Consider the following 56,849-nt stretch of genomic DNA (forward strand, 5'->3'; position numbering starts at 1 on the left):
ATTCCGGCGCTTGAAGGGGTTTCGGCGTATATTCTCTCGCTTCGAGAAGCTTGATGTGATGTTCATCGGATTCATCAACTTCGCGCTAATAGTTGACGGACTGAAGATGTGTTAACACGCCCTAATCCGGCCTACGACTTCGGGACGGAATCATAGGCACTCTGCCATTACGTTAATTTACAAATCCGACGGCGTATATCCCGTATAAGTTGTTGTGCTACCTCTCTGACGAGCCCTGCTGCAGCCATCGAAGCTGCAAGCACAACAACAAAAAGTTGGGAGACGTCTTTTGAACAGCCTGTTGAGTCCCGCCATTGCATTGATGAATCGCCTGAGTTTCGCCCTGAAATTCAGCCTGATCAGTGTGCTTTTCTTCGTACCCATGCTGCTGACCAATTTCTACCTGGTGCGCGATTCGTACCGGGAGTTCGTCGGTACTCGCCATGAGCTGAAAAGCCTGGAGCTGTTGGGCAGTGCGTTGCAGCTGCGACGGCAGATGGAAGACTGGAAGGACCTGGTCGAGATCGAAGGCATCATCGGCCAGACGGGCGGCGAGCAGGGGCTGGTGACACGGTTGGCAGACGCCGAACGTGAGCTGTCGACGCGCATGCAGAGCCTGGCGCCGGTCAGCGATGATGCTGAGCAGATCGAAGAATTCAACAGGCGTCGCGACACCCTCGCGGCGGCCTTGCGTGATGCCCAGGCGCAGCAGTCGCTGCAGGCCAAGGCGGCCATGGCGCGGGCATTGCTGGGTGAGACGCAGGTGATGATCAAGTTGATTGCCAGCCAGTCCGGGCTCAGCCAGGACAGCCAGCGGGATGTGCGCATGCTGGCGGAGCTGCTGACCTCCGTGACCCCGTCCATCACCGGCATCCTTGGTGAGGGGCGGGCCGTTGGAGCCTATACCTTTGGCCAGGGGTATCTGAATTCGGACGCCAGCAACAAACTGGATGCACTGGTGCTTGAGCTGGAAAAACAGCAGAACCAGTACGCGGCCCAGTTGCAGGACGTGCTCGCCGGCAGTGCCGCCGCGTTGCGGCACCTGGACAGCTTTACCCGAGCGAGCCGTGAATCGCTGCAGATCAGCAGCGATATCTTCCAGGATCAGGTGATCATGGCCGAGACGCTGGACCAGACATGGGACGCCTTCTATGACCTGATCAGCCGCGAGATGGCGAAAACCTATGCGCTCAACGATGAGATCCTGACTTTCCTCGACGCCGAGCTGACCGTGCGCCTGGAGCAGAAGCGCCTGCTGATGGCTGGCCTGCTGGCGGCGCTGGCACTGGTGTTCGTGCTGGTGGTCTACCTCTACAGCGCCTTCTACATGTCCACTCGTGCGTCGCTGCGCAGTCTTGGCGCCACCATGGATCGTGTTGCCGCCGGCGACATGACGGCGCGCTGTGAGGTGCGCAGCCGTGACGAACTGGGCGAACTGGGGCAGGTGTTCAACGAGACGGTGGCCAGAATTCGCGAGTTGATCGAGCGGGTCGGCCAGACGGTCGCCGAGGTCGAGCGCCAGGCTGTGCAGGTCGAAAGGGTCTCGGGCGAAAGCAACCAGACGGTATCCGGCCAGCGCGGACAGATCGAACAGATCGCCACCGCGATGAATCAGATGTCGGCGACAGCCCAGGAAGTGGCCAGCAGCGCCGAGTCTGCAGTGGGCAGCGCGCATGACGTCAACCAGCAGACGCTCAGCGGTCGCGGTCTGGTCGAAGCCCAGGTGCATGGCATCGAGCGGCTGGCGGCGGAAATCGAACAGTCGGTGGAGGTGATCAATCGGCTGGCCGGCGACAGCAAGTCCATCAGCCAGGTGCTGGATGTGATCAAGGGGGTCGCCGAGCAGACCAATCTGCTGGCACTCAATGCCGCCATCGAGGCCGCACGCGCCGGTGAGCAGGGACGCGGGTTTGCCGTGGTGGCCGATGAGGTGCGTAACCTGGCACGGCGCACCCAGCAGTCCACCGAGGAAATCGAGCAGATGATCGCCCGCCTGCAGGGCGGTGTTGGCGCGGCGGTGAAGACCATGGGTGCCAGCCATGCGATGGCTGACGAAACGGTCCAGCAGTCGGCGCAGGTCCGGCAGGCGCTGGAGCACATCCTCGGTGCGGTGGGCGTCATCGTCGATCAGAATCAGCAGATCGCCGCTGCCGCCGAGCAGCAGACAGCGGTGGCCCATGATATCGACCGCAACATCGTGGCCATCAACGAGGCCGGGCAGCGCACCGCCGAAGGCGCCGGGCAGACCGAGCAGGCCAGTCGCGAACTGAGCGAGTTGGTGGGGCGTTTGCAGCGTTTGATTGCTGCGTTCAAGGTCTGACGCTGATCGTAGGGCCGAATTCATTCGGCCAGCGAGCACTGACGATTGGTCGTAGGGTCGAATTCATTCGACCGTGATTTGCCAAGGCCGAACACGTTTGGCCCTACCAGCCAAACAGCTCGCAGCTGTTGCGATAGCTGGCTTCTGCCAGTTCTTCAGGGCTGATGCCGCGTAGTTCGGCCAGCTCGCGGCAGATGTCCGGGAGGAATTCCGGGCTGTTGCGCTGGCCGGCGTGGCTGTGTGGCGTGATGTCGGGAGCGTCGGTTTCCAGGACGATGCTGTCCAGCGGTAGCTGCTGCAGGACGCGGTGCATGCGGTGCGCCTGTGGCCAGGTGCCGGCGCCGCCGAGACCGAGCTTGTAGCCGAGCTTGATGTACTCGCGGGCTTCTTCCCAGCTGCCACTGAAGGCATGGGCAATGCCGGCGCGTTTGAGCCTGTGCCGCTTCAGGGTTGCGATCATTGGTGCATGGGCGCGCCGTACGTGCAGCAGTACCGGCAGTCCGAATTCGTCGGCCAGGTCCAGCTGGGTTTCGAGTATGTGCTGCTGGCGCTCCTTGTCCGGATCCTCGATGTAATAATCCAGGCCGACCTCGCCGATGGCGCAGAGCTTTTCCTCTCCCCGCAGGCGTTGCAGCCAGTCGCGCAGCTCATCCATGTGCTCCGGTCGATGATCCTGCAGAAAGACCGGATGCAGACCCAGCGCGGCGTACACGGCGGGCTCGTCCAGCGCCATCTGCCAGACTCTCTCCCAGTTCGCCTGATGCACGCCGAGCACCAGAATGCGCTCGACGCCCATGCGGGCGCAGCGGGCCAGCACCTCGCGGCGGTCGGTATCGAAGGGGGCGAAGTCGAGGTGCGTGTGGGTGTCGATCAGGGGCACGGCGGGCGTCTCCTTTCATTGTGTCGGGGCATGGGCCGCTCAGCGCTTCTGTTCTTCGATCCGGATATCGCTGACGCCAAGCTCGGCCATGCGGATGTGCTCGCTGGCACGCTCCGGTATCTCCCAGGGGGCGTCGGTGGCTGCGCGCGGCTCCCTGACATGGTGTAGAAGAATTTCCAGCTCGACCTGCTTGAAGGCGGGCTTCTCGAAAGCGTCCAGCGTCAGCGACGCCGGGTTGCCATTGATCAGGTAATGGATGCGGTAGCGTTTCAGTTCGGTCATGGCGGCGGCTCTTTTTTCGGTGGTGTGCAATATCCGACCGCTCGGATCGTCGTCAGGCTCCCGATTTTCCTCGCTCCGCTTCGAGCAGGGCGGTCTTGCGCTCGATGCCCCAGCGGTAACCGGTCAACGCCTGGTTGGCGCCCACGACGCGGTGACAGGGCACCAGCAGCCCTATGGGATTACTGGCGCAGGCACGGGCTATGGCGCGTGCATGGGTGCCCAGGCTCGCGGCCAGTTCGCCGTAGCGACGGGTCTCGCCGGCCGGAATGTTCTGCAGTGCCTGCCAGACACGCTGCTGAAACGCCGTGCCGCGTAGATCCAGCGGCAACAGGGCGGCACGGGTTGGCTCTTCCAGCTGGTTCAGGATCGAGCGCAGCCACTCGCCGAGCCCGACCTGATCGCGAATGAGTTCCGCCGCTGCGAAACGTGCCTGAAGTTCGTCGAGCAGCGCTTGCTCCTCATCGGCGAACAACAGGGCGCAGATGCCCTTGTCACTGGCGGCGATCAGCAGCAAGCCCAGGGGGCAGGGGCTGATCGCATAACGCAGGGCTTCGCCGGCGCCCTTGCGTCGACGCTGTGCAGGGCTGATCGCTGCGATGTCCTGATAGGCGCCGCGCGTGCTGCCGTAGCCAGCCTTCAGTGCCGCGTCGAGTACCGATTCGGCGCCTGGGAGCTGCGCCTCCAGCCGCTCGCGGCGCCGTGCGGCAGCCCATGCATGGGGCGTGAGGCCGGTCCGGGCCTTGAACGCGCGAGACAGATGCGACGCGGACAGGCCGATGCGGGCCGCCAGCCTGTCCAGCGTCATCGGCTCGGGGCTTTCATCGAGCAGACGGCAGGCGGCGATTACCAGCGCATCCAGCTGTTCGACCGGACTTTGACCATGCGGCGCGCAGCGCTTGCAGGCGCGATAGCCGGCGGCTTCGGCGTCGGCGGTATTGCTGAAGAAGCTGACGCCGTCCCGCCCGGGGCGACGCGCCGGGCAGCTGGGACGGCAGAAGATACCGGTCGAGCGCACGGCAAACACGAAGCGACCATCGAAGTCTGCGTCGCGTTCGCAGAGGGCTTGCCAGCAGCGGTCGTAATCGATCATTGCGCGGCTCCTTGGGGTAGTCGTGTTCGATTGTCTGCGCTGTTTGCCGTCGGTGCCAATCCGCAATGCGCTTTCAAACTTGCGGGCGAGCATGGAAGCGTGCTGACGATTACCGTAACCTGCAGGCCTGTGTAGCCGAGAAGGGTCTGTAAATCGCTGATGAAAACGCCAAAACGACTCGAACCGCTGGTCGAGGATGGGCTGATCGATGAGGTGCTGCGCCCGCTGATGAGTGGCAAGGAGGCAGCGGTCTATGTGGTTCGCTGCGGTGAGGAGTTGCGTTGCGCCAAGGTCTACAAGGAGGCCAACAATCGCAGCTTTCGGCAGGCGGTGAAGTATCAGGAGGGGCGCAAGGTCCGCAGCAGCCGCGATGCCCGCGCCATGGCCAAGGGTTCCAAACACGGGCGCAAGGAAAAGGAAGAAAACTGGCAGAACGCCGAAGTGTCGGCCCTGTTTCGCCTGGCCGAAGCGGGTGTGCGCGTGCCCAAGCCTTATGACTTCCTCGATGGCGTGCTGCTGATGGAGATGATCTCGGGTGAAGACGGTGATGCCGCCCCGCGCCTCAACGATGTGGAACTGCACCCCGATGACGCCCGAGAATTCCATGCCTTCATGATTGGCGAGGTGGTGAAGATGCTCTGCGCCGGCCTGGTGCATGGCGACCTCTCCGAGTTCAACGTGCTGCTCGATGAGCATGGCCCGGTGATCATCGATCTGCCGCAGGCGGTGGATGCGGCTGGCAACAATCATGCGCTGGAGATGCTTGAACGGGATGTCGGCAACATGTCCGCCTACTTCGGGCAGTTTGCGCCCGAGCTTCGATTCACTCGCTATGCCAAGGAAATGTGGGCCTTGTATGAGGCGGGCAAACTGACGCCGGAAACCGAACTGACCGGGGAATTCGCCGAGCCGGAAGATGCCGCCGACCTGGATGCGGTCATGCGTGAAATCAAGGCGACCCTGGCCGAGCAGGCGCGCAAGGAAGCCTTGCGCAACGCCGTTGACGAACCCACCGACGAGCCGCCTGTGCCGCCGTGGATGCGGCACTGAATCGATGACGAAGGGCTCATGCCTCACGAGCCCTGCATCGCTGCGGTTTATCTGCGTATCGCTATCTGTTCACCGCTCCGTCGCCAGCCTCTGCCTCTTGCTGCAGGTGTGGCTGCGTCTCCCAGCCGCCACCCAGTGCCACGAACAGCGCAACCTGCGCGGTCGCCAGGGCAGCGCGACCCTGCAGGGCCTGTTGCCTCGCCTGCAATGAACCGCGCTGTGCATCCAGCACGTCGTTGAGGTTCGCCTCGCCCAGGCGGTAACTCTTCTGTGCCAGTTGGTAGGCGTATTCGCGGTGCTGCAGTGTGTTACGGAGCGAATTCAGCCGCTTTTGTTGGCCTTCGATGCGCGCCAGCGACTGCTCGACCTCTTCCAGCGCCTCTGCCAGCGCCTGCTGAAAGCCAAGGTAGGCGCTTTCGCCTTCCAGGTCAGCCAGATCGATGGCTGCGCCGCGGCGCCGATAATCGAGAAATGGCAGGCCGAAGGTGGCGCCGATCCGGGCGAAATTCGATGCCGACGAAAAGGCATCGCCCAGCGCCAGCCCGGAGCGCCCGACTGCCGCCTGCACCGCTAGTGTCGGGAACAGGTCGCGGCGAGCGGCCAGCGATTGCAATTGTGCAGCCTGCAGCTGCGCTGCCTCGGCGATCAGGTCCGGGCGTCGGCGCAGCAGGTCCAATGGTTGCCCCGGTGGAATGGGTCGCTCGGCCAGCGGCACCCTTGTCGAGGCCGTGAGTTGGTGCGCGGTGCTGCCTGGCGGTTCGGCGAGCAGCGTATCCAATGCCAGTCGCGCTTCGGCCAGACCGATGTCCAGTTCATCGAGGTCCGCTTCCAGGGAAGCCCGCTCGGCGGCGCTGGCCTCGACATCCAGACGGGTGACCTCGCCGGCCTCGAACAGCGCGCGGGCGATGCGCTCAAGCGCCGAAGCCAGTTCGATGCCTTCGACCAGCAGCGCCCGCTGGCCTTCCCGCGCGCGCAGTTGCACATAGCCTTGGGCGGCATTCGAGGCGACCGCCAGTCGTGCGGCGATGGCTTGTGCCTGAGCTGAGCGGATCTGCTGCCGCGCGCTGTCGGTCCGTGCGCGGGTGGCGCCGAACAGATCCAGCTCCCAGCTGGCCTGCAGTGCCAGCTCCCAGCTGTCGAAGGTGATCGCGTCGTCCGCGGGCATGAGTTCGCCAATCGAGCTGTTCGGGTCCGGGTCGTTGTCGTTTTCGATCCACTGGCGACTGACCGAACCTGGCAGGTCGAAGCTCGGGAACAGCCCTGCGCGGGTCTGGCGCAGCTGTGCCCGCGCGGTGTCGACGCGCAGCATCGCCAGGCGCACGTCACGGTTGTTTTCCAGTGCCTGGCGCACCAGGTGGGTGAGCGCCGGATCCTCGAACTGCCGCCACCAGTCGGCGAGCGCCTCGGTATCGGCAGGTTGCTGGCGTACGGCATGAAACCAGGCTTGCGGGACCTCGGGCCGGGGTCGTTCGGGTACGCTGGAGCAGGCGCCCAGCGCCAGCGCCAGCGCCAGCGCCCAGACCAGCATTCTGCAGGGCAGACGGCAGGGCATCAGGTTTCCTCCCGTTTGACGCGCATGAACAGCAGGTAGAGGCAGGGCACCGCGAGCAGCGTGAGCAGGGTGGCGAAGCTCAGCCCGCCCATGATGGTCACCGCCATGTTGGCGAAGAAGGGATCGAACAGCAGCGGTACCATGCCCAGCACTGTGGTGCCGGCCGCCATCATGACCGGGCGCAGGCGCGAAACGGAGGCTTCGACGATCGCAGTCAGGCGCGGGACCTGATCGGCGATCTGTCGGTCGATCTCGTCCACCAGCACCACGGCGTTCTTGATCAGCATGCCGGTCAGGCTGAGCAGGCCGAGCAGCGCCATGAAACCGAATGCCTGACCGGTCAGCAGCAGGCCGAGGGTGACGCCACACAGTGCCATGGGTACCACCAGCCAGATCATCAGCGGTTGGCGGACCTTGGCGAACAGCAGCACCGTTACCAGGACCATCGCCAGGTACGGCACGGCCAGGGTGCTGGCCAGCGCCTGTTGCGCGTCGGAAGACTGTTCGTGGTCGCCGCCCCATTCCAGCGCGTAGCCGAGCGGCAGCTCGATGCCCTCGATAAGCGGACGTATCCGCTCGAAAGCGAGGTCGGTGTTTTCACCGTCGCGCGGTTCGGCGCGGATGGCGATGGTGCGCTCGCGGCCATAGCGGCGAATCATCGAGTCCTCGGTGGTTGCCTCAACGCCATCGGCCACCTGCGCCAAGGGTACGTAGCGACCGCTGGCCGGACTCCAGATCAGCCGCTGCAGGAGATCGCCAGCGGCCAGGCGGTCCTCGGGCGTGGCGCGGAGCAGAATCGGAATCAGCTCGTCGCGGTCACGGAAAACGCTCGCCTGCCAGCCTTCACTGGCTACCGACAGTGCTTGCGCCACCTGCTGGCGGGTCAGCCCGGCATCGGCCAGGCGGTCCAGATCCAGGCGCGGACGCAGCACCGGCACCGGAGCGCGCCAGTCGTCGCGAATGTTGAAGACCTGACCCTGTTCCTGAAGCAGTCGCTGGCCCTCGGCGGACAGCCGGCGCAGCTCTCCCAGCTCGGGGCCGCTGATGCGGGCTTCGAGCTTGGCTTCGGCGTTGGGGCCGAACATGAATTGCGCGGCGGCGACATCGGCGGCTGGATAGCGACCCGGCAGTGTCTGGTTCACCTCATGCACCAGGCCAGCGATCACTTCGGCATCCTCGGTGTGCACCAGAAAGTGCATCAGCGAGGAGTTGGGCTGCTCCGGCGCATAGGTGAGCATGAAGCGCGAAGCGCCTGCGCCAATGAAGGTGGACACATCGCTGACGCCGTCGAGCTCCTGCAGATAGGCTTCGACCTCCCCGGCGGTGTGTGCGGTTTCGTGAATATGCGTGCCCTGCGGCAGGAACAGGTTGAGGTAGAAGATCGGCGTGCTCGATGGCGGAAAGAAGCTCTGCGGCACGCGGCTGAAGCCCAGCACACTGAGCACGGTGAGCACCACCAGTATCCCCAGCGTCAGCCAGGGGCGCGCCAGCACGCCGCCGACCAGGCGCCTGTGCCGTGTGTAGATCGGCCCGTCGTAGGCCGTGTCGGTAGCGTCCCGGTCATCGGCCTGCCGCTCTTGCTTGCGCTCCAGCAGGTAATGCCCGAACAGCGGCACCACCAGCAGTGCCAGCAGCCAGCTCAGCAGCAGCGAGACGGCGATGACGAAGAACAGCGAGAACAGGAACTCGCCGGTGGTGTCCTGGGAAAGGCCGATCCCGGCGAAGGCCAGGATACCGATGATGGTCGCGCCCAACAGTGGCCATTGCGTCTGCCGTAGCGTCTTGCGTGAGGCGTCGAGGATGCTCATGCCGCGCTGCTTCTGGATCAGCATGCCGTCGCAGATCACCACGGCGTTGTCGACCAGCATGCCCATGGCGATGATCAGCGCCCCGAGGGAGATACGTTCCAGCTCGATCCCGGACAGCCACATCAGCAGCAGCGTGCCGAGTACCGTGAGAAACAGCACGGAGCCTATGATCATGCCAGCGCGCAGGCCCATGGCCAGGCAGAGCACGCCCACCACGATGGCCACCGAAAGGAATACGTTGAGCGCGAAGGCGTTGACCGACTCGTTGACGATGCTGTGCTGCTGGTACAGCGGATGCAGCTCGGCGCCCAGTGGCATGCGGTGCTGCATGGCTTGCAGGGCGGCCTCGACACTGTGGCCGACCTCGACGATGTTGCTCCCCGAAACGCCGCTTATCCCCAGAGTCAGTGCCGGTTCGCCGTTGTGCCGGATGATCTGTACCGGGCGCTCGGCATAGTCCCGGCTCAGCGTGGCGATGCTGCCCAGCGCGACACTCCGCTGCCCCTGGCCGACGGGCAGCGCACGTAGCGCATCCAGCGAGTCGAACGCACCGCTCGGGCGCATCCGCACGAAGAACTCTCCGGCCCGCACGCCACCGGCCTCCATCGCCGCGTCGGCATCGCCGAGGGCTGCGACAAGCTCTTCCGGGGACAGGCGCAGCGCGGCCAGGCGCGCCTGATCGACCTCGACCAGAATACGTTCCTCGCGGACCCCGGCGATCTCCACCTGGCCGACCCCATCTGCCGTGATCAGGCCGCGCCGCAAATCCTTGGCCACTTCGTGCAGCTCTTTGAGCGTCAGACCATCGCCTGTGAGCGCGAAGAAGATGCCATAGACGTCGCCGAAGTCATCATTGACCAGCGGTGGGTCGATACCCGGTGGCAGCGCCTGGCGGGCATCGTCGAGCTTGTTGCGCAGCTTGTCCCAGATCTGGTCGAGTTGCTCGCCGGCATAGCGATCCTGGATCTCGACGCGGATTTCGGCCTGGCCGATCATCGAGCGCGAGCGGATTTCCTTGATCTCGGCGAGTTCCTGGATGACGCTTTCCAGCGGCTCGGTGATTTCCTGCTCGACTTCAAGCGCGGTGGCGCCGGGGTATTGCACCGTGACGATGGCTTCCTTGATGGTGAATTCGGGATCTTCCAGGCGGCCCATCTCGAAGAACGCGAGCGCCCCGCCTATCAGGCAAATCAGTACCAGTACCCAGATGTTGACGGGCTTGCAGATGGCGTAACGGGCTACATCCATCCGCTTACTTCCGCCGCTCGGCTTTGATCGTCTGGCCTTCGGCGAGTTTGCCGCCTCCGGCTACCACCACCAGCATGCCACTCTCCAGCTCGCCGCCGATCACTGCCTGATCGCCTTCGATGCGTTCGAGCTGCAGATCGCGGCGCCGGGCCTGGCCGTCCACCGCCAGCCAGAGGTAATGGGCACCGTCGGGTGCGGTCTGCAACGCATTGAGCGGCAGGCGGAAGCGCGCTTGTCCATCCTGTTGCGCCGCCGCGGGGCGCTGCAGGTGGACCCGCATGGCCATGCCCGGCAGCAGGTTGTAGTCGCGCAGCGGTTCGCCCTGCAGGGTCAGGCGATAGGTGCGCGAGCCTTCGTGCGGTTGGGTGCTGTGTTCCTTGTAGCGCAGCGGCAGTTTCAGCTCGGCGATCACCAGTTCGCCCTCGGCCTGCAGGTCGGGGCTCAGCGGGATGCTCAGGGCAGCGGTTTCGGGCAGGTCGACGCTGACTTCGATGTGCTGGTTGTCCTGCAGCTCCAGCACCGGCGAGCCGATGGCCACCACCATGTCCGGCTCGGCTAGACGCCGTGCGATCACGCCGTCGAACGGCGCCAGCAGTCTACTGTGGCCGATGTCGCGCAGCGCGCTGTCGTGCGCCACCCGTGCTGCCACTACATTGGCCTGCAACGGCTCGATGGCGGCGGGGGCGAGAATGCCCTCGGCCAGCAGTGCGCGCTTGCGTTTCAGGTCCGCCTCTAGCTGGCGCAGCCGCGCCTCGGCCTCGCGCCGCTGGAGTTGGTAATCGGTTTGGTCGAGTTCGACCAGTGGCTGACCCTTGCTGACCCGTGCGCCTTCGTCGACCAGGATGCGCTCGATGCGCCCCGGCACCTGAAAGGCCAGCTGCGTGGTCGTCACGCTCTCCACCACACCAGCGAAGCGCAGTGTTTCCGGCGCCGGGTCGAGTGGCTGCAAGGGCTCGACGAAGGCGATACGTGGTGGTGGTGCCGCCGGCTCCTCGTCCTCTATACAAGCGACCAGGACGAGGGTGGCGCATAACGACGCGATGAAACGGAATTGACGAAAGACTGTTCGGGGCAGTGGCATCCAGACTCCGGCGCGAACGGGGCAGAACGGAAATCGGCGGCGGTGCGAACCGTTGCGATAGATTCAGTAGAGCCCGCCGCCTGCTCGGTAGTTCGCAAGAGACCGGCCAGTCGTCTTTCCCTGCGGCATGGCGATGCTTCGTCCGGCGTGGATTGGGCGTATCATTACCCCGCGTTTCACTGTCAGGAGAAAGTTGCAATGCAAGGTCAGCCACAGGTCATCGAGTATCTGAAGGAACTGCTGCGTGGAGAGCTGGCCGCGCGCGATCAGTATTTCCTGCACTCGCGGATGTACGCCGATTGGGGCTTCAGCAAGCTCTACGAGCGCATCAACCACGAAATGGAAGAGGAAACCCAGCACGCCGATGCGCTGCTGCAACGCATCCTCTTTCTTGAAGGCACACCCGACATGACGCCCGATGCGCTCAACATCGGCCACAGCGTGCCGGACATGCTGCGCAATGATCTGGCGCTGGAATACAAAGTGCGTGAGGCACTGGCCAAGGGCATCGCTCTGGCCGAGCAGCATGATGACTATGTGACGCGTGACATCCTCGCGTTGCAATTGCACGACACCGAGGAAGACCATGCCTACTGGCTGGAGCAGCAACTGGGGCTGATCGACCGCATCGGCTTGCAGAATTACCTGCAATCACAGGCCAGCTGATTCATTCCTCGACGCGAGGCCAGGCGCAATGCCTGGCCTCGTTGCCTCCGGCGCCGGTCAGATCCGGAAACGACTGACCATCGTCTGCAGCTGGGTGCCCAGGCGCGCCAGTTCCACGCTCGACGCTGCCGTCTGCTCGCTCGCGGCGGCGGTCTGCTCCGACACATCCCTCACATTCACCACGCTACGGCTGATTTCCTCGGCCACTGCGCTCTGCTCTTCGGCTGCCGTGGCGATCTGCTGGTTCATGGCCTGGATATTGGAGACAGTGCGGGTGATGCTGGTCAGTGAGGTGCCCGCGCGGCGTGCCAGCTCGACACTGCTCTCGGTAAGGCTGCGGCTACTTTGCATGATGGCCGCGACTTGCTGCGTGCCGCCGTGCAGGGCGCTTACCAACTGTTCGATTTCCTCGGTGGACTTCTGCGTGCGCTGCGCCAGCCCGCGCACTTCATCGGCCACCACGGCAAAGCCGCGACCGGCCTCGCCCGCACGTGCCGCCTCGATGGCAGCATTGAGCGCCAGCAGGTTGGTCTGCTCGGCCACGGCGCGAATCACACCCATCACGCTGCCGATCTTGTCGCTGTCGCTTTGCAGTTCCGTCATTGCCTCCGAGGAGCGAACGACTTCCTTGGCCATGCGCTCGATCTGCGTGACTACTTCAGTGACGACGCGGTCGCCGTCGCGGGCTTCGATATCCGCTTCGGTGGCGGCCTGCGCCGCCTGTTCAGCGTTGCGTGCGACCTCGTGGACTGTAGCCGACATCTCGTGCATGGCCGTGGCGACCTGATCGGTTTCCTCTTTCTGGCTGTTGACGCCGGAGCTGGTCTGCAGGGTGACTGCAGACAGTTCTTCTGCAGCGCTACTGATCTGGCTGACACCGTCGCGAATGCCACCGATCAGTTCGCGCAACGTCGCGCCCATCTGCTGGATGCCTCGCTGCAGTGTGCCCAGTTCGTCGCGCCGAGTGATCTCGGCGGTGGCGCTCAGGTCGCCGGAGGCGATGCGTTCGACGTCCGCCAGGGTGGCGCGCAGCGGCAGGGTGATCTGTCGGGTGATCAGCCACGCGGCGAGAACGCCGAACAATAGCGCCAGTGCTGCACTGAGGATCAGGCGGGTATGCGCCTCGCTGCTTTCGATGTCCAGGCGGTCCAGCTGGAACTGATAGAGCACGTCGCTGATACGTACGATTTCCGCCTGCCGGTCGGTCATTTCCTGGCGAGACTGGGCGATGGCATCGGTAGCCGCCTGGAGTGAGTCGATGGCCGCACGGTACTGGCCCAGTACAGACTGGATCTGCTGGAGCGCATCGTGACTGGCGCTGCCAAGCGCGTCGTGATGCCGTTCCAGCGTGGCCTGGACGGTTTCGAGCTGTACGTCGATGCCCTGATCGTTCTGCGGGCTGGGAGCCGCCACGTAGACCTGCAGCAGGTATTGCGCCTGCTTCAGCTCTTCCTTGATGCGGGCGATGGCCTGCAATCGCTCGAAGCGCTGTTCGTCGTAATCGGGCAGTCGCAACACCTGTTCCATGACGCTTGCGGTCAGCTCGTCCAGGCGTACAGACGCCTCATCGATCATCAGCTGCGATGTCTTGGCTTGCGCATAACCCTTGCGCATATCGTTCAGCGCGCGCTGGTACTGCTCGTTGTAGCCGGCCTGCTCCTTGAGCAGCACGAGGTTCGCCGGGTTCTTGAAGGTGTTGAGCAGTTTGCTCTGCTGGGCGAGGTAGACGCCCAGGTTCTTGTCCAGACGCTCGGCGGACGTCTGATCGGCGTTGGCCAGCATGAACTGCAGGCGGGCGATGCGCAGGTCCGTCAGGGTTTTGTTGAGCAGGGAAATCTCGCTCATCCAGCCGCTGCGCTGGGTCACGCTGGCCAGGCTGCTCCAACCACTCCATGCCAGGATGAAAGTAAGAATCAGGACGGCGCCGAAGCCCACGGAAAGCTTTCGGCTGACGCCAATGTTGGCAAACCAGTTGTTCATGCAGGTACTCAATTCAGTGCGATCGGAGGGCTGCCAATGAGTCGCCGGCGGCCAGACCCGCTGTCGGCGGGCTCTCGGGAGACTTTAGTTTGACGGCTGTATGGCGCCAGTAATCCGACGAAATGCCGTTGAGGGGCTGAGACTGCGCATGGGAGCTGCCGGGTCACAAAATCGCTGCAATGAAGGGGTCGTGGTTTCCGGCTGATCTTTACCTTATGGAAGATAACTGCGCCGGGGCTTGACCTTGTCACTATGGCAAGCCCGAGAATGTGCAGGTTTCAACAACTGCGATACCAGGAGAACATCATGCAGACATTCAACGTAAGCGGCATGACCTGTGGGCATTGCGAGCGCGCCGTGATCAATGCGATCAAGGCACAGGATGCGCAGGCCGAGGTTCGGGTCGATCTGCAGGCCGGGACGGTGCAGGTCGAGGGCAGCCTGAGCGAAGCGACGATACGGCAGGTGATTGAGGAGGAGGGCTATTCGATTAGCTGACTTGCACAGCGTCCGCCCGTCAGGTTGTTTGCCGTGCTTTTTCGTCCCAGTCGCGTATCAGGCCGCGAAACAGCGGGTCGATCAGCGCGGCGCTATCGGTTTCGGGATCGTACAGCGTGGGGTCGCGAGTCCAGTCGCTGAACAGTCCGATCAGCATTGCATGCAGTGCGAGAGCCGCGAGTCTGGGCGTTACACCCGGATATAGATTATTGGTCGCGCGGTCCAGCAGCTGCTCACACAGGTCGATGAATTGATTGATGAACGCCTGGTGGCGTTCTTCGGCTTCACGCAATTCCTCGGTGAACTCGCAGCGATGCAGCAGGATGGTCATGATCCGGCGTTTCTGCTCATCACAGGCCAGCGCCCGGACACCTTCGATGCAAAGATTGCGCAGCGCCAGCAATGGCTGTTGCTGGCCGCAACTGCACAACCGTTCGGCCATCTGCTCGGGCGGCAGACGTACCTGATTGAGCATTTCGTGAAACAGGTGCGCCTTGTTCTGAAAATGCCAGTACACCGCACCGCGAGTGACGCCGGCGTCACGGGCGATCTGATCCAGGCTGGTATGGGCCACGCCTCGCTCCAGAAACAGCTTTTCGGCGGAAGCCAACAGGGCGATACGGGTTTTCTCAGCGTCTTCTTTGGTTCTTCGCATGTCATTACTGCAGCATCTGGGCTGCGACCTTCGTTGCGTGGATTTCGTGTCGGCGAACGCCGTGTGAAACTTTACACGTTTACAGTCGTCGTTGTATGTAACAGCATCTGGCCTTTACTGTAAAACGCCCGACGGCTGTGGTTCGCCGGGCTCTTCCCGCTTTGCGAGTGTCTTCAATGCCTTTTCGACTTCTTCTGATACTGGGCGCGCTCAGCGCCTTCGGCCCGTTGGCCATCGATTTCTACTTGCCGGCGTTCCCAGCCATGGCGAGCGATTTCGCCACCGACGTCGAGCATGTCCAGCTGTCGCTGGCGGCTTATTTCATCGGTCTGGCGCTTGGCCAGTTGGTCTATGGCCCCCTGGCGGATCGCTACGGACGCCGTTGGCCGCTGCTGGTTGGCGTGACGCTTTTTACCCTGGCGTCCCTGGCCTGTGCGCTCGCGCCGACACTGGACTGGCTGATCGCTGCGCGCTTCGTACAGGCGCTGGGTGGTTGTGCCGGAGTTGTGGTGACCCGTGCGGTGGTGCGTGACAGCTGCGAGCCGGTGCAGGCGGCGAGGGTGTTTTCCCAGTTGATGCTGGTGATGGGACTGGCGCCGATCCTCGCGCCGCTCGCCGGGGGCCTGCTGATGAATGCCTTTGGCTGGCAATCGATATTCGTTTCGCTGACGGTGTTCAGTGCCGCCTGTGGCGTCGCCGTTGCACTCTGGTTGCCGGAAACGCTGCCGGTCGATGCACCCCGATTGCACCTGAGTGGCACTCTGGGCCGATACGCCGAGCTGCTGCGTGATCGCGAGTTCATGGCCTTCGCGCTCTGTGGCGGCGTCGCCATGGCGGGCATGTTTGCCTATATCGCCGGCTCGCCGTTCGTGTTCATCGAACTCTATGGCGTTCCCGCCGAGCATTATGGCTGGCTGTTCGGCTGCAATGCGGCAGGTTTCATCGTGGTATCGCAGATCAATGCGCGGCTGCTGCGCCTGCGTGGGCCTGGAACATGGTTGCGGCGCTTTGTCTGGCTGTATTTTTCCAGTGCGATGGTGTTGCTGATGATCGCCCTGAGCCAGCCCGAAGCGCTCTGGCCGCTGCTGATTCCACTGTTTCTGGGAATCGCCAGTCTTGGCAGCATCCTGCCCAACGCCACCGCCTGCGCGATGGCCGGGCAGGGGCGCCAGGCCGGACTGGCTTCGGCGCTGATGGGTAGCATGCAGTTCAGCATCGCCGCAGGTGCTTCAGCCCTGGTTGCGGGACTGCACGACGGTACGGCGGCGCCGATGGCGCTGGTCATTACCGCCTGTGCCTTGCTGGCCGCGGGCCTGGCTTGGTACACCGGCCAGCTGGTGCTACCGGAACGGTCGAGCTAGCGTCTTGCCCACACGCCGGTGTGGGCGTGATCCTTCAGGTCATGGAGCGCATTGGCCAGGCTCAGTTGGCCAGCCGCGCATCTAGGCTGTTCTGCGCCAGGCGCCGCGCCTGTTCTTCGGTCATGCCCAGGCTCTCGTGCAGGGCCATGAAGTTCTCCGTCACGTAGCCACCGAAATAGGCCGGATCGTCGGAATTCACCGTGACCTTCACACCCTGCTCCAGCAGTTGCAGGATGTTGTGCTGGCTCATGTCGTCGAATACACGCAGCTTGGTATTGGACAGCGGGCAGACGGTCAGCGGGATCTGCTCTTCGATCAGGCGGGCGATCAGCCAGGGGTCTTCGGCGGCGCGGACGCCGTGGTCGATGCGGCTGACCTTGAGCAGGTCGAGCGCCTCCCAGATGTACTCCGGCGGGCCTTCCTCGCCGGCATGGGCGACGGCCAGGAAGCCTTCGGCACGCGCCTTGGCGAACACGCGCTCGAACTTGCTCGGAGGGTGGCCCATTTCGGAACTGTCCAGGCCCACGGCGAAGAACGCATCGCGAAACGGCATGGCCTGTTCGAGGGTCTTGAATGCGGCTTCCTCGGGCAGATGGCGCAGGAAGCTGAGAATCAGGCCGCTGCTGATGCCCAGCAGTTCGCGCCCGTCGGCCAGCGCATCGCTGATGCCGCGCATCGCCACCTCGAAGGGTATACCGCGATCGGTGTGAGTCTGGGGATCGAAGAAGGGCTCGGTGTGCACCACATTCTGTTCTTCGCACTTCTGCAGGTAAGCCCAGGTCAGGTCGTAGAAATCCTGCTCGGTGCGCAGCACATCGGCGCCACGGTAGTACAGGTCGAGAAATTCCTGGAGATTGCCGAAGGCATAGGCGCTGCGCAGGGCATCGACGTTATCCCAGGGCAGGCTAATCCTGTTGCGCTCGGCCAGGCTGAAAAGCATTTCCGGCTCCAGCGAGCCCTCCAGGTGAAGGTGCAGTTCGGCTTTGGGCAGGGTGTTGAGCCAGTTGTACATAGGAAGGTTCTCATCGACGTTTGCACGCATTCTAGTGGCCTGGTGCAGCGAAAGGGCAACCGAATCCATTCTTGGCCCGGCTCATGTGCAGATTGCCGGTGTATGGCAGCGAGATGAAGAAGGCATGACGCTGGTGAAAAAATGATCAGCCTTGACAAGCGCAGCAACCATCGGTGTTCGCAGGGTTATTCCCAGTGTTATCCACAGAGTTCTCCACCTGTTCAGGGTATAACTCCGTGCTTGACAGTGGACGATAGTGGCAGTCTGGCTTTTTTCTGAAAAAGGCTCAAAGCTTAGATTTATCAATGCCTTGGACCCTTGATCTGGCATTTGGAGCGAGCTTTGCTCAGTAAATGCTCAACTTTCCAAAAGCCGCGCCGTTGCGCTCTTGCAGGCAATCATCAAAAGGTTATCCACAGCGCACTCCACAGCAAATGTGGGCAACATGAGGCGTGATCAGTCATCGGCAGCCGACAGGCGGCTGCGGCCTCGACTGATATCGGCCAGCAGTCGTTGCAGCGCAGCGCGCCGGGCTTCGGGGAGGGCCAGTTGCAGCTCGGCGCCTTCGGCATCGAAGGTTTCGCTTTCGATCAGCGCCTCGTATTCCTCAAGGCGCGCCTTGAGCAGGGCCAGCTCGGCAAAGCGGCAGTGGCAACTGTAAAGGGATCTGGGCACCAGCTCGATACGCTCGCCGCCCTGCAGGCATTTCGCCGCCGAGCCGCCATAGGCCCGCGCCAGGCCTCCAGTGCCGAGCTGGATGCCGCCGAACCAGCGAGTCACCACCACCACGACCCGGTCGCAGTCCTGACCCTCGATGGCGCTGAGCATCGGTCGGCCTGCAGTACCACCGGGTTCGCCGTCGTCGCTGAAGCGGTAGCGATTGCCGATTTTCCAGGCCCAGCAATTGTGCGTCGCGGTACTGTCGCTGACGGCCTGGATAAACGCCTGGGCTTCTTCCGGGCTTGCGACCGGCGCGGCCTGGGTGAGAAAGCGGCTCTTGCGGATGGTTTCCTGGAATTCGCAGGGCGCGGCGAGGGTAAAGGTCATGAGTGCGTTGCGTGCTGGTTCGGTGCGTCATTGTAACGGCCACGACGGCGAGCCGCGCATCCTGGGGGCATTGGTCAGGGCGATCGCGCTATGGTGTTATTCCGCGATGGTGGTTCCTAAAGCGCTGGAGGCTGGACGAAAAAACGCCATGTGCGCTCGAACCTGGAGCGCTTGTCGTTCAGCCTCCAGCTTTGCAGCGTTGTTTTCGGCTCTTCGAGCGCGCTCTGGGTCATTGGTCGATCAGCTTGAACTTTGCGGCGCGGCGAGCCCATCAAACGGATGACGGTTGCCCGACGCTAAGTCACTGGCGGGGCCTTTGATAATCAGCATGACGGAGATTATTCCATGCTCAATCCAAACTATCAGGCCTGCATCCAGGCCTGCTCCAGCTGTGCGCTGGTCTGCGAAACCTGCGCCGCCTCCTGCCTGCGTGAGGAAGATGTGAAGATGATGGCGCGCTGCATCGAACTGGATCGCGACTGCGCCGACCTCTGCGCACTGGCAGCCGTGCTGATGACCCGCGACAGCAAGCATGCCCAGGCCATCTGCAAGCTGTGCGCGCAGGCGTGCCGTGCTTGCGCAGAAGAATGTGGCAAACACCAGGCTGATCATTGTCAGGCCTGTGCGCAGGCCTGCCGGCGTTGTGCCGAAGAATGCGAGCGCATGGCTGCCTGAGCAGCGGGTCGCCGGCCCTATTGCGTGGGTGCCTGTTCTGCGTCAGGCTCGATCGGTGAGTCTGACGCAGAGTTGCCCACGGCCCGATTGCTGGCACGACAGGTCAGTTCGGCGAAGGGCTCATCCGGTGAGTAATCACCCGGCACCCGTTCGACCTGCTGGCTGTTCGGGCTCAGGTTGAACACCGGCGGTGCGGAAGTGCTCGCCCTGGCTTCACTGGGTACGTGAAATTCGCAGGTCACCATTTCGTCGGTTCTGTTCACTACCCGAACCGCCCGGATGCCTACCAGTTCGCCGCCGGCTTCGGTCGTGGCGGTCGGTACGCCCATGGCGCTGATTTCGATATCCAGACCGTTGAGGTGGGTAATGACTTCCGGTTTGGGCGTCTGGGCCAGTGCGACCGATGCGCACGTGCAGAGGGCGAAGAGCAGATGCTTGGTCATGGAAACCTCCTTGGTTGAATGCTGCTTGGAGGCTCTCGATGGCCGAGGGTTCGCTTCGAGTGCAGGCAATCAGTGCAGCATCACGCCGTAGCCTCGCACCATCAGGGCCGCCAGTAATGGGATCAGCAGCAGGGCGAGCAGTTCGATACGGATGATCAGTGTCACCCGGCGCGCATGGCTCGGGGAGAGCGTCGGGATCTGGCCGGCCTTCAGCGCCGAGCGCCATTTGAAGAAGGTCAGGGTGGGGTAGATGGACAGCAGGGCAATGACGAAGAACAGGCCGACCTTGGTGTGGAAGAGGCTGTTGTTCAGGTAGTAGTCCAGCCCTTTGCCGTAGCGCATGGCGCGTGCGGCGCCGGTGATCAGCACCAGGCCGGCAACGATGCCGAAGGCGATATCCACGCGGTACAGGCTGCGCGCCCGCTCGAAATCCAGTGGCTGGCGCAGCAGCTGATGTTCGAGCACGAGCAGCGCGAAGAGCAAGAGAATCGCCACGAAGTGCAGGTAGGCGACAACGGCATAGACCATGTCAGGGTCCTTTCGGTGTGGGTGCGGCATGCGGCGAGGCGAACCATTGCCGCTGGCGTTGCAGGCGTCGGGCGATGGCGCCCAGGCAGATCCCGCGCAACAGCATGAAGGCGAGAAAGGCCAGCCACAATCCGTGATTGCCCATGTCTCGCAACAGCCAGCCCAAGGGTAGCGAAATCGCCACGGCCAGCAGCATGGCATTGCGCATTTCACGGGCGCGGGTGGCGCCGATGAACAGTCCGTCGAGCAGATAGCTCCATACGGCCACCAGCGGCAGTGCGGCCAGGTAGGGCAGGTAGGCGATGGCCATTTCGCGCACGTCGGGAATATCGGTCTGCAACTGGATGAACAACGGGCCGCCAAGCAGGAAGAACAGACCAAAAGCGAGGCTGGCCAGCAGCGACCAGCCACCGGAAACGGTGAGGATGCGCCGCAGTTCGAGGCGGTTGCGTGCGCCAATGGCATGCCCGCTGAGTGCTTCGATGGCGTGGGCCAGGCCGTCCAGGGCATGGGCGGTGAGCAGCAGGCCATTGAGCAGCAGGGCGTTGGCTGCGACGGTGGTGTCGCCCAGGCGCGTGCCCTGCACGGTGACGAGAAAGAACACCAGTTGCAGCGCCAGCGAACGCAGGAAAATGTCGCGGTTGACCGACATCAGCGGCTTCCAGTTGGTCCAGAGGCGCAGCGCCTGGCTGTCCAGCCGGCCCGGATGGCGCCGCAGGGCGCCGCGGGTCAGGGTCAGCCCCACCAGAAGGCCGCTCCATTCGGCGATCACCGAGGCGCGTGCGGCACCGGCTACGCCCCATTCCAGTCCGAGGACGAACCAGAGGTCCAGTGCGATGTTGATCAGGTTGGTGGTAAACAGGATCGCCAGGGGCGCGCGGGCATTCTGGGTGCCGAGAAACCAGCCGATCAGCGCCATGCTGCCCAGCGCAGCCGGGAGACCGAACAGGCGCGTATGGAAGTACATCTGGGTCAGGCTGTCGAGCTCAGCCGAGGGCTGCATCAGTTGCAGGGCGAGCCCCTTGAGCGGCAGCGCAACGACACTCAGCAGCAGGGCAAAACCAAGTGCCAGCAGCAGGCCCTGCAGCAGCACCTGGCGCAGGGTGCCGCCATCGTTGCGTCCAGTCGCCTGCGCCGCGAAGCCGGTGGTGCCCATGCGCAGGAAGCCCATCACCCAGACCAGCAGCGTATAGAGACTGCCGCCCACGGCGACCGAGGCCAGCTGATGGGCATGGGGCAGATGGCCGATCACCGCGCTGTCCACCAGCGCGACCAGCGGTACGGAAAGATTGGACAGAATCATCGGCGCAGCCAGCGCCCAGACGCGTCGATGAGTGGGTGCGTGCCGCCAGGCAGCGAGCAGCCGGAACATTGCGGGCCTCCAGAACAGCCGGCCACTATACCGAAGCTCGCGGCTTGGCGCCGGGCGATCCTCGATAAAAGCGCTGGAGGCTGGAAGGCTGGAAGGCTGGACGAAATGCTTGGAGGGTATGCAGGCTCCGGTTGCTTCTCGTTCAGCCTTCAGCTTTCCAGCGCTCTTTTTTCGGCTCCTTGACGCGTCGTGCGATCATTCTGGAGCGTGTAGCTGCCGTCAGTGAATGAGCCAGCTCAGCAGCCACAGCCCGAGAAACAGCCAGATCAGCGCGGCGATGATCGAGCCCCTCAGCAGGGCGCGTAGCGCCGCCACCAGCAGCATCAGGCCGATGAACAGGGCGACCAGGCTGATCAGCGACTGGTCGATGCCCAGGGTGCGCGACAGGCCTTCCAGAAAGTTGCTTCCGGCGCCAGCCAGAAAGCCGAAAATGCCACTCAGGACGTCGACGATATAACGAATCACGGTGCCGAGCGCCTCGCCCAGCCATTCGAAAAAGCCTTCCACCCGCATATTACTCTCCTGTTGCGCACTCGCATGGCTGCTGGGGATTGGGCTGTCAATCCGGCTGGCAGTTCCCGTCGTCGTGTTGAACCTGAATGCAATCGACCGGTCAACGCAGGACTATATGATGATGAGAATGCAATGCAGTTGTAATGTTTTCCGGTTAACCTGTTCGCCTTCCTGCTCATGAGATAAACCATGCCGATCCATACTGGGGTACGTTCTTCAGGGCTTGCCGGGGGACGCCCGAAACTGTGGGCGCTGGGCCTGCTGACCGCTGGCCTGTTCTATGCCGCCTCCGTGATGCACCTGGATGAGCGCGCCTTTTATAGCCTCAAGTCCGCCTGGCATGAAAACAGCTGGGAAGCACGCAGTTTGTGGCTGCCCGAGTATGAAGTGCGGGTCGATGCGCTGCCGGTTGCATCGGTCGCCAACAACCTCTCCGGGCTGACGTTCGATGAGCGTCGCAACCATCTCTGGGCGGTGGTGAACAATCCCGAGGAACTGATCGCCCTGGACAGGGATGGAACATTCCTTGCGCGTTATCCCTTGCACGGCTTCGAGGATGTCGAAGGTATCACCTATCTGGGTGACGATCTGCTGGTGCTGGCCGAAGAGCGCAGCCAGTCGCTGGTGATCGTTCCGGTGCCGGAAGCTCCCGGCGCGCTCCAGCGCGGGGACTACGCATCGGTCACGCTGGCGCTGGGTGATGGGGAAAACAGTGGTTTCGAGGGTGTTGGCTATGATCGGCGCGCGGATCGGCTGTTCGTGGTCAAGGAGCATTCACCGCGCAAGCTCTACGAGATCCAGGGCATCAAGGCCAGCCTGAGCGGCCAGATGAACCTGAAGGTCATCGACCGTGAAGCCTGGATCGAGGACAAGGACATGGCCAGCGATCTGGCCTCCGTGCATTTCGACGAGCGCACCGGGCATCTGGTGTTGCTCAGCGAGGAAGCGAAGATGCTGATGGAACTGGACGCCAACGGCAAGCTGGTCAGCTTTCGCTCGTTGTGGCGCGGGTTTGCCGGGCTCGAGAACAGCGTGCCTCAGGCCGAAGGGGTGACCTTCGATGCGCGTGGCGATCTGTATCTGGTCAGCGAGCCCAATCTTTTCTACGCCTTCGAGCGCAAATAACAGCTGACCGCGCTTTATCGCGGCGGATACTGCGCGAGCACGCGGGCGACGGCTTCACGCAGCATGTCGGCGCGCTCCTGCGGGCCGCCCGGATTGCTGCGCAGCGTCTGTTCGGTGCTGCCGCGCCATATCAGCTTGCCGTCGTTGGCGTCGTAGAAGTCGATCTGCAGGGTGCCGACCTGATAGTGGATGGTACGGGTGTCGGTATACATCGGCCCGCCCCAGAAACCATGCCATGGGCTGCCCCAGGCGCCCATCGACGTCGAGCTGTATTGCTGGGTGCGCTGCTCGACAATGAACCAGGCCTGCACCCGCACATCCGCGTCGCTGCCGGCCTGTGCCTGGCGCAAACCACGCTGGTCGAGTTGTTCGCTGACAGCGCTGCGGATGCGTTGCTCGGTGAGGTCGCTCTGGATGCGTGGATCATCCGGACGGTACTGCAGGCCCGGCTCCTGCCAGTCCCAACTGCGATAGACGGAGTAATCGCGCTGCGGATCGAAGTCGCGTTGCACCTGGGGGCTCTGGCAGGCAGCCAGCAGTACCAGCAGGGGAAGCATCATCACTGTGCGGAGCATATCGATATCTCCTCGGTGGTCGCCGTGATCAGTTCGGCGGATAGTCTGCCAGCGCACGATTGATCGCGTCGCGGGCGGCATTCTTGCGTTCGGCCTGTTTGCCAGCGCTCCGGGATTCGGCACGGTTGCTCCAGACGGACTGGCCGGAGGCGGTATCGAACATCTCGATGCGTACCGACATCACCTCTTCCTCGTAATTGCGCACGACGGGTACGCTGGTTCCAACGCCGTAGCCGGTGCCGTATCCATAGCCACCACCATAGCGCCCCACGCCGACGCGGGGACCGTAATCATCATAAACCTGTCGCACCCGTGTCTGCAGGGTGGCGCTGGCGCTGATCTGCACATCGCCTCGGGCGCCGCCCGGCACCGGGCGCAGGCCGCGCTGATCGAGCGCGCCGGCAACCATCTCCTGCAGTTCTTCACCGCTAAGCGAGGCCGCGCCAGCGGGCGGCGTGCGCCAGCTCCAGCTCTGGTAAGCGGAAAAATCCCGTGGCGTGGCCGGGTAGATGGGCGACTGGATCTGCTCGACGGGTGGCGCCGGCGGTATCGGTGCGGATTCGCCGGTATAGGGGTTGCCGCTCTGGCAGGCCGCGAGACCCAGGCAGAGCAGGGATAACGCTGTACGCTTGAGCATCGATGCCTCCTCAGCCGTTGTTTAGCAGGCCGCTGAAAACTACCTGCGTTGGCAATACGTCGTTAAAAACAGCCTCGTCTTGCCTGCCTCGGCTCGGGCTTCCTGCTTCGCCCTATCTCCTGCATCCATGCAGTCGTCGCCTACGTTTTCAACGGCCTGCTAGCGTGGTCGACACAGCCAGTGCAGGTAGCGCCCCAGGCCGGCAAAGGCCGGGTGGCGGCGATAGGCTAGTTCCATTTCCAGCAGTTCCTGTTGCGCGGCGCGTGTCTGGAATTCGTGCGGCATGTAGTCATGGAAAACCCGCACGCCACTGCTGATTTCGACCCGCCACTCAGACTCAAGTTGCGCCGCTAGTTCACGCGGGTCAAGCGGGCGTTGTGGAGTCAGGCTCTGGCGTTCGCCGGCGAAGTCCTGGCGGCGCAGCTTCTTGAAATGGCCCTTGAGCAGGTTGCGATAGATCAGTGCGTCGCGGTTGTAGAAGGCCAGCGACAGCCAGCCATCGGTGGTGACCAGGCGATGCAGCACCGGCAGGATCGCCTCGGGCTCGGCCAGCCATTCCAGCACGGCGTGGCAGATCAGCAGATCGAAGCGACCCTCGACATGCTGCTCCACGTCCTGCCAGGGCGTCTGGATAAAGGTGGCCGACTGGCCGGCGCTGGCGAAGCGCTCGCGGGCGCCAGCGAGCATCGGCTCGGCCGGTTCGGCAAGTGTGACCTCATGGCCCTGCTGCGCCAGCCAGAGGCTCATATGTCCAAGCCCGGCGCCGATATCCAGCACTCGCAACGGGCGTTGCGGCAGCGCTTCGGCAAGGTCGGCCTGCAGCACGGCCAGCCGGACCGCGCCCTTGGTGCCGCCATAGATCTTTTCGGCGAAGCGCGTGGCCAGTTCGTCGAAATGACGGTCGCTCATCGCACGAAGCGCCGCTCGTTGTCGGCCAGCTTGGCCAGCAGCGCCTGTTCCATATCGATGCCCAGCTCGCCACACATCAGCAAGAGGTACATCAGTATGTCGCCGACTTCCTGCCCGGCGTGTTCCAGCTTCTCGGCAGGCAGCCGACGGGACTCGTCCTCCGTGAGCCACTGGAAGATTTCCACCAGCTCCGACATCTCCACGCTGGCAGCCATGGCCAGGTTCTTCGGACTGTGAAAACGTTGCCAGTCGTTGTGGTCACGGATGGCATGCAGGCGCTGGATGATGGCTTCGATATTCATGTGCATGCCTGTGGCAAAGATAAGGTTGTCGTAGGTCGGATTAGCCGAAGGCGTAATCCGACGATTCGAAGGCGTAATCCGATGAAGCGGGTTGGCCCACGCGCGGGTTGCAGGCCTTTGCAACGTCTGATCGTTCGCTCGTCGGGTCGGTGAAGCGTGACCCGACCTACAAGGCTAATCCAACCTACGGAAGCCGTAGCCTGGATTAGCCGAAGGCGTAATCCGGGTATCCGAAGACGTAATCCGACGGTGCGTCCGTGCCAGGGCGAATCAATGATGCTCGCGTGTCGCCCTGAATTTCACATCCGGCCAGCGCTCTTCCATCAGGCTCAGGTTGACGCGGGTTGGCGCCAGGTAGGTCAGGTGGCCGCCGCCGTCGATGGCGAGGTTCTCATAGGCCTTGTCGGTGAATTCCTTGAGCTTCTTCTCGTCGCTGCATTCGATCCAGCGCGCGGACCAGACGTTGATCGCCTCGTAGGCGCATTCCACCTTGTATTCCTCTTTCAGGCGGCTGGCGACCACGTCGAACTGCAGCACGCCGACCGCGCCGAGGATGATGTCGTTGTTACGCTCGGGGAAGAACACCTGGGTGGCGCCTTCCTCGGCCAGTTCCTGCAGGCCCTGGCGCAGCTGCTTGGATTTGAGCGGATCCTTCAGGCGCACGCGGCGGAACAGTTCCGGGGCGAAGTGCGGGATGCCGGTGAAGCTCAGGTTCTCGCCTTCGGTGAAGGTGTCGCCGATCTGGATGGTGCCGTGGTTGTGCAGGCCGATGATGTCGCCGGCCCAGGCCTGTTCGAGCATCTCGCGCTCGCTGGAGAAGAAGGTCAGGGCGTCGGCGATGCGCACGTCCTTGCCCAGGCGCGCATGACGCAGCTTCATGCCCTTCTCGTAATGACCGGAGCAGATGCGCATGAAGGCGATCCGATCCCTGTGTTTCGGGTCCATGTTCGCCTGGATCTTGAACACGAAGCCGCTGAATTTCTCCTCCACCGGCTCGACCACGCGTTCGTTGGCGGTGCGCGGCAGCGGCATCGGTGCCCAGTCGACGATGGCGTCGAGCACGTGATCGACGCCGAAGTTGCCCAGCGCGGTACCGAAGAACACCGGGGTCAGCTGGCCGGCGAGGAACTCTTGCTGATCGAACTCGTGGCAGGCGCCCTGGACCAGTTCCAGCTGTTCGGTGAAGCGCTCGTACTCGTCGCCCAGGTGTGCGCGGGCCTCAGAGGAATCGAGCTTCTCGATGATCTTCACCGCCGTGCGCTCATGACCATGGCCAGGGGTGTAGACGATGATGTAGTCGCCCTTGAGGTGGTACACGCCCTTGAAGTCGCGGTAGCAGCCGATCGGCCAGGTGATGGGTGCGGCCTTGATCTTCAGCACCGCTTCGATCTCGTCGAGCAGCTCGATGGGGTCGCGAATGTCGCGGTCCAGCTTGTTGATGAAACTGACGATCGGTGTATCCCGCAGCCGGCACACATCCATCAGGGCGATGGTGCGCGGCTCGACGCCCTTGCCGCCGTCGAGCACCATCAGCGCGCTGTCCACGGCGGTCAGGGTGCGGTAGGTGTCTTCCGAGAAGTCCTCGTGACCGGGGGTGTCGAGCAGGTTGATCATCTGCGCGCGATAGGGGAACTGCATCACCGAGGTGGTGATGGAGATGCCGCGCTGCTTCTCCATTTCCATCCAGTCGGAGGTGGCGTGGCGGTCGGACTTGCGCGACTTCACCGTGCCGGCGACCTCGATCGCCTTGCCCATCAGCAGCAGCTTTTCGGTGATGGTGGTCTTGCCCGCGTCGGGGTGGGAAATGATGGCGAAGGTACGGCGCTTCGCGACTTCGGCGGACTGGGTGGTCATGGAAGGCAAACCCTGCTTTTGGCAAAACGGAAAAGCCGCCGATTATACGCGAGTCGTATTTGCCGGTCTTGCAGGGTCGAACGTGTTCGCGTTTTTCGGACGGTGGTCGAATGAATTCGACCCTGCGGTGGCAAGTGGCTTGCCGGCTGGCAAGCCACTCGCTGAACCGTCAGAAGTTGAACGTCACGCCCGCCAGCACCGAGCGCGGCGCGCCGGGGCGGATGCCTTCCTGAATGTCGGCGATGTAGAGCTTGTCGGTCAGGTTGCGGCCCTGGACCCAGAGTGTGGTGTCCAGGCGAGTGGGCAGCTTGTAGCTGGCGCGGGCCGAGAGCAGGGTGTGGCTGGGTACGCGACCGGCATCCTCCTCGTCGCCGCTGGCGGTGATCGGCCGGGTGTTCTCGATATCGGTATAGAAGGCGCCGAAGTGGCTGACGGTGGCGCTCAGGTGCCAGCCGGCGGTGTGCTCCAGGCCCAGGGTCAGGCTGCCGGAATAGCGGGGTATCTCGGGTACGTCATTGCCTTTGAGCGGACCATCGCTGAATTTCGCGTTGGTGTAGTTCATCGCGGCTTCGGCAAAGACGTTCAGCGGCGAGTCGTACCAGGCCCAGGAGTCCACGCGCGCGCCCAGATCCAGGCCGTAGACCCGCGAGTCGGCGGCGTTGATGAAACGGGCATCGCCGAAGCTGTCGACCTCTGCGCGGATCAGCGTGTCCTCGATGCGGTTGTAGAACAACGCCATGTCGAGGCTGACACCCTTGATTGCATTGGTGCGCAGGCCGATCTGGCTGTTGATGCCGGTTTCCGGGGTCAGCGGGAATTCGTCGCTGCGGGCCGAGGCCGGCGCATAGCCGCGATGGATACCGGCGTAGATCTCGCTGCTGTCGAAGCCGCTGTAGAGCAGGCTGATGCCCGGCAGCAGCAGGGTATTGCTGTCCTTCCTGGTGGTGCCTTCATCGGCGCTGCCGGGGCGGAAGTTGGTCTTGTTGTACTGGTTGAAGGTCTCGAAGCGCAGGCCGGGGGTGATGGCCCAGTCGCCCCAGTTCAGGGTGTTCTGGGCGAAGGCGGAAATGGCCTCGGCATCGTAGGTCATCAGGCGGCCATCGCGGGTGTAGCCGTCTTCGCCGGCATGGGCATAGACCTCGCCACGGTTGCCTTCCTTGAGTGCCTCGCCAGGGCGGCCCACCGGACGGCGGTCAGCGAAGCGGTGCTTCTCGTAGCGAATGCCGGTCTGGATGCGGTGGTCGAAACCGAGCGCGGAAATGCCGCCGATGTCCAGGCGGCTGTCCAGGCCCAGGGTGTGGTAGCGGCGGTCACGGCCTTCCATCACGCCGCCTTCCTCGGGTGAGGTGCCGCGGGTCTGGAAGCGCGGGCGGTCCAGTTCGGTGGCGAAGACTTTCGAGGACAGGCGCACGTCGTCGCTGATCTGGAAGTTGTGGGTCAGATCGAGCTTATAGTAGTCCACCGAAATGTTGTTGAACTCGCGACCTTCGTCCAGGCGTTTCTTGCCGCGCGGGTCTTCACGGTACTGCTGCAGCGAGAGGTTGCTTTCATCGTAGCCCTGGGAGCGCTCGCGGAAATAGGTGGCCGAGGCGGCGAGTTGGTGGTTGTCGTTGAGCTGCCATTCGAGGCCGCCGTAGAAGTCGTCGAACTCGTGCTCTTCCACGTCGAAGGTACCATCCCCTTCACGGCCGGTGTAGGCGAACACCATGCCCAGGCTGCCTTCGGTGCGCCGGTGCATGACGTGCTGCAGCTGGCTGTTCTGGTTGCCGCCGGCCAGCTCCACGCGGGTTTCGGGCGTGTCGCTGGGGCGCAGGTTGCGGAAGTTGATGATGCCGTGGTTGTTCAGCGGGCCGTGGATGATCTGGCCGGCCCCCTTGAGCACCTCGACCTGCTCCAGGCGCTGCATCGGCGGCGTGTAGTGCGCACCGGAGTCGAGATAGGCGCTGTTGTTGATGGGGGTGCCGTCTTCGAGCAGCAGCACCTTGCGCGAGCGCCGTGGTGGGGCGCCGCGCACGCCGATGCCCGAGCGCAGGCCGAGCACGTCATCGTCGATGGTGCGCACGCCGGGCACGAAATCCAGCGCGTCGTGCAGGCTGTAGGGCTTGTAGGTGTCGATGGTTTCCCTAGGCAGCAGGCTGGCTGCGCCGGGCATTCCCTGAACATTTTCAGGAACCAGGCTGCGTACGTCGAGGCTGGGCAGTTCCAGAGGCGCGGCGTCCTGCTGGGCGACTGCAAGGGCAGGCATGCACATCAGCAGAGACAGCTGAACAAGCGTCGGATAGGGGCGGGAGCTCATAATTGTTATGTCCTTGGTGGGCAGCTTTTTCGCGACCCATGGTCGATCAGCCGACGGGTGCCGGGAACTGACCGATGGCTCCATTGGTTTAATACTTTTGTTGGGCTTCGTTGGTGAACGCTCGCGGGAATTTTTCCCGAAAATGACCGGGAATAATTCCCGCAAGGGGCGGGAAGTCCTCCTGAAACATCGTTGCCTTCCAGCTGTGATAAACAGGTGGAAATCGACTCTTGACCCCTGTGACGCTTGGTCTTATGGTTCGCGCCCGAACGTCCATGCTGGCAACGATCCATCCGGCTCAAGTACTGACGACGAGAGATCGCCTGGCGGCGATTCTCGGCGACACAGCCTTGGGAAGTAGGCGAACCAAAGTGGGGAAACTGATCAGGCGTTCTTTCCATCCCTAATCCGACTTTACGTTTTCCCGATTTGGAGCCATGCATGTCGATCAAGATCGAAGACTATTATTCCCGCCCCACCTTCCAGAAGATGAAGGCTTTCGCCGACCAGCACGAAACGCCGTTCGTGGTCATCGACACCGCCACCATCGACAAGGCCTATGACGATCTGCGCGCCGGTTTCGAGTTCGCCAAGGTCTACTACGCGGTCAAGGCCAACCCGGCGGTCGAGATCATCGATCTGCTCAGGGACAAGGGGTCGAGCTTCGACATCGCCTCGATCTATGAGCTGGACAAGGTGATGTCGCGTGGCGTCGGCCCCGAGCGCATCAGCTACGGCAACACCATCAAGAAAGCCAAGGACATCCGCTACTTCTACGAGAAGGGCGTGCGCATGTTCGCCACCGATTCGGAAGCCGACCTGCGCAACATCGCCAAGGCCGCGCCGGGCTCGAAGGTCTACGTGCGCATCCTCACCGAAGGTTCGACCACCGCCGACTGGCCTTTGTCGCGCAAGTTCGGCTGCCAGACCGACATGGCCATGGACCTGCTGATCCTGGCCCGCCAGCTCAAGCTGGAGCCCTACGGCATTTCCTTCCACGTCGGTTCGCAGCAGCGCGACATCTCCGTGTGGGATGCGGCCATCGCCAAGGTCAAGGTGATCTTCGAGCGTCTCAAGGAAGAAGACGGCATCGAACTGAAAATGATCAACATGGGCGGCGGCTTCCCGGCCAACTACATCACCCGCACCAACAGCCTGGAAACCTATGCCGATGAGATCATCCGCTTCCTCAAGGAAGACTTCGGCGACGATCTGCCGGAAATCATCCTGGAGCCGGGCCGTTCGCTGATCGCCAACGCCGGCATTCTGGTCAGCGAAGTGGTGCTGGTGGCGCGTAAGTCGCGTACCGCCGTCGAGCGCTGGGTCTACACCGACGTCGGCATGTTCTCCGGGCTGATCGAAACCATGGGCGAGGCGATCAAGTTCCCCATCTGGACCGAGAAGAAGGGCGAGATGGAAGAAGTGGTGATCGCCGGCCCGACCTGTGACAGCGCGGACATCATGTATGAGAACTACAAGTACGGCCTGCCGCTGAACCTGGCCATCGGTGATCGCATGTACTGGCTGTCCACGGGTGCCTACACCACCAGCTACAGCGCGGTGGAGTTCAACGGCTTCCCGCCGCTGAAGGCTTACTACATCTAAGCCTCACTTGAGATGCAAGCGCCGCGATCTTCGCGGCGTTTTTGTGTGTGGCCATATACCTGGCTTTGCACCCGGCTCTTGTGGGAGTGACTTCAGTCACGAAGCTTTTGCTCCATGCCTGGCACCGGAGTGGCTGGCCTGTTTGCGGCTTAGCTGCTCCGACAAATGCGAGGGTTGCTCCTCCGGCATGCCCTAACCTTTACCTTGGGTTTACCTTGGCCTGCCTGTTCCCTCTACAGACTTACTCCTAGTATGCGCGCCAGTTGAAGAATTCTGGATCAGGTCTGCCATGCCCATCGCGCGCGTTTCCCCGTTTCGTCGTTTTCTTCCATTCGGAGTGGCGCTTACCTTGGTGCTCGCTGCTGGCGGCTACTGGCTGTCGCGCGATGCCAGCGGAGCCACAGGCACCACGCAGACGTTCACGGTCGGTCGCGGCGCCATCGAGGACACCATCACCGCACTTGGCACCCTGCAGCCAGTGGAGTATGTCGATGTCGGCGCCCAGGTTTCCGGCCAGTTGCTCAAACTGCACGTTGCGCTGGGCGATCAGGTCGAAGAGGGCCAACTGCTGGCCGAGATCGATCCACGGGTCTCCGAGGCCAAGGTGTTGGCCAGTGAAGCGCAACTGAACAGCCAGCGTGCCCAGTTCCGGCAGGCCGAAGCCGAACTGCGCCTGGCCCGTTTGCAGATGCAGCGTCAGCAGACGCTGTTCGCCGAAAACGCCACCAGCCGCGAGGCGCTGGAGTCTGCTGAGGCTCAGCTGGCGGTGCGTACCGCCGCCATCGACGCGCTCAAGGCGCAGATCGCCCAGACCGAGGCCGGGCTGGAGCAGGACCGCACCAACCTCGGCTACACCAAGATCTACGCGCCGCTGGCCGGCACCGTGGTATCGCAGTCGGCCAAGCAGGGTCAGACCCTCAACGCCAACCAGCAGGCGCCGCTCATCGTGCAGGTCGCCGACCTGTCGCGCATGACGGTACAGACTCAGGTCTCGGAAGCCGATATCGGCAGGCTGCGCGTCGGCATGCCGGTGTACTTCACCACCCTTGGCCAGGAGCGGCGCTGGCAAGCCAGCCTGCGGCAGATCCTGCCGACGCCGACAGTGACCAACAACGTGGTGCTGTATAACGCGGAATTCGAGGTGGAGAACCCCGATGGCCGGCTGATGACCCAGATGAGCGCCCAGGTGTTCTTCGTCAACGCCCAGGCCGACGATGTGCTGACCGTGCCGGTCGGTGTGCTGCAGGGGCGGGGCCGGCCAGATGCACAAGGCACACGCTATCGCCTGGCGGTGCTGGAGGGCGGTAAAACGGTCGAGCGCGAAGTGCTGATCGGCTTGCGCGATCGGGTGCATGCCCAAGTGCTCGATGGTCTGCGTGAGGGCGAGCAGTTGCTGGTTGCGACTGCCGGTCCGGCGGGGCGTCCGGCGGGTGCCGGTCAGGGCCAGCGCCGTATGGGCCCACGTTTCTGAGGCTGCCGACATGGGTGCATTGATCGAATTGCGCGACATCCGCCGCAGCTTCGGCAGCGGCGAGCTGAGGGTGCATGTGTTGCACGGCATCAGCCTGGACATCCGCCGTGGCGAGTTCGTCGCCATCATGGGTGCTTCCGGCTCCGGCAAGAGCACCCTGATGAACATCCTCGGCTGCCTGGACCGCCCCAGCGGCGGCGAATACCGCTTCGCCGGGCAGGCGGTGGCGGCGCTGGACAGTGACCAACTGGCCGAGTTGCGCCGCCAGGGGTTCGGCTTCGTGTTCCAGAGCTACAACCTGATCCCCAGTGCCAACGCCCTGGAAAACGTCGAGATCCCGGCGATCTATGCCGGTCGTCCGGCAGCCGAGCGGCATGCGCGCGCCGAAGCCTTGCTGACCCGCCTTGGTCTGGGCGAACGCCTGGGCAATCGCCCGAGTCATTTGTCCGGCGGCCAGCAACAGCGGGTATCCATTGCCCGTGCGCTGATGAACGATGCCGAGGTGATCCTCGCCGATGAGCCCACCGGCGCGCTGGACAGCCGCAGTGGCGAGGAGGTGCTGGCGCTGCTCAAGGAGCTCAGCGCGGCGGGCAAGACGGTGATCATCATCACCCATGACCGCGAGGTGGCCAGTCACGCCGAGCGGCTGATCGAGATTCGCGACGGCCATATCGTCGCCGACAGCGGTACGCGCCAGCAGACCGCCAGCCAGCCGCTGCAGTTGGAGACCACGCAGCGGGCACCGGCTGCCTTGCTGGCCGATATCGGCGAGGCGGTGCGCATGGCCGTCCGCGCACTGCGCGCCAACCAGTTCCGCACCGTGCTGACACTGCTCGGTATCGTCATCGGCGTGGCTTCGGTGGTGGCCATGCTGGCGGTGGGCAATGGCGCGCGTGAATCAGTGGTCGAACGCATCAGTGCGATGGGCACCAACCTGCTGTCGATCCGCCCCGGCGCGCCAAACATGCCGCGTTCGGTCGATGGCGTGACCGCGACCCTGACCCCCGACGACGCCCTTGCCGTAGCGCAACTGGGTAACGTGCGTGATGCCCTTGGCGAGTTGCAGGGCAGCGCCACGCTGCGCGCCGGCAACATCGACTACAAGACCAGCATCACCGCCACCAACGCCGGCATGCCGCTGGTGCGCGAGTGGTCGCTGGCCAGCGGCAGTTTCTTCTCCGCCGAGGATGAGCGCAGCCATGCTGCAGTCACGGTGATCGGCCAGACCGTGGCCAACAACCTGTTTCCCGGCGATGACCCGGTGGGCCGCTACCTGCTGATCCAGAACGTGCCGTTCCAGGTGGTCGGGGTCATGGCGGCCAAGGGCGCCACGCCCTGGGGCCAGGATCAGGATGACGTGGCCCTGGTGCCGTTTTCAACCGGCAGCCTGCGCCTGTTCGGTCGGCGCCATGTGCAGAGCATTACCGCCTACATCGAAGATGTTTCGCGGATTGAGGAAACCGAAGAACGTATCCGCCAGGTGCTATTGCAGCGGCATAACGGCGTCGAGGACTTCCAGATTCGCAACACCGCCTCGCTGCTCGAAGCGGTGACTGCCACCCAGGACACCCTGACCGTGCTGCTGGGCTCCATCGCGGCGATTTCCCTGTTGGTCGGCGGCATCGGCGTGATGAATATCATGCTGGTCAACGTCACCGAACGGACCCGCGAGATCGGCATCCGCATGGCCACCGGCGCACGCACCAGCAACATCCTCCAGCAGTTCATCACCGAAGCGATGGTGGTCTCGGCCATCGGCGGGGTGATCGGCGTGCTGCTTGGCCTGGGCTCGGCCTGGCTGATCCAGCATTTCGGCACCGCCGTGCAGTTCACCTTGGCGCCGGTGTTGCTGGCATTCGGCTGCTCCTTCGCCATCGGCCTGATCTTCGGCCTGATGCCGGCGCGCAAGGCAGCACACCTCGACCCGGTACAGGCGCTGGCCGCCGACTGAATTTCAGGATGATCACCATGCACAAACCGCTGCTTTCCCTGCTGGCTTCGGCCATTCTGCTGGCCGGCTGCAGCCTGGCGCCGGTATACGAAGAACCCGCGCTCGGCCTGCCGGCCCAGTGGAATGCCGAGCTGGAGCAGGGCCTGCCGCTGACACCAGACTGGTGGACACTGTTCGGCAGTGGCGAGCTGGATCGCCTTGTCCGCCAGGCCCAGGATGGCAACCTCGACCTGGCCACGGCCATGAGCCGGGTGCGCCAGGCGGACATCCAGGCGCGCATCGCCGGGGCATCCCTGCTACCGATACTGAACGGCAATCTGGGCGGCAATCGTTCGGATATCGAGAGTGGCACGAGCGCGACCCGCTACAGCGCCGGGCTATCGGCCAGTTACGAGCTGGATGTCTGGGGGCGCAATCGTGACGCCCTGGCCAGCAGCGAACTGAATGCCCAGGCCAGCGCCTACGAGCGCGACAGCGTGGCACTGACGGTGGATGCCTCGGTGGCCACCAGCTACTTCAAGGTGCTGGAGTTGCGTGAACGGCTGCGCCTGGCCGAGGAGAACCTGCGCGTTGCCGAGCAGGTGATGAGCATGGTGGATGCCAAGGTGCGTCTGGGCGCCGGCAGCGAGCTGGATCGCGTGCAGCAGCAGACCCTGGTCGAGCAGCGCCGGGCAGCACTGCCGGGCTTGCGTCAGCAGGTGGCCACCGCTGAAACGGCGCTGGCGCTGCTGCTGGGCGAAGCCCCGCAGGGGATCGCCGCACGTATCCGGGCCGGCTCTCTGGATGAACTGTTGCTGCCGGACCCGGTTGCTACCGGGCTGCCATCCGAGCTGCTGTTGCGCCGGCCAGACCTGCGCCGTGCCGAAACCCAGCTGCGCGCGGCCAACGTCAATATCGGTGTGGCGCGTGCTGCCTTGTTCCCCAGCATCTCCCTGAGCGCTTCGGCCAGTCTGCAGGATGCGGCCCTTTCCGGGCTGAGTTCGGCAGATCTGGCAACCAGCATCGGCGCTTCGCTGCTGCAGCCGATCTTCCGTGGCGGCGCCCTGCGCGGACAGGTGGATTTGAGCGAAGAGCGCTACGTGGAGCTGGTCGCCGGTTACCGACAGAGCATTCTGACGGCGCTCAAGGAAGTCGAGGATGCGCTGGTCACCGTGCGCGAAGGGCAGCTGCAGTACGCCAGCCAGCGCCAGGTGCTGGTCAATGCGGAGCGCACTTTCGAGCTGGCGCAAATCCAGTATCGCGCCGGGGCTAGTGACTTGCTGACTGTGCTCAGTGCGCAGCAGACGCTGTTCTCTGCGCGCGATACTTTTCTGCAGAACACCTCATCGCAACTGCTCAACCAGGTGAGCCTGTACAAGACCCTCGGCGGCGGCTTCGTCGCTCCGCAGGGCTGAGGAATTGGCTTTGTATGCGTTAACGCTACCAAACCGTAGCCTGGATTAGCCGAAGGCGTCATCCGGGTCGCCGCAGGCGATGGGCGAGGCCGAGTGAGCGCAGAAGGCAAGGGCAGGACCCTGCGCTGGTGTGCGTTGGTATAGGACCGCCAGTTGCCCCGGTTCGTGGTAAACGGTGGAAACGCCTTCGGCGGTTCCACCCTACGAGTCCGTGCCGCGATGTGAGGTCGTCATAGACATAGAATCTTCTACGCAAGCCAAATCGATCTATCAACAACCAATGAGGACATAGCCGAGATCAGTGCCTCAGTAGACATCCCGGCGATAGCGACCGGCTTCACGCAGCCGCTCCACCTCGTCTTCGCCGAGCAGGCCGTGGAGCAGGGCGTCCACCTCGCGGCCCATGCCCTGCAGGCTGCCGCAGACCAGCAGGGTGGCGCCGCGAGCAAGCCAGCTGCGCAGGTCTTCGGCGGCATCACGCAGCAGGTGCTGGACGTAGACGGGGGCGGCCTGATCGCGGGAAAAGGCCAAGTCCAGCCGCGCCAGGTGGCCGCTGTGCTGCCAGCGTTCCAGCTCATCGCGCAGCAGGAAATCATGGGCTGCATTGCGTTCGCCAAACAGTAGCCAATGGCCGTGCTGGCCGAGTCGTTCGCGCTCACGCAGGTGCGCGCGCAGGCCGGCCAGACCACTGCCGTTGCCGATCAGGATCAGTGGGCCGGCATGCTGCGGCAAGCGGAAGCCAGGGTTGGCGCGGATGCGCAGGTCGATGCAGGCAGTGGGTGCTGCATGCGCGCAGAGCCATCCGGAGCCGAGCCCCAGGCTACCGTCGGCGTGCTGTTGCAGGCGTACCAGCAGCTCCAGATGGCCGTCCTCGGCCAGCGAGGCGATGGAGTAGTCGCGGTGCGCCAGACGCGGCAACTGCTCCAGCAGTTGTTGTGGGGTGAGTCCGCGCAGGCCGCTCGGCTCTTCCGGCAGTTGGCGACGGCTCAGTTCGTCCGCCAGGGTGCGGCCATCGGCAAGCTCTGTAGCGCTTCGCAGTTGCAGTGCATCAAGCAGGGCGGCGACCTGCTCGGGGGTTTGCCGTGGGCCGATTTCGGCGATATCGCCGGCCTGCCACTGGACGTCGCCAGCCGGCGGCAGCAATTGCAAGTGATACAGCGGCGCGCCCTGGCTACCGGGGTTCAGCTGCTTGCGTGCGGCCAGCGTCCACGGCTGGTAGTCAGCCGGCAGCCAGTCGCTGAACTCGGCATGACCGGCGAGCTGGCCAAGTTGCTGTTGCCAGCGGCGCAGCACAGCCGGGTCCAGGGCATCGGCTTCCAGACGGTCGAACAGTGCGCTTGCTCCGCGTGCGCGCAGCGCGTGGTCCAGGTGTTGGGCGAAGGCGCAAAAGTGGGCGTACTGGCGATCACCGAGGCCGAGCAGGGCGTATTCCACGGCATGCAGGTCCAGCCCCGGCTGCTCCAGGCGGCGGGCAAAGCGTGCGACATGCTCGGGGGCTTCGCCGTCACCGTAGGTGCTGGCGATCAGCAGCAGGCGCGGCGGTAGTTCGCCCAGATCAAGCTTCTCCAGCGGCAACGCATGAGCCGGCCGGCCAGCCTGGGTGAGCTGCGCGGCGCTGCGCTCGGCAATGTCGCGGGCCTGGCCGCCCTGGCTGGCATAGGCGACCGGCAGGCTGTTCGCGCTGGCGGCAGGCACGCGACCGCTTCGCCAGTTGAGCCAGCTGTAAAGGCACAGAACCAGCCAGACAAGCAGAACAAGGAAGGCGGAAACCAGGCGGGGCGGTTCTAGCCAGAACAGAAGAATGGCCAGAACCAGGCCGGCGAGCAGAGGGAGCGACTTCAAGGGGCGAGTCCCGCGCTGGTGTCAGAAGTGGCGAGGGGCCGGCAAGCCGGCCCCCGCTGGGGGCGATTGCTGTGAGACGCTTGGCCTCAGGGCGCCTGCACTTCCAGGGTGGCGCTGTACACGGCGCGGCGCTCGGTGACCGGCTTGGCAACGCCTTCGGTAGTGCTCAGCTCGGCTTCCAGCCAGTACATGCCCGGTGTCGGCCAGGTGATGGCGACCTTGCCCTCAGCGTCGGTCTTGACGGTGAAATCGCCGGTCTCGTCGCGGTAGCGGTTGCCGCCGGGCACCACGCTGATTTCCACGTCCTTGGCCGGCTTGCCGTCGAGCAGGAAGGTGAACTCTGCTGCCTCGCCGGCGAACAGGTCATTGGGATGGGTGACCGGCACCAGTTCCAGGCCCTGGTTGGTGGGGGCCAAAACCTTGTCGGTGGGGTTGCCGGCGGTGACGAAGGTTTCCATGCGGCTGTTGCGCTGGATGACCTGCAGCTCACTGGCATTGGCCGGGATGGCCTGCTTCAGTTCCTCGGCCTTGCCCATCCAGCGGCGGCGCTCTTCGCCTTCCTTCCAGGTGGCCATCAGGCCGCTGCTGGCCACCGCCAGCTTGTAGGTGCCCTTCTGGGTCAGATGCACATCGAAGGTGCTGCGATAGCGACCGACAGCGCCGTTCTGTGCGTCCACTTCGCTGCCGTCCGGCGCGAGGATGACCAGCTTGTTGGCCGGGCGGCGCATCGGTGCCGGCGCGGGGGTGGCCGGCTTGTCGCCTTGGGCAGCCTGGGGCGTGCGGGCAGGCATTTGCAGGGGCTTGCCGATACCTTCCAGTTGCAGCGGGAAGTGCTCGAAGTAGAACAGGTCGTTGGATACGGCGGCATCCACGGTGATCCAGGGCTCTTCACCGGACAGCACAGTGGAGGAGGGCAGCATCCAGGCACGGTGGGCCTGGGCGGACAATGGCAGGGTTACGGCCAAAGCCAGGGCGGTCCATTTCAGCATGCGGTTCATATGTGGCTTCCTTGATCAGGGTTTGATGGTAAGGGTGATGGTGCCCAGCTCGGTGGCACCCTGGGCGCTGGCTGTCGAAGCCTGCGGCCAGGTGAAGGGCACGCGCAGCAGCTCGCGGCCACCCACTTCACGCACGGCCTCCACCACCAGGTTGTAATCGCCGTCTGCCAATGCCTTGAGCGGTGCGTCGCTGCCCTTGTAGTTCAACTGGTGGGTGCCCACTGCGCGGGTTGCCGCCGAGACGCCGTCAACCGGCATTTCCAGGCTGCGGCCACTGCGACGCCACCACTGGCGCAGGTCCTTGAGCCATTTCTCGCCTTCCTTGTCTTTCAGCTTCAGGTCGTACCAGACCGTCAGGTCGGCGACATGGCTTTGGTCCGGCTTTTCCAGCCAGATGGCCACGTACGGGCGGTGGTATTCGGCAACCTGCAGACGCGGGATTTCCACATCGATCTGCATATCGGCCGCCATCAGCGGCGCGCTGAGCAGCGCAAGGGGTAACAACAAGCGTTTACGCATGACACATCCTTAATGAATGAACAGCAGCGCCAGTAACAGCGGAATCACCAGCCCGGCCCCGACCAGTGGCCAGGTCGTCGGTCGACCACCCGCATGCCGTTGCAGCAGCAACAACCCGGTGAGGCTGAAGACCACGCAGGCTGCGGCGAAAATATCGATGAACCAGCTCCAGGCCGTGCCGGTATTGCGGCCCTTGTGCAGGTCGTTGAGGTAGGAAATCCAGCCACGGTCGGTGGACTCGTATTCGAGTTCGCCGGTTTCCAGTACCAGGCTCAACCAGGCGTCGCCACCCGGACGGGGCAGGGCGACATACAGCTCGCCATCGCTCCATTCCGCATCACGGCCAGCAAGGTCGATGCCCAGCTCCTGTTCGAGCCAGCCGCGCAAATCGTTTGGCAGCCCCACACCTGGTTGATCGCTCAACAACTGTTGTTGCAGGGATTCGGGCAATGAAGCCGTATGCTCGATGATCTTCGGTTTGGCTTCGATCTGCGCGGCGTGGTTGAGCGTGATTCCGGTCACCGCAAACAACAACATGCCCACCAGGCACAGCGCAGAGCTGATCCAGTGCCATTGGCGCAGGGTGCCGAGCCAGAGTTGCATGATTGTCCTTGAGTACGGTTGGTGACTGGATTCTAAGAGGCTTTCGGACTGAATGTTAAGGATTTACAAACAGCATACATTCGCGTCTTTGTCGCATGGCGGCCTGATGCAGATATGGCCAGGCCGGAGAGAACTCCGGCCTGGCCATATTGCATCGCTGAATCAGAAGGTGATGTTGGCGGAGAGCCAGAAGCGACGGCCTTCTTCCAGGGTGCCGGTGGTCGACTGGGCTGTTTGTGTGTAGTACGAAGCCCAGCCGGTAGTGGAGCCGGAGGTGTAGCTTTCTCCGTCGAGGAAGTCCTTGTCGAACAGGTTGTAGATGGTGGCGTTGAGCGTTACGTTCTCTGAGGCGCGGAATGAGCCGCCCAGGTGGAACACTTCATAGGCTTTGAGATCTCCGACCTGATCCATGAGATCCTGATTTACCGTGGTCAGAGTCGTGTAGCGTTGATTGAAGCGTGCTCGCTCACCTCGGTATTCCCCTTTGAACCACAGGTTCAGGCGATCGGTCGCTTCCCAGTTGAGGCTGGCATGTGCCATGTGTTTCGGAGTGTTGGTCAGAGGAGCTCCCTTGTCATCCCCACTTTTCTGTTCGCTGTCGGTGTAGGTGTAGTTGCCCGAGAGCGACCAGGCAGGTGCGAATTGCCAGCGGCCTGCCAGTTCTATGCCCTGGGTTTCCGCTTCGCCGATATTCACGTTCTGGGCGAAGTTTTCCTGCAGGAAACTGCTACCAAGATCCACGCAGCCAGGCTGGTTGGGGTTCGTTGGATAATTACAGTTGGGCAGAGGGGTGCCGCTGTCGATCTTGTCCTTGAACTTGGTGTGGAACAGCGTGGCGTTGGCGCTGAAGCCTGCCAGATTGTCGTAGTAGGCCCCGAACTCGGTGTTGGTGGTGATTTCCGGGTCCAGGTCCGGACTGCCGATGGTTATGGTGCGGCCCTGGCCGCTTACACCGTTGATACCGCCATGCAATTGATTGAGGGTCGGTGTTTTGTAGCCTCGGCTTACTCCGCCCTTGAGCGTCCAGCTTTCGTTGGTATTCCAGACCAGATAGGCGCGTGGGCTGATATGACCGCCGAAGGCTTCGTGATCTTCGTAACGGGCGCCCAGGGTCAAGGCCAGGTCATCGCGTAGACGCCACTCGTCTTCGATGAACAGAGCCCATGAGGTCTGCTGGAATTTTTCGGCTGCAATGCCATCCTCGACCTCCGCATCCCAATATTGGGCGCCGATGGTGGCGATATGTGATTCGCCGACAGGCGCGACCAGCTTGGTGTCGAATATCAGATCGGTAGATTTCAGCTTGCGGTCATTGCCTCCCACGATGCTTGGGTAACCGCTATAGGGGGTGCCTAGAGTACCGGGAATAGTACGTCCTAGAGTTTCGGTGGTGTTGTGGGTAAGAGTGCTGTCCAGTGTGCCGAAACCGAGACGTCCGGTATGCGTCAAGGCGAACTGATCGCGTTCGAAACGCAGCTCGTCCTTGTAGCCATTGATAGTCGCCGGTGCATCTACGGTGCAACCGCCGATGGCATTGCCACCAGACTTCCCATCCAGGGTTCCGAGCTGGCAGTCATCATTGTTATAGACCTGCCGACCGCGCTCGAAATCAAGGGAAAAATCGTGATCTTCATGGGGGGTCAGCGTCAATCGAGTGCCGAAGTTGGTGTTGCGCCCTTCAACGGGTGCTGCGCCGCGTTTGCTGACAGTGGTGTCGTTATCGAAGCTCAGGTCTGTCTCGCTACGGTCGTAAATGCTACCGCGTACTGCCAACCCCAGCAGGCCATCGATCAGCGGACCGCTGGCGTAAAGGCTGGCCTTGCTGGCATCGCCATAGTCGCGGTTGTCCTGATAGGTATGGTCAAGACTCAGCGAGCCGCCCCATTCCTCGGCGACCTTCTTGGTAATGATATTGACCACGCCACCCATGGCATCGGAACCGTAGAGCGTGGACATCGGGCCACGGATCACTTCGATACGCTCGATGGCCGACATCGGCGGCATGAAACTGGTAGAGGTTTCATTGAAACCGTTTGGCGTGACATTACCGGCAGTGTTTTGTCGGCGTCCGTCGATGAGTATCAGGGTGTACTCGCTGGGCAAGCCACGAATGCTGATGTTCAATCCACCGGTCTTGCCTGCACCCTGGCGTACGTCGATGCCTTCCACATCTTCCAGCGCTTGCGCCAGGTTACCAAAACGCTTCTGCTGCAGATCTTCCTGAGTGATCACACTGATGCTCGCCGGAGCGTCGGTGATCTTCTGCTCGAAACCGGAAGCACTGACAACCATCGTGTCCAGGTTTACCGGATTGGTTTCAGCGAGAACGGGCAGGCTGCAGCCGATAAGAGCGATGGCCAGTGCCGAACGGGTGGAAGGGACGTACATGCGCGGATCCTTTTTGTTGAGAATCATTCCGGCGCGCATGATAGTTATTCGCGAATAGGAATTCCTTACAAAAGATTTACCAAGATGGCTATTTGCTCATGCGGTCGGGCTGAAAAGCCCGGCGCGCAAGAGTTCCAGTAATTGTATCTAGGTGTGACAAGGTGTTGTAAGTGCAATGGCAACAGCCTGAGCCGAGCAAGCAGCTCTTGCAGCTGACCCGCGCGAACGTCGGATTACGCCTTCGGCTAATCCAGCCTACAAAAGCCTTGGCCGTATGATTCGCTTGTTCGTCCAGCTGTTCAGCCTCCAGCGCTTTTATCGGCTTTTACTTGTTATGGCATCAGCACTTCGATGACGCCGTCGGCATTGACGCTGACCTGGCGAGTGCCAGCCTCGATTTCCGGTGTCGCCATGGCATCCATGCTCTTCATCGCCATGGCGCGCATCACTGGCTGATAACCGCCGCCACTGCCGAGGTTGAGATTGACGATCCGGTAGTCGCTGCCGCCCAGTGCTTCGGTGGCCAGTTGTGCTCTGGCGCGAAATGCAGCGATGGCATCCTTGAGCAGGGCATCTTCGTTCTGTTTGCGGATCGCGTCGGAGACGCTGAAGTGCATGCTGCCCATCTTCAGGTCCTGCATCAACTCGCCGGTGAGCTTGGAAAGGGCGGCGAAGTCACCGCTCTCAAGACGCAGTTCGGCTCGTTCGCGCCAGGCGGTGATCTGCTGGCCTTTTTCCTCGTAGACCGGATAGCTGCTACGGCTGCCCTGGTTGACGAGGACACCCTTGGACTGGCGGGCACGTTGCAGCGCCCGGTTCATCACTTGGGTGGTCTGGGCGGCGAGTTGCGCCGGGTCCTGATGCTGGGCTTCGCTGTAGAGCGTGACATGCATACGGTCGTGGGCCACTTCGCTGGTGGCTTCGGCGCGCAGGGATATCTGGTTGTAGCGCTGGTCGTCGGCGACGACCGGGAGGCAGGCCAGGCAGGCCAGTAAAGCGACTGGACGGGCAAAAGAGGCAGACATGACGGCTCCTGAATAGGTGTGCACCGGGATGCGGGCTTGTGACTTTATCCCGTTGTGAATGGTTGCGCAGATTTTCCATGCGTCTCATTGCCGCAGACAGGGTGCCTTACGGGGCGCTTGGTTATACTCGCGAATCGATTGGAGACCCCATGTACGCATCCGTTCAACTGCTGTCGGCAAGCCGGCAGAATCTTCGTCTGCTCACCCTGATTCGCATCCTTGTGCTTGCCGCCCAAGCCGGGGCGGTGGGCCTTGCCTATGCCACACAACTGGTTGCGCTGCCATGGCTGCATCTGGGGGTGACGCTGGCCATTTCGGGCCTGATCTGTCTGGTGACCGCGCTGCGGCTACGAGGCCCCTGGCCTGTGACCGAGCAGGAGTACGCTTTTCATCTGGCGGCCGACCTGCTGATTCACAGTGCCCTGCTGTATTATTCGGGCGGCTCGACCAATCCGTTCGTGTCCTATTATCTGGTGCCGCTGACCATCGCTGCGGCGACCTTGCCGTGGCTGTATTCGATCGTCCTCTCTGGCCTGGCGCTGGCCGGGTATACGCTGATGCTGGCCTGGTACGACCCTGTCATCGTGCCGCCGGTCGATCGCACCACGTTGCTGGTCTACGGCATGTGGCTGAGCTTCGCGCTGGCCGCTGCGCTGATCACCTTTTTCGTCGCGCGCATGGCCGAACAGTTGCGGCGCCAGGAACAGCTCCAGGCCCAGCGCCGCGAGGAAAGCATGCGTGACCAGCAGTTGCTGGCCGTGGCGACCCAGGCTGCCGGGGCCGCTCATGAGCTGGGTACGCCGCTGGCGACCATGAGCGTGCTGCTCAAGGAGCTGCGCCAGGAATACCAGCAGCCGCAACCATTGAATGAAGATCTGGCGCTGCTGCAATCCCAGGTTCAGCTGTGCAAGGAAAGCCTGCGCCAGCTGGTGCGCGCCGCCGAGGCGGATCGTCGCCAGGCCATCGTCGAGCAGAATGCCCGTGAATGGGTGGAGTCGGTGATGCAGCGCTGGCACCTGATGCGACCGGAGGCGACCTATCGCTTCCAGTGCCTGGGCAAGGGCAGCCCGCCACGGCTGATGCCACCTGCAGACCTGGGACAGTCACTGCTCAATCTGCTGAACAATGCCACCGATGCCAGCCCGGACGACCTGGATATCCGCCTGGATTGGGACGCGCAATGGATCACGCTGACCATTCGTGACCACGGCGCGGGCGTGCCGCTGGCGATCGCCGAGCAGATCGGCAGGCCATTCATCACCACCAAGGGCAAGGGGTTCGGTCTGGGACTATTTCTCAGTCAGGCGAGCGTGACACGTGCCGGCGGGACTGTGAAACTCTACAATCACGAAGATGGCGGCGCGCTGACCGAATTGAGGCTGCCGCACGGCTCGGTACGGGCCTGATCACTGACGTGACCCAATCGCGAGGAATGCATAGATGACCGAAGAGCTGCAGCACGACGGCGAAGATCAGCCCCATCTGCTGCTGGTGGATGATGACCCGACCTTTACCCGTGTCATGGCGCGTGCCATGAGTCGTCGGGGGTTGCACGTCAGCATCGCCGGTTCGGCAGAGGAAGGACTGGAGATGGCCCGGCAGGAAACGCCCGATTACGCGGTGCTGGACCTCAAGATGGAAGGTGACTCGGGGCTGGTGCTGCTGCCCAAGCTGCTGGAACTGGACCCGGAAATGAAGGTGCTGATCCTGACCGGCTATTCGAGTATCGCCACGGCGGTCGAAGCCATCAAACGTGGTGCCTGCAACTACCTGTGCAAGCCCGCCGATGCCGATGATGTTCTGGCTGCATTGCTCTCTCGGCATGCCGATCTGGACACGCTGGTCCCGGAGAACCCGATGTCGGTGGATCGCCTGCAGTGGGAACACATCCAGCGCGTGCTGGGCGAGCATGACGGCAATATTTCCGCCACCGCCCGTGCGCTGGGCATGCATCGGCGTACCCTGCAGCGTAAGCTGCAGAAAAGGCCTGTAAGACGCTAGCCTGATCGTCGGGTTATGCCTTTGCAGGTCGGATTACGCTTCACCAACCCGACGAGCGATCTCCGGTCTTCTGATCGTCGGATTACGCCTGCGGCTAATTCGACCTACGAAAGCGGGCTCTGCGCTGTGTAGGTCGGGTTAGGCTTTACCAACCCGACGAGCGACTTTCAGCCTCCCACACTCCGAGCCCATCCATGCCTTCCCTTGTCGTTCAGACGCTGAGCGTTACCGCTCCGGTATTCGCAATGCTCTTCCTCGGCGTCGTGCTCAGGCGTATCGGCTGGATCGACAGCGCCTTTATCGGCAGCGCCTCGACGCTGGTGTTCAAGGGGTGCATGCCGACGCTGCTGTTTCTGTCGATTCTTCAGGCCGACCTCAGCGCTGCATTGCAGCCGGCGCTGATCGGCTATTTCGTGCTGGCCAATATCGCCAGCTTCGCACTCGCCTGGGTCTGGGCGTTGTGGCGTTGCCCGCAGGCCGATCGTGGCGTGTATGTGCAGGGGGCATTTCGCGGCAACAACGGCATCGTTGGGCTGGCACTGGCGAGCAGCCTGTATGGCGATTACGGACTGTCGCTGGGCAGCGTGCTCGCCGGCGTGGTGATCATCATCTACAACACGCTCTCGGTGGTCGTGCTGGCCATCTACAGCCCCGGCGGCAACAGCAGCCTGCGCTCGGTGTGCCTGAGCATTCTGCGCAATCCCTTGATTATCGGTGTGGCGACGGCGATTCCCTTTGCTTATTGGCAGGTGACGCTACCGGACTGGCTGCTGACCTCAGCGGGCTATTTTGCCCAGTTGAGCCTGCCGCTGGCGCTGATCTGCATCGGTGGGACCCTGTCGCTGAGCGCGCTACGGGAAAGCAGTGGCACGGCGATCAGTGCCAGCCTGATGAAGATGATCTGGTTGCCGCTACTGGCCACGCTCGGTGCCTGGCTGTGGGGGTTTCGCGGAGCCGAGCTGGGCATCCTCTTCCTTTACTTCGCCAGCCCCACGGCGGCGGCGAGTTTCGTCATGGCGCGCGCGGTCAACTCCAACTACCGCCTGGCGGCGACCATCATCGTGATCACCACGCTGTTTTCGGCGCTCACCATCAATGCGGGTTTGCTGTTGCTGAGCGGGTTGGGCTGGCTTTGAAAACTATTGCCTTTTCCAGGCCCGCCCGGCGATGACGATCAGGGTGATGGCGGTCAGCGGCAGGGCATAGCCGAGTATCGCGTCGCCGAAGGTTTCGGCAAATGGTCGTCCGGTGCTGCTCATCACCAGATACAGCGTGTAGGCGATGTAATAGGCGAGAAGCAGCAGGCCTTCCCAGCGATTGATGGTATAGCCGGCAAAGAAGATCGGCAGACAGGCCACGGCCACTGCGATCATCACCGGGAAGTCGAAGGCCAGTGCATTGGACGACACGGCAATTGCCTGCGGCGAGACGAGCGAGGCGAGGCCCAGCACGCAGAGCAGGTTGAAGATGTTGCTGCCGACGATGTTGCCCACTGCGATGTCACGCTCGCCGCGCAAGGCCGCCATGATCGAAGTGGCCAGCTCCGGCAGTGAAGTGCCGATGGCGATTACGGTGAGGCCGATGACCAGTTCCGACAAGCCGAGCGCACGCGCCAGCGCGACGGCACCCTCGACCAGAAAGTTGGAACCCACGACCAGCAGCACCAGGCCGGCGATCACCAGGCCGGCATTGATAAGCCCGGCATGGGGTTTGGCCGGCTCGTCGAGACCGAACTCCTTGGCGAACTCGTCATCGGCATCGGCTGCGTTCTCGCGGCGGCTGCTGATGACCAGGAACAGCGTGTAGATCACCACTGCGCTGAACAGGATGGTGCCATCGATACGGCTGAGCTCGCCATCCCAGGCCAGGCCGAAGGTGACCAGGCTGGCGCCGATCATGATCGGCACGTCGAGGCGGATCAGCTGGCGCGACACTACCAGCGGCGCGACCAGCGCGGTCAGACCGAGAATCAGCAGCACGTTGGCGATGTTGCTGCCGACCACGTTGCCGATGGCGATATCGCCACTGCCGTTCAGGGCGGCCTGCACGCTGACGGCGGTTTCCGGCGCGCTGGTGCCGAAGGCGACCACGGTCAGGCCGATGACCAGCGGTGAAATGCCGAACTGGGCCGCGAGTTTGGCGGCACCGCGCACCAGTACCTCCGCACCGGCAACGAGCAGCACCAGGCCGGCTAGAAGGTAGACGAAAGTCATCAGGGTCACGATGTGGCGCTCCGCAAGGATAGAGAAAGAGAGAGGGTTAGCGCTGGCGTCGCCAGGCGCGCAGGAAGATCACCAAAAGCGTGACGGTCGTCAAGGGGAAAGCGAACCAGAGCATCGCATCGCGCAGCAGATCGATAGCGCCGAGGCCTGTTGCGAACATCACCAGGTAGAACGTATAGGCGATGTAATAGGCGAAGAACAGCAGGCCCTCCCAGCGGCGAATGCAGTAGCCGGAGAAGAAAATCGGCAGGCAGGCGACGAACACAGCCAGCATTACCGGGAAATCGAACGACAGGGCATTGGGCGAAATGGACAGCCCTTCCGCGGATACTGCAGCGCCGGCGCCCAGGACGAGTAATAGATTGAAGATGCAGCTACCGACCACGTTGCCCACGGCAATGTCGCGCTCCCCTTTGATCACGGCCAGCACCGAAGTCGCCAGCTCCGGCATCGAGGTGCCGACTGCCACCACCGTAAGGCCGATGACCAGCTCCGAGAGGCCCAGTGCCCGGGCCAGGCCGACGGCGCCTTCGATCAGCAGGTTCGAGCCGCCCACCAGCATGCCGAGGCCCAGCAGGATCAACAACAGCTGGAACACCCAGGCAAACGGCTTTTCGCCATCGGCAGGGCCGAACTCTGCGGCGAACTCGTCGTTCTCGGGGGCCTGCCTTTCTCTTTTGCCGGCGGCCACCAGAAACAGGGTATAGCCGATCAGGCAGGCGAGCAGCAGGATACCGTCCAGCCGACTGATGCTGCCATTGAAGGCCAGCCCATAGCAGAGCAGGCCGGCGCCGATCATCACCGGAACATCCAGGCGTATCAGCTGCCGGGACACCACCAGCGGTGCGATCAGAGCGGACAGGCCGAGGATCAGCAGAATATTGGCAATGTTGCTGCCGATCACGTTGCCTACTGCGATATCACCGCTGCCGCCGAGTGAAGCCTGCACGCTGACGGCTGTTTCCGGTGCGCTGGTGCCAAAGGCGACCACCGTCAGTCCGATGATCAACGGTGGAATGCCGAAACGGCCGGCCAGTCTGGCGGCGCCACGCACCAGCGCTTCGGCGCCGATCACCAATAGCACCAGGCCGCCGATCAGGTAGGCAAAGGTCACCAAGGACATGCGTACGCTCCCGTCATTGCTGAGGCCGCGCTGCATGTTGCCGTGGTGAGGGCAAGCGTAGGATCGGTCATGGGAGCGTTTCGATACGTACGCGGACCACGCCGTGGTCCAGCATGTCCAGTTGTATTGCCGCCGCGCGCGAGACGTCGATGATGCGGCCGCGGCGGAATGGTCCGCGGTCGTTGATTCGCACCACTACCTGTTTGCCGTTCTGCTCGTTGATTACGCGCACTCGCGTCCCGAATGGCAGGCTGCGATGAGCCGCAACCAGTGCATTCTGATCATGGATCTCGCCGCTCGCCGTACGTTTGCCGTGGTGCAAACGAGCATAGTAGGACGCCTTGCCGCTCTGGCTGAAGCGATCCTGCACGGCAGGTGGCGCTTTGGATGGCTGGGTCGGCTGGCGTTCGGCGCAACCGCTGGCCAATAGCACCAGAAGCAGTAGGACGGTAATAAAGCGTGTCAGTTGCATGAAAATCCTTCCGTTGGTCGATCGCTGAGTCGGCGACGGCCCACGGCAGGTGTGGTGAAGCTCCGGCGGCGCCGAAAGCCGTGCTGCGGTCCTCTGCGCGGTTGCAGCGGGTGCCGCCGCGCAGAAGGCCATCGTTCAGCTTAGCCTTCGAGTTTCTGCTTCAGCAGTTGGTTCACCTGACCGGGGTTGGCCTTGCCCTTGGAGGCCTTCATGGCCTGGCCGACGAAGAAACCGAACATCTTGCCGCGCTTGGCTTCGTCACTGGCGCGGTACTGTTCGACCTGTTCGGCGTTGGCGGCCAGCACCTCGTCGAGCATCTTTTCGATAGCGCCGGCGTCGGTGACCTGCTTGAGGCCCTTCTTCTCGATGATCTCGTCGGCGCTGGCGCCTTCGCCGGCGGCCAGGGCCTCGAAGACCATCTTGGCGAGCTTGCCGCTGATGGTGTTGTCCCTGATGCGCAGGATCATGCCGCCCAGTTGCCCGGCTGACACCGGAGACTGCTCGATTTCCAGGCCTTCCCTGTTGAGCAGGCTGGACAGCTCGCCCATCACCCAGTTGGCCGCCAGCTTGGCGTCACCGCAGCTGGCGTTGACCTGTTCGAAATAGTCGGCCAGTTCGCGGCTGGCCGAGAGCACGCTGGCGTCGTAGGCGGACAGGCCGAACTCGCGCTCGAAACGCTCGCGCTTCTGCACCGGCAGCTCCGGCAGGCTGGCGCGCACTTCGTCGAGGAAGCTCTGCTCGATCACCACCGGCAGCAGGTCGGGGCAGGGGAAGTAGCGGTAGTCGTTGGCCTCTTCCTTGCTGCGCATGGAGCGCGTCTCGTCCTTGTTCGGATCGTACAGGCGGGTTTCCTGCACCACTTTGCCGCCGTCCTCGATCAGCTCGATCTGGCGCTGGACTTCGTGGTTGATGGCCTTTTCGATGAAGCGAAAGGAGTTGACGTTCTTGATCTCGGCGCGGGTGCCGAACGCGGCCTGGCCCTTGGGTCGTACCGAGACGTTGCAGTCGCAGCGCAGCGAGCCTTCGGCCATGTTGCCGTCGCAGATGCCCAGGTAGCGCACCAGCGAGTGCATGGCCTTGACGTAGGCCACGGCCTCCTTGGCGCTGCGGATGTCCGGCTCGGAAACGATCTCCAGCAGCGGCGTGCCGGCACGGTTGAGGTCGATGCCGCTCATGCCGTGGAAGTCTTCGTGCAGGCTCTTGCCGGCATCCTCTTCCAGGTGCGCGCGGGTGATGCCGATGCGCTTGGTGGTGCCGTCTTCCAGTGTGATGTCGAGGAAGCCCTTGCCGACGATGGGGTGGTCCATCTGGCTGGTCTGGTAGCCCTTGGGCAGGTCCGGGTAGAAGTAGTTCTTGCGCGCGAAGACGTTCTGGCCGGCGATTTCGGCGTCGATGGCCAGGCCGAACTTGCAGGCCATGCGTACGGCTTCGGCATTGAGCACCGGCAGGGTGCCGGGCATGCCCAGATCGACCAGGCTGGCCTGGGTGTTGGGTTCGGCGCCGAAAGTGGTGGCGCTGCCGGAGAAGATCTTCGACTGGGTGGCGAGCTGTGCGTGGATCTCAAGCCCGATGACGGTTTCCCATTGCATCTTCAATCTCCTCAGAATCCGACCGGGGCGCGCTGGTGCCAGTCGGTGACTTGCTGATACTGATGCGCGATATTGAGCAGACGCGCCTCCTGGAAGTACGGTGCCAGCAACTGTACGCCCACCGGCAGGCCGTCGATGAAGCCGGCCGGCATGGACAGGCCGGGAATGCCGGCCAGGTTGGCGGTGATGGTGTAGATATCTTCCAGGTAGGCGGAAACCGGGTCCGCATTCTTCTCGCCGAGTTTCCAGGCCAGGTTCGGCGTGGTCGGACCGAGAATCACGTCCACCTCGTCGAAGGCGCTGACGAAGTCGTTCTTGATCAGCCGGCGAATCTGCTGGGCCTTGATGTAGTAGGCATCGTAGTAGCCGGCGGACAGCGCATAGGTGCCGACCATGATACGGCGCTTGACCTCGTCACCGAAACCTTCGGCGCGCGAGCGTTTGTAGAGGTCGTTGAGGTCCGTCGGTTTTTCGCAGCGGTAGCCGAAGCGCACGCCGTCGAAGCGCGACAGGTTGGAGCTGGCCTCGGCGGGTGCGATCACATAATAGGACGGGATCGCGTGCTGCATGCTCGGCAGGCTGATGTCCTTTACCGTGGCGCCGAGCTTTTTCAGTTCGTCGACCACCGCCATCACCGCTTCGGCGATTTTCGGGTCCAGACCTGCACCGAAGTATTCCTTCGGCAGGCCGATGCGCAGGCCGGCGAGCGGCTGGCTCAGCGCGGCGAGGTAGTCATCCAGCGGCTGTTCGACACTGGTGGAGTCTTTCGGGTCGAAGCCGGCCATGGCAGACAGCAACAGGGCGCAGTCTTCGGCGGTGCGGGCCATGGGGCCGGCTTGGTCGAGGCTGGAGGCGTAGGCGACCATGCCCCAGCGCGAGACGCGACCATAGGTGGGCTTGAGGCCGGTGAGGTTGGTCAGCGCTGCCGGCTGGCGGATCGAGCCGCCGGTGTCGGTGCCGGTGGCCGCCGGCAGCAGGCGTGCAGCAAGGGCCGCGGCGGAACCGCCGGAAGAGCCGCCCGGTACGCGGGAGAGGTCCCAGGGGTTCTTCACCGGGCCGTAATGACTGGATTCGTTGGCCGAGCCCATGGCGAACTCATCCATGTTCAGCTTGCCGAGGGTGACGGTGCCGGCAGCGGCGAGTTTTTCCACCACGGTGGCATCGTAGGGGGCGGCGAAGTTGTCGAGCATCTTCGAGCCGCAACTGGTGCGGATGCCCTGGGTGCAGAACAGGTCCTTGTGACCGATGGGCGCGCCGAGCAGCGGGCCGGCTTCACCCGCTGCGCGGCGGATATCGGCGGCTTTCGCTTGTTCAAGCGCCAATTCTTCGGTGACGGTAATGAAGCTGTTGAGCTGCGGATCGAGCCGGGCGATGCGCGCCAGCAGGCTGCGTGTCAGCTCTTCGGAGGAGAAGTGCTTGCTGGCGAGGCTGCGAGCGATCTCGGCGAGGGTCAGTTGATGCATGTCGGTGTCCTTCATCACTCGATCACCCGTGGGACCAGGTACAGGCCGTCTTCCACAGCCGGAGCGATGGCCTGGTAGGCGTCGCGCTGGTTGGTTTCGGTGACGTCATCGGCGCGCAGGCGCTGGTGGGTTTCCAGCGGATGAGCCAGCGGCGCGACGCCACGGGTATCGACAGCCTGCATGCGGTCAATCAGACCGAGGATATTGTTGAGGGTCTCGGTGGTGCGGGGCAGATCGGCCTCAGCCAGACCCAGGCGGGCCAGGTGAGCGATCTTTTCCACCTCGGAGCGTTCAATCGCCATCGGGTTTCTCCAGCGCAAAGCGAATCGGATGCGACCTGCGTCAACCATCAGCGGTGCATGGGCAGCAGGGATGGGCCGCAGCAGTGGGCATAAAGCCCGGAAAAGCCGACAATGTTACATGCCCGCAGGATTTCCCGGTAGCATGGCTGCGGCTTGATGGTGTGCCGCTTGCACACTGTGCCAGTCGCCTTTCACCGAATCGCCCATGTCTGGCCGGTCAGGCGTGGACGCGCGCCTTGCCCTACGTTCGCACCATTGTTAGAGTTTGCGGCACTTTTTTCCCCACGCGTTTGCCCCAGGGCCATTTCCCATGTTCAAAAAACTGCGTGGCATGTTTTCCAGTGATCTGTCGATCGACCTGGGCACTGCCAATACTCTTATTTATGTGCGTGACCGGGGCATCGTCCTGGATGAGCCGTCCGTGGTTGCCATCCGCTCCCACGGCAATCAGAAAAGCGTTGTGGCGGTGGGTACCGACGCCAAGCGCATGCTGGGTCGTACTCCTGGCAATATCAACGCCATTCGCCCCATGAAGGACGGCGTTATCGCCGATTTCAGCGTTTGTGAAAAGATGCTGCAGTACTTTATCAACAAGGTTCACGAGAACAGCTTTCTGCAGCCCAGCCCGCGCGTGCTGATCTGCGTACCGTGCAAATCCACCCAGGTGGAGCGCCGCGCCATCCGCGAATCGGCCCTGGGGGCCGGTGCGCGCGAAGTCTTTCTCATCGAAGAGCCCATGGCGGCCGCGATTGGCGCAGGCCTGCCGGTGGATGAAGCACGTGGCTCGATGGTCGTCGATATTGGCGGCGGCACCACGGAAATCGCATTGATCTCCCTTAATGGAGTGGTTTACGCCGAGTCCGTGCGGGTCGGTGGTGATCGCTTCGACGAGTCCATCGTCACCTACGTGCGCCGCAACTACGGCAGCCTGATCGGTGAATCCACCGCCGAGCGCATCAAGCAGGAAATCGGCACGGCCTTTCCGAGCAATGATGTGCGTGAAGTGGACGTGCGAGGCCGCAACCTGGCTGAGGGCGTGCCGCGTAGCTTCACCCTCAATTCCAATGAAGTACTCGAAGCGCTGCAGGAGTCGCTGGCGACCATCGTCCAGGCGGTCAAGAGCGCGCTGGAACAATCGCCGCCGGAGCTGGCCTCGGACATTGCCGAGCGTGGCCTGGTGTTGACCGGCGGCGGCGCACTGCTGCGTGACCTGGACAAGTTGCTGTCGCAGGAAACCGGACTGCCGGTTATCGTTGCCGAAGAGCCGCTGACCTGTGTTGCGCGTGGCGGCGGTCGGGCACTGGAAATGATGGATCGCCACGCCATGGATCTGTTGTCCACGGAGTAAGCGACAGGCACCAGGTTCCAAGTGCAAGCCGAAAGCGGGGTCGGACCTGCTCTCGGCTTGTTGCGTTAAGTTGAAGCCTGCCACTGCGAGGATTCGCCGATCAAACCGCTATTTGCCAAGGGACCCATGCTCGGAGTGCGCCTGCTGGTGCTTTCCGTGGTCTGTGTCGTGCTGATGGTGGTGGATGCTCGCTTCGATACGCTCAAGCCGGTGCGTAGTCAGATGGGGTTGGTGCTGACGCCCTTCTACTGGCTGGCCGATCTGCCGGTGCGCACCTGGCAGCGGGCCACCGAACAGCTCAGCAGCAGCACCAGCCTGGCGGCTGAAAACGAAAAGCTCAAGGCCGAAGCGCTGCTGATGCAGCGACGCCTGCAGAAGCTGGCCATGTTGACCGAGCAGAACGTGCGTTTGCGCGAGCTGCTCAACTCCGCCGCTCTGGTCGATGACAAGGTGATCGTCGGCGAGCTGATCGGCCTCGATCCCAACCCCTTTACGCATCGCATCCTGATCGACAAGGGCGCACAGGATGGTGTGTTCGTCGGCCAGCCGGTGCTCGATGCCAGCGGGTTGATGGGCCAGGTCGTCGAAGTGATGCCATACGCCGCCAGGGTCCTGCTGCTTACGGATGTCACCCACAGCATCCCGGTGCAGGTCAATCGCAATGGCCTGCGTGCGATTGCCGTGGGCACCGGCAGCCCCGATTATCTCGAGCTGCGCCATGTCGCCGAGACGGCCGATATCAAGGAAGGGGACCTTCTGGTCAGTTCCGGCCTGGGACAGCGTTTCCCCAGTGGCTATCCGGTCGCCCAGGTCACTGAAGTGGTGCGTGGCTCAGGGCAGCCATTTTCCATCGTTCGCGCAACGCCCACGGCGATGCTCAACCGCAGTCGCTACCTGCTGCTGGTCTTCAGCGATTCGCGCACGCCCGAGGAGCGCGCCACGGATGCCGCCGAAGCGCAGGTCACGGCGGATCGCGAAGCAGCGCATGCACAGCCCGATCCGGCTGCACCCGTAGCTGAGCCGGAAACGCCGGCAACCCCTCCGGCGAACACGGAGTCGCGACCATGAACAGCGGGCGCACGAACAACAGCTGGGTCATCTGGCTGACACTGATGGTCGCGCTGCTGCTTTCCATTGCCCCCATGCCGTACAGCACCGGGCTGGGGCGCCCGCTCTGGCTGGCCATGGTCATTGCGTACTGGGCGATTGCCTTGCCGCATCGGGGAGCGATGGCAGCGGCGTTCGTCTGCAGCCTGGTGCTCGATGTGCTTTCCGGCACGTTGCTGGGACAGAACGGACTGCCGCTGATTCTGATCACCTTCCTTGTGCTCAGCCTGCAGCAGCGTCTGCGCATGTTTCCCCTGATGCAGCAGAGCCTGGTGCTGATGGTGATCTTCGGCATCGGGCAGCTGGTGCAGTTGTGGCTCAATACGCTGACAGGCAATCGCCCGCCGACCCTGTTGTTCCTGGTGCCTGTGCCTGTTAGCGCCTTGCTCTGGCCCTGGATGTTCATCGCCTTGCAGTGGATGCGACGCCGCTTCAACGTTTATTGAGCGCTGCGTGCGTCATCGGGCCGCGTCGCTTGTGTCCTTGTGCCGTCAGGCCTTTTCTGAAATTATCCACACTTTTAATAGCTAAAGGCCACATAGGCCTGAAACTTATAATTAGAACTATCAACGCTAAGCACAATACGGACGAATGGGTTATGGATACGGGCGTTTCGAGTTATTCCAAGCCGAGAAGAGTGTTCATTGGGGCGAAGGCGATGCTGGCGGGGGCCGGCTTCTTCGGTGCACTGGTCATGGCGCTTTTGGTGGGCAGTGATTATTCCCAGGCTGACAGCGCTGGCGTATCGGGCAAGGGCGCCGAACCCCAGATTGCGCCACTGAGCAGGGCGGCCCAGGCCGGCGGCGAGCAGTTCGAGCACTCCGATCAGTTGACGGCCAAGATTGCCGAACTCGACGCCATCCTGGCCGAGAAGCAGCGTCTTGAAGATGCCTTGCGCGTCGAGAAGAGCGCACAAAGCGCAGCCGCTCTGCAGTCGAGCAATGCCAAGAAGCTGATCCGCATGGAGCTGGAAGATTTCTTCGCGCAGAGCAGCAATCGCGAGCGCCTCGATACGTTGCTTGCAGATTACAAACGCAGTGCTGATGAAGAGCAGGCGGCGCTGCAGCGCGTGCAGTCGGTGGAGAAGGATCTGAGTGCCAAGCAGCTGAGCTTCTCCCAGGCGGCCAGGGACGTGGAGCGCCTCAAGGCGCAGCTGGCTTCCGAAGTACGCAAGCGCAACAGCAAGAAGATCCAGTCGATTGCCCGGCGTCTGGACAAGACCCTCTATTTCAACGAGTCGGTTTCGTTCCGCTGCTCGACCACCAAGAGCCTGGCCGCCTGCCTGGCTGGTTACGAGCACGATGGACGGATGTCGCAGTGGGTGCTCGACCACTATGAGAGGGTCCTTGGCGAAGACATCCGTGATCAGGTCGAGGAACTGAAACTCAGCCCCAGCTGGTATGGCTATCGCACCAAGACCGAGTTCTCCGAGGCAAGCATGAGCATGGATGGCACCGTCACTGCCCAGATGAGCATCCAGGCCAACGTGACCGCCAAGAAGATGATGGCCTGCGCGATTCTCGATGTGCCCTATGAAATGTGCGACAGCAAGACTCATTCGCTTATCGTGCGCAGCAACAAGTACAACGATCAGGTGCTGATCAATGAGCAGCCACAGGGCTCGACGCCCATTTCACTGATGCTCGACAGTGGTGTTTACGAGGTCC

The 56,849-nt window shown here is 62.9% G+C and carries 50 protein-coding genes and 1 pseudogene (1 of these 51 running past the window's edge); 19 read left to right on the forward strand and 32 right to left on the reverse strand.

The window, feature by feature from the left end; translation table 11 throughout:
* Window positions 1–115: pseudogene (locus tag G7020_RS14020) on the forward strand (IS5/IS1182 family transposase); the annotation flags it as partial.
* A 174-nt stretch (window positions 116–289) separates the two neighbouring features.
* Entirely contained in the window at window positions 290–2,320 is a 2,031-nt protein-coding gene (locus G7020_RS14025; RefSeq protein WP_181085438.1) for a methyl-accepting chemotaxis protein, read from the forward strand.
* Between the two features lie 103 nt (window positions 2,321–2,423).
* Here the strand turns inward: G7020_RS14025 and G7020_RS14030 are convergent, their stop codons facing one another.
* Genes G7020_RS14030 through ada form a run of 3 tightly spaced genes read right to left on the reverse strand, consistent with a single transcriptional unit; the run spans window position 2,424 to window position 4,572 of the window.
* On the reverse strand, window positions 2,424–3,200 hold the full coding sequence (locus tag G7020_RS14030) for a TatD family hydrolase (protein ID WP_181085440.1): 777 nt from the start codon (window positions 3,198–3,200) through the stop codon (window positions 2,424–2,426).
* 39 nt (window positions 3,201–3,239) lie between these two features.
* Window positions 3,240–3,482, reverse strand: a complete 243-nt coding sequence (locus tag G7020_RS14035) for a hypothetical protein (protein WP_181085442.1) — start codon at window positions 3,480–3,482, stop codon at window positions 3,240–3,242.
* Window positions 3,483–3,534: 52 nt separating this feature from the next.
* Window positions 3,535–4,572 carry a bifunctional DNA-binding transcriptional regulator/O6-methylguanine-DNA methyltransferase Ada gene (gene ada, locus G7020_RS14040; protein ID WP_181085444.1) on the reverse strand — a complete coding sequence of 346 codons (1,038 nt, stop codon included), beginning with the start codon at window positions 4,570–4,572 and terminating at the stop codon, window positions 3,535–3,537.
* A gap of 159 nt (window positions 4,573–4,731) precedes the next feature.
* On the opposite strand from ada, the gene G7020_RS14045 reads away from it, so the two are divergent.
* Window positions 4,732–5,622, forward strand: coding sequence for a PA4780 family RIO1-like protein kinase (locus G7020_RS14045; protein ID WP_181085446.1), 891 nt, complete (start codon window positions 4,732–4,734; stop codon window positions 5,620–5,622).
* 61 nt (window positions 5,623–5,683) lie between these two features.
* Here G7020_RS14045 and G7020_RS14050 read toward each other — a convergent pair whose 3' ends face one another.
* Genes G7020_RS14050 through G7020_RS14060 form a run of 3 tightly spaced genes read right to left on the reverse strand, consistent with a single transcriptional unit; the run spans window position 5,684 to window position 11,311 of the window.
* Window positions 5,684–7,174, reverse strand: a complete 1,491-nt coding sequence (locus G7020_RS14050) for an efflux transporter outer membrane subunit (RefSeq protein WP_181085448.1) — start codon at window positions 7,172–7,174, stop codon at window positions 5,684–5,686.
* Window positions 7,174–10,230, reverse strand: coding sequence for an efflux RND transporter permease subunit (locus G7020_RS14055; RefSeq protein ID WP_181085450.1), 3,057 nt, complete (start codon window positions 10,228–10,230; stop codon window positions 7,174–7,176). The genes G7020_RS14050 and G7020_RS14055 overlap by 1 nt, the downstream gene beginning before the upstream one ends.
* A 4-nt stretch (window positions 10,231–10,234) precedes the next feature.
* Window positions 10,235–11,311 (reverse strand): efflux RND transporter periplasmic adaptor subunit, encoded by a 1,077-nt coding sequence (locus tag G7020_RS14060; protein ID WP_181085452.1) that lies wholly within the window; start codon window positions 11,309–11,311, stop codon window positions 10,235–10,237.
* 198 nt (window positions 11,312–11,509) lie between these two features.
* Between G7020_RS14060 and bfr the strand changes: the two genes are divergently transcribed.
* Window positions 11,510–11,977: a bacterioferritin gene (gene bfr, locus G7020_RS14065; protein WP_181085454.1), complete on the forward strand. Its 468-nt coding sequence runs from the start codon at window positions 11,510–11,512 to the stop codon at window positions 11,975–11,977.
* A 57-nt stretch (window positions 11,978–12,034) separates the two neighbouring features.
* Here bfr and G7020_RS14070 read toward each other — a convergent pair whose 3' ends face one another.
* Window positions 12,035–13,957: a methyl-accepting chemotaxis protein gene (locus G7020_RS14070; RefSeq protein WP_181085456.1), complete on the reverse strand. Its 1,923-nt coding sequence runs from the start codon at window positions 13,955–13,957 to the stop codon at window positions 12,035–12,037.
* 306 nt (window positions 13,958–14,263) lie between these two features.
* Between G7020_RS14070 and G7020_RS14075 the strand changes: the two genes are divergently transcribed.
* Window positions 14,264–14,455, forward strand: coding sequence for a heavy-metal-associated domain-containing protein (locus G7020_RS14075; RefSeq protein ID WP_181085458.1), 192 nt, complete (start codon window positions 14,264–14,266; stop codon window positions 14,453–14,455).
* A 19-nt stretch (window positions 14,456–14,474) separates the two neighbouring features.
* Here G7020_RS14075 and G7020_RS14080 read toward each other — a convergent pair whose 3' ends face one another.
* Window positions 14,475–15,110, reverse strand: coding sequence for a TetR family transcriptional regulator (locus tag G7020_RS14080; RefSeq protein WP_181085460.1), 636 nt, complete (start codon window positions 15,108–15,110; stop codon window positions 14,475–14,477).
* 176 nt (window positions 15,111–15,286) lie between these two features.
* Here G7020_RS14080 and G7020_RS14085 point away from each other — a divergent pair, with 176 nt between their 5' ends.
* Window positions 15,287–16,471, forward strand: coding sequence for a Bcr/CflA family multidrug efflux MFS transporter (locus G7020_RS14085; protein WP_181085462.1), 1,185 nt, complete (start codon window positions 15,287–15,289; stop codon window positions 16,469–16,471).
* 61 nt (window positions 16,472–16,532) lie between these two features.
* Here G7020_RS14085 and G7020_RS14090 read toward each other — a convergent pair whose 3' ends face one another.
* Both G7020_RS14090 and G7020_RS14095 read right to left on the reverse strand, forming a co-directional pair.
* Window positions 16,533–17,483 carry an adenosine deaminase gene (locus tag G7020_RS14090; protein WP_181085601.1) on the reverse strand — a complete coding sequence of 317 codons (951 nt, stop codon included), beginning with the start codon at window positions 17,481–17,483 and terminating at the stop codon, window positions 16,533–16,535.
* Between the two features lie 456 nt (window positions 17,484–17,939).
* Window positions 17,940–18,530 carry an IMPACT family protein gene (locus G7020_RS14095; protein ID WP_181085464.1) on the reverse strand — a complete coding sequence of 197 codons (591 nt, stop codon included), beginning with the start codon at window positions 18,528–18,530 and terminating at the stop codon, window positions 17,940–17,942.
* A 345-nt stretch (window positions 18,531–18,875) separates the two neighbouring features.
* On the opposite strand from G7020_RS14095, the gene G7020_RS14100 reads away from it, so the two are divergent.
* Window positions 18,876–19,205, forward strand: a complete 330-nt coding sequence (locus tag G7020_RS14100; protein WP_181085466.1) for a four-helix bundle copper-binding protein — start codon at window positions 18,876–18,878, stop codon at window positions 19,203–19,205.
* A 17-nt stretch (window positions 19,206–19,222) separates the two neighbouring features.
* Here G7020_RS14100 and G7020_RS14105 read toward each other — a convergent pair whose 3' ends face one another.
* The 4 genes from G7020_RS14105 to G7020_RS14120 form a co-directional block, all read right to left on the reverse strand.
* Window positions 19,223–19,648, reverse strand: a complete 426-nt coding sequence (locus tag G7020_RS14105; protein WP_258189352.1) for a hypothetical protein — start codon at window positions 19,646–19,648, stop codon at window positions 19,223–19,225.
* Window positions 19,649–19,717: 69 nt separating this feature from the next.
* Complete coding sequence (locus G7020_RS14110; protein WP_181085468.1) at window positions 19,718–20,176, reverse strand: DUF2214 family protein; 459 nt, start codon at window positions 20,174–20,176, stop codon at window positions 19,718–19,720.
* Window position 20,177: 1 nt separating this feature from the next.
* On the reverse strand, window positions 20,178–21,548 hold the full coding sequence (locus G7020_RS14115) for an MATE family efflux transporter (RefSeq protein ID WP_181085470.1): 1,371 nt from the start codon (window positions 21,546–21,548) through the stop codon (window positions 20,178–20,180).
* A 219-nt stretch (window positions 21,549–21,767) separates the two neighbouring features.
* On the reverse strand, window positions 21,768–22,061 hold the full coding sequence (locus G7020_RS14120; protein WP_181085472.1) for a hypothetical protein: 294 nt from the start codon (window positions 22,059–22,061) through the stop codon (window positions 21,768–21,770).
* A 189-nt stretch (window positions 22,062–22,250) separates the two neighbouring features.
* Here G7020_RS14120 and G7020_RS14125 point away from each other — a divergent pair, with 189 nt between their 5' ends.
* Complete coding sequence (locus G7020_RS14125) at window positions 22,251–23,186, forward strand: SdiA-regulated domain-containing protein (RefSeq protein ID WP_181085474.1); 936 nt, start codon at window positions 22,251–22,253, stop codon at window positions 23,184–23,186.
* Between the two features lie 14 nt (window positions 23,187–23,200).
* On the opposite strand, the gene G7020_RS14130 is transcribed toward G7020_RS14125, so the two are convergent.
* From G7020_RS14130 to G7020_RS14155, 6 genes are all read right to left on the reverse strand, one after another.
* Complete coding sequence (locus G7020_RS14130) at window positions 23,201–23,761, reverse strand: DUF4136 domain-containing protein (RefSeq protein ID WP_181085476.1); 561 nt, start codon at window positions 23,759–23,761, stop codon at window positions 23,201–23,203.
* Between the two features lie 28 nt (window positions 23,762–23,789).
* Window positions 23,790–24,398, reverse strand: coding sequence for a DUF4136 domain-containing protein (locus tag G7020_RS14135; protein WP_181085479.1), 609 nt, complete (start codon window positions 24,396–24,398; stop codon window positions 23,790–23,792).
* A 159-nt stretch (window positions 24,399–24,557) separates the two neighbouring features.
* Window positions 24,558–25,307, reverse strand: coding sequence for a methyltransferase domain-containing protein (locus G7020_RS14140; RefSeq protein WP_181085481.1), 750 nt, complete (start codon window positions 25,305–25,307; stop codon window positions 24,558–24,560).
* Window positions 25,304–25,609: a nucleotide pyrophosphohydrolase gene (locus G7020_RS14145; protein WP_181085483.1), complete on the reverse strand. Its 306-nt coding sequence runs from the start codon at window positions 25,607–25,609 to the stop codon at window positions 25,304–25,306. Before G7020_RS14145 ends, G7020_RS14140 begins: the two co-directional genes overlap by 4 nt.
* Window positions 25,610–25,879: 270 nt before the next feature.
* Window positions 25,880–27,463, reverse strand: a complete 1,584-nt coding sequence (locus G7020_RS14150) for a peptide chain release factor 3 (RefSeq protein ID WP_181085485.1) — start codon at window positions 27,461–27,463, stop codon at window positions 25,880–25,882.
* 169 nt (window positions 27,464–27,632) lie between these two features.
* Entirely contained in the window at window positions 27,633–29,759 is a 2,127-nt protein-coding gene (locus G7020_RS14155) for a TonB-dependent receptor family protein (RefSeq protein WP_181085487.1), read from the reverse strand.
* Between the two features lie 441 nt (window positions 29,760–30,200).
* Here G7020_RS14155 and G7020_RS14160 point away from each other — a divergent pair, with 441 nt between their 5' ends.
* The 4 genes from G7020_RS14160 (at window position 30,201) to G7020_RS14175 (ending at window position 36,180) form a co-directional block, all read left to right on the forward strand.
* The gene (locus G7020_RS14160) at window positions 30,201–31,364 is read left to right on the forward strand and encodes a type III PLP-dependent enzyme (RefSeq protein WP_181085489.1); all 1,164 of its coding nucleotides are present in this window, start codon (window positions 30,201–30,203) and stop codon (window positions 31,362–31,364) included.
* A 289-nt stretch (window positions 31,365–31,653) separates the two neighbouring features.
* A complete protein-coding gene (locus tag G7020_RS14165) occupies window positions 31,654–32,835 on the forward strand; it encodes an efflux RND transporter periplasmic adaptor subunit (protein ID WP_181085491.1) in 1,182 nt (393 codons plus the stop codon).
* A gap of 10 nt (window positions 32,836–32,845) precedes the next feature.
* Window positions 32,846–34,786, forward strand: a complete 1,941-nt coding sequence (locus G7020_RS14170; RefSeq protein ID WP_181085493.1) for a MacB family efflux pump subunit — start codon at window positions 32,846–32,848, stop codon at window positions 34,784–34,786.
* Window positions 34,787–34,803: 17 nt separating this feature from the next.
* Window positions 34,804–36,180: an efflux transporter outer membrane subunit gene (locus G7020_RS14175; RefSeq protein ID WP_181085495.1), complete on the forward strand. Its 1,377-nt coding sequence runs from the start codon at window positions 34,804–34,806 to the stop codon at window positions 36,178–36,180.
* Between the two features lie 306 nt (window positions 36,181–36,486).
* Here the strand turns inward: G7020_RS14175 and G7020_RS14180 are convergent, their stop codons facing one another.
* The 6 genes from G7020_RS14180 to G7020_RS14205 all read right to left on the reverse strand — a co-directional run bounded on the left by G7020_RS14180 (window position 36,487) and on the right by G7020_RS14205 (window position 43,555).
* A complete protein-coding gene (locus G7020_RS14180; RefSeq protein ID WP_181085497.1) occupies window positions 36,487–38,022 on the reverse strand; it encodes a sulfite reductase subunit alpha in 1,536 nt (511 codons plus the stop codon).
* Between the two features lie 86 nt (window positions 38,023–38,108).
* On the reverse strand, window positions 38,109–39,020 hold the full coding sequence (locus G7020_RS14185; RefSeq protein ID WP_181085499.1) for a DUF4198 domain-containing protein: 912 nt from the start codon (window positions 39,018–39,020) through the stop codon (window positions 38,109–38,111).
* A gap of 15 nt (window positions 39,021–39,035) precedes the next feature.
* Window positions 39,036–39,539 (reverse strand): DUF2271 domain-containing protein, encoded by a 504-nt coding sequence (locus G7020_RS14190; protein WP_181085501.1) that lies wholly within the window; start codon window positions 39,537–39,539, stop codon window positions 39,036–39,038.
* A gap of 9 nt (window positions 39,540–39,548) precedes the next feature.
* Entirely contained in the window at window positions 39,549–40,142 is a 594-nt protein-coding gene (locus G7020_RS14195) for a PepSY-associated TM helix domain-containing protein (RefSeq protein ID WP_181085503.1), read from the reverse strand.
* Between the two features lie 162 nt (window positions 40,143–40,304).
* Window positions 40,305–42,530, reverse strand: coding sequence for a TonB-dependent receptor domain-containing protein (locus G7020_RS14200; RefSeq protein ID WP_181085505.1), 2,226 nt, complete (start codon window positions 42,528–42,530; stop codon window positions 40,305–40,307).
* Window positions 42,531–42,862: 332 nt separating this feature from the next.
* Window positions 42,863–43,555: an SIMPL domain-containing protein gene (locus G7020_RS14205; RefSeq protein ID WP_181085508.1), complete on the reverse strand. Its 693-nt coding sequence runs from the start codon at window positions 43,553–43,555 to the stop codon at window positions 42,863–42,865.
* A gap of 149 nt (window positions 43,556–43,704) precedes the next feature.
* On the opposite strand from G7020_RS14205, the gene G7020_RS14210 reads away from it, so the two are divergent.
* The 3 genes from G7020_RS14210 to G7020_RS14220 all read left to right on the forward strand — a co-directional run bounded on the left by G7020_RS14210 (window position 43,705) and on the right by G7020_RS14220 (window position 46,692).
* Entirely contained in the window at window positions 43,705–44,961 is a 1,257-nt protein-coding gene (locus tag G7020_RS14210; protein WP_181085510.1) for an ATP-binding protein, read from the forward strand.
* 34 nt (window positions 44,962–44,995) lie between these two features.
* Window positions 44,996–45,556, forward strand: coding sequence for a response regulator transcription factor (locus G7020_RS14215; protein WP_181085512.1), 561 nt, complete (start codon window positions 44,996–44,998; stop codon window positions 45,554–45,556).
* Window positions 45,557–45,750: 194 nt separating this feature from the next.
* A complete protein-coding gene (locus tag G7020_RS14220) occupies window positions 45,751–46,692 on the forward strand; it encodes an AEC family transporter (RefSeq protein WP_181085514.1) in 942 nt (313 codons plus the stop codon).
* A gap of 3 nt (window positions 46,693–46,695) precedes the next feature.
* Here the strand turns inward: G7020_RS14220 and G7020_RS14225 are convergent, their stop codons facing one another.
* The 6 genes from G7020_RS14225 to gatC all read right to left on the reverse strand — a co-directional run bounded on the left by G7020_RS14225 (window position 46,696) and on the right by gatC (window position 52,727).
* A complete protein-coding gene (locus G7020_RS14225) occupies window positions 46,696–47,778 on the reverse strand; it encodes a calcium/sodium antiporter (RefSeq protein WP_181085522.1) in 1,083 nt (360 codons plus the stop codon).
* Between the two features lie 37 nt (window positions 47,779–47,815).
* A complete protein-coding gene (locus tag G7020_RS14230; RefSeq protein ID WP_181085533.1) occupies window positions 47,816–48,901 on the reverse strand; it encodes a calcium/sodium antiporter in 1,086 nt (361 codons plus the stop codon).
* Window positions 48,902–48,968: 67 nt separating this feature from the next.
* A complete protein-coding gene (locus tag G7020_RS14235; protein ID WP_181085535.1) occupies window positions 48,969–49,373 on the reverse strand; it encodes a septal ring lytic transglycosylase RlpA family protein in 405 nt (134 codons plus the stop codon).
* 140 nt (window positions 49,374–49,513) lie between these two features.
* Window positions 49,514–50,962, reverse strand: a complete 1,449-nt coding sequence (gatB, locus tag G7020_RS14240; RefSeq protein ID WP_181085537.1) for an Asp-tRNA(Asn)/Glu-tRNA(Gln) amidotransferase subunit GatB — start codon at window positions 50,960–50,962, stop codon at window positions 49,514–49,516.
* 11 nt (window positions 50,963–50,973) lie between these two features.
* The gene (gatA, locus tag G7020_RS14245; protein ID WP_181085539.1) at window positions 50,974–52,425 is read right to left on the reverse strand and encodes an Asp-tRNA(Asn)/Glu-tRNA(Gln) amidotransferase subunit GatA; all 1,452 of its coding nucleotides are present in this window, start codon (window positions 52,423–52,425) and stop codon (window positions 50,974–50,976) included.
* Between the two features lie 14 nt (window positions 52,426–52,439).
* Window positions 52,440–52,727, reverse strand: coding sequence for an Asp-tRNA(Asn)/Glu-tRNA(Gln) amidotransferase subunit GatC (gene gatC / locus G7020_RS14250; protein ID WP_181085541.1), 288 nt, complete (start codon window positions 52,725–52,727; stop codon window positions 52,440–52,442).
* Window positions 52,728–53,037: 310 nt separating this feature from the next.
* Here gatC and mreB point away from each other — a divergent pair, with 310 nt between their 5' ends.
* The 4 genes from mreB to G7020_RS14270 form a co-directional block, all read left to right on the forward strand.
* Complete coding sequence (mreB, locus tag G7020_RS14255; RefSeq protein ID WP_014851637.1) at window positions 53,038–54,075, forward strand: rod shape-determining protein MreB; 1,038 nt, start codon at window positions 53,038–53,040, stop codon at window positions 54,073–54,075.
* 99 nt (window positions 54,076–54,174) lie between these two features.
* Window positions 54,175–55,143: a rod shape-determining protein MreC gene (gene mreC / locus G7020_RS14260; RefSeq protein WP_336509721.1), complete on the forward strand. Its 969-nt coding sequence runs from the start codon at window positions 54,175–54,177 to the stop codon at window positions 55,141–55,143.
* The gene (gene mreD, locus G7020_RS14265; RefSeq protein WP_181085545.1) at window positions 55,140–55,628 is read left to right on the forward strand and encodes a rod shape-determining protein MreD; all 489 of its coding nucleotides are present in this window, start codon (window positions 55,140–55,142) and stop codon (window positions 55,626–55,628) included. The genes mreC and mreD overlap by 4 nt, the downstream gene beginning before the upstream one ends.
* A 152-nt stretch (window positions 55,629–55,780) precedes the next feature.
* Window positions 55,781–56,849, forward strand: partial view of a PEGA domain-containing protein gene (locus G7020_RS14270; protein WP_181085547.1) — the 5' portion only. It continues 77 nt past the right edge of the window; 1,069 of the gene's 1,146 nt are visible here — the first part of the coding sequence; it begins with the start codon at window positions 55,781–55,783; its stop codon lies beyond the right edge, outside the window.

Origin of the sequence: Stutzerimonas stutzeri (assembly GCF_013522825.1) — a bacterium.
Lineage (GTDB): Bacteria > Pseudomonadota > Gammaproteobacteria > Pseudomonadales > Pseudomonadaceae > Stutzerimonas > Stutzerimonas stutzeri_AK.

Coding starts and splice junctions, on each gene's coding strand:
- G7020_RS14235 (WP_181085535.1), bottom strand. CDS start 49,373: ATGCAACTGACACGCTTTATTACCGTCCTACTGCTTCTGGTGCTATTG.
- G7020_RS14185 (WP_181085499.1), bottom strand. CDS start 39,020: ATGAACCGCATGCTGAAATGGACCGCCCTGGCTTTGGCCGTAACCCTG.
- G7020_RS14110 (WP_181085468.1), bottom strand. CDS start 20,176: ATGGTCTATGCCGTTGTCGCCTACCTGCACTTCGTGGCGATTCTCTTG.
- G7020_RS14145 (WP_181085483.1), bottom strand. CDS start 25,609: ATGAATATCGAAGCCATCATCCAGCGCCTGCATGCCATCCGTGACCAC.
- G7020_RS14200 (WP_181085505.1), bottom strand. CDS start 42,530: ATGTACGTCCCTTCCACCCGTTCGGCACTGGCCATCGCTCTTATCGGC.
- G7020_RS14080 (WP_181085460.1), bottom strand. CDS start 15,110: ATGCGAAGAACCAAAGAAGACGCTGAGAAAACCCGTATCGCCCTGTTG.
- G7020_RS14045 (WP_181085446.1), top strand. CDS start 4,732: ATGAAAACGCCAAAACGACTCGAACCGCTGGTCGAGGATGGGCTGATC.
- G7020_RS14125 (WP_181085474.1), top strand. CDS start 22,251: ATGCCGATCCATACTGGGGTACGTTCTTCAGGGCTTGCCGGGGGACGC.
- G7020_RS14120 (WP_181085472.1), bottom strand. CDS start 22,061: ATGCGGGTGGAAGGCTTTTTCGAATGGCTGGGCGAGGCGCTCGGCACC.
- G7020_RS14190 (WP_181085501.1), bottom strand. CDS start 39,539: ATGCGTAAACGCTTGTTGTTACCCCTTGCGCTGCTCAGCGCGCCGCTG.
- gatC (WP_181085541.1), bottom strand. CDS start 52,727: ATGGCGATTGAACGCTCCGAGGTGGAAAAGATCGCTCACCTGGCCCGC.
- mreB (WP_014851637.1), top strand. CDS start 53,038: ATGTTCAAAAAACTGCGTGGCATGTTTTCCAGTGATCTGTCGATCGAC.
- G7020_RS14220 (WP_181085514.1), top strand. CDS start 45,751: ATGCCTTCCCTTGTCGTTCAGACGCTGAGCGTTACCGCTCCGGTATTC.
- G7020_RS14115 (WP_181085470.1), bottom strand. CDS start 21,548: ATGTTCCGGCTGCTCGCTGCCTGGCGGCACGCACCCACTCATCGACGC.
- G7020_RS14150 (WP_181085485.1), bottom strand. CDS start 27,463: ATGACCACCCAGTCCGCCGAAGTCGCGAAGCGCCGTACCTTCGCCATC.
- G7020_RS14175 (WP_181085495.1), top strand. CDS start 34,804: ATGCACAAACCGCTGCTTTCCCTGCTGGCTTCGGCCATTCTGCTGGCC.
- G7020_RS14095 (WP_181085464.1), bottom strand. CDS start 18,530: ATGACCTTTACCCTCGCCGCGCCCTGCGAATTCCAGGAAACCATCCGC.
- G7020_RS14215 (WP_181085512.1), top strand. CDS start 44,996: ATGACCGAAGAGCTGCAGCACGACGGCGAAGATCAGCCCCATCTGCTG.
- G7020_RS14075 (WP_181085458.1), top strand. CDS start 14,264: ATGCAGACATTCAACGTAAGCGGCATGACCTGTGGGCATTGCGAGCGC.
- G7020_RS14140 (WP_181085481.1), bottom strand. CDS start 25,307: ATGAGCGACCGTCATTTCGACGAACTGGCCACGCGCTTCGCCGAAAAG.
- G7020_RS14130 (WP_181085476.1), bottom strand. CDS start 23,761: ATGCTCCGCACAGTGATGATGCTTCCCCTGCTGGTACTGCTGGCTGCC.
- G7020_RS14050 (WP_181085448.1), bottom strand. CDS start 7,174: ATGCCCTGCCGTCTGCCCTGCAGAATGCTGGTCTGGGCGCTGGCGCTG.
- gatB (WP_181085537.1), bottom strand. CDS start 50,962: ATGCAATGGGAAACCGTCATCGGGCTTGAGATCCACGCACAGCTCGCC.
- G7020_RS14230 (WP_181085533.1), bottom strand. CDS start 48,901: ATGTCCTTGGTGACCTTTGCCTACCTGATCGGCGGCCTGGTGCTATTG.
- G7020_RS14090 (WP_181085601.1), bottom strand. CDS start 17,483: ATGTACAACTGGCTCAACACCCTGCCCAAAGCCGAACTGCACCTTCAC.
- G7020_RS14170 (WP_181085493.1), top strand. CDS start 32,846: ATGGGTGCATTGATCGAATTGCGCGACATCCGCCGCAGCTTCGGCAGC.
- G7020_RS14195 (WP_181085503.1), bottom strand. CDS start 40,142: ATGCAACTCTGGCTCGGCACCCTGCGCCAATGGCACTGGATCAGCTCT.
- ada (WP_181085444.1), bottom strand. CDS start 4,572: ATGATCGATTACGACCGCTGCTGGCAAGCCCTCTGCGAACGCGACGCA.
- G7020_RS14035 (WP_181085442.1), bottom strand. CDS start 3,482: ATGACCGAACTGAAACGCTACCGCATCCATTACCTGATCAATGGCAAC.
- G7020_RS14070 (WP_181085456.1), bottom strand. CDS start 13,957: ATGAACAACTGGTTTGCCAACATTGGCGTCAGCCGAAAGCTTTCCGTG.
- G7020_RS14155 (WP_181085487.1), bottom strand. CDS start 29,759: ATGAGCTCCCGCCCCTATCCGACGCTTGTTCAGCTGTCTCTGCTGATG.
- gatA (WP_181085539.1), bottom strand. CDS start 52,425: ATGCATCAACTGACCCTCGCCGAGATCGCTCGCAGCCTCGCCAGCAAG.
- G7020_RS14165 (WP_181085491.1), top strand. CDS start 31,654: ATGCCCATCGCGCGCGTTTCCCCGTTTCGTCGTTTTCTTCCATTCGGA.
- bfr (WP_181085454.1), top strand. CDS start 11,510: ATGCAAGGTCAGCCACAGGTCATCGAGTATCTGAAGGAACTGCTGCGT.
- G7020_RS14100 (WP_181085466.1), top strand. CDS start 18,876: ATGCTCAATCCAAACTATCAGGCCTGCATCCAGGCCTGCTCCAGCTGT.
- G7020_RS14055 (WP_181085450.1), bottom strand. CDS start 10,230: ATGGATGTAGCCCGTTACGCCATCTGCAAGCCCGTCAACATCTGGGTA.
- G7020_RS14060 (WP_181085452.1), bottom strand. CDS start 11,311: ATGCCACTGCCCCGAACAGTCTTTCGTCAATTCCGTTTCATCGCGTCG.
- G7020_RS14210 (WP_181085510.1), top strand. CDS start 43,705: ATGTACGCATCCGTTCAACTGCTGTCGGCAAGCCGGCAGAATCTTCGT.
- G7020_RS14135 (WP_181085479.1), bottom strand. CDS start 24,398: ATGCTCAAGCGTACAGCGTTATCCCTGCTCTGCCTGGGTCTCGCGGCC.
- G7020_RS14205 (WP_181085508.1), bottom strand. CDS start 43,555: ATGTCTGCCTCTTTTGCCCGTCCAGTCGCTTTACTGGCCTGCCTGGCC.
- G7020_RS14105 (WP_258189352.1), bottom strand. CDS start 19,648: ATGACCAAGCATCTGCTCTTCGCCCTCTGCACGTGCGCATCGGTCGCA.
- G7020_RS14085 (WP_181085462.1), top strand. CDS start 15,287: ATGCCTTTTCGACTTCTTCTGATACTGGGCGCGCTCAGCGCCTTCGGC.
- G7020_RS14160 (WP_181085489.1), top strand. CDS start 30,201: ATGTCGATCAAGATCGAAGACTATTATTCCCGCCCCACCTTCCAGAAG.
- mreD (WP_181085545.1), top strand. CDS start 55,140: ATGAACAGCGGGCGCACGAACAACAGCTGGGTCATCTGGCTGACACTG.